This is a genomic window from Enterococcus florum (assembly GCF_004309355.1).
In the GTDB taxonomy this organism is placed as follows: Bacteria; Bacillota; Bacilli; order Lactobacillales; family Enterococcaceae; genus Enterococcus_A; species Enterococcus_A florum.
On sequence record NZ_BJCC01000005.1, the window covers coordinates 1 to 57671 of the forward strand.

The 57671-nt window shown below is 44.1% G+C and carries 50 protein-coding genes and 1 pseudogene (1 of these 51 running past the window's edge); 13 read left to right on the forward strand and 38 right to left on the reverse strand.

The window, feature by feature from the left end; genetic code table 11:
- Positions 1 to 70: 70 nt before the first annotated feature.
- Complete coding sequence (locus NRIC_RS02495; protein ID WP_146621125.1) at positions 71 to 1057, reverse strand: choloylglycine hydrolase family protein; 987 nt, start codon at positions 1055 to 1057, stop codon at positions 71 to 73.
- A gap of 165 nt (positions 1058 to 1222) precedes the next feature.
- Positions 1223 to 1399 (reverse strand): annotated as a pseudogene (locus NRIC_RS02500) (bifunctional metallophosphatase/5'-nucleotidase); the annotation flags it as partial.
- 184 nt (positions 1400 to 1583) lie between these two features.
- Between NRIC_RS02500 and NRIC_RS02505 the strand changes: the two are divergent.
- Positions 1584 to 2327: a helix-turn-helix domain-containing protein gene (locus NRIC_RS02505; RefSeq protein WP_146621126.1), complete on the forward strand. Its 744-nt coding sequence runs from the start codon at positions 1584 to 1586 to the stop codon at positions 2325 to 2327.
- A 53-nt stretch (positions 2328 to 2380) separates the two neighbouring features.
- On the opposite strand, the gene NRIC_RS02510 is transcribed toward NRIC_RS02505, so the two are convergent.
- The 6 genes from NRIC_RS02510 to NRIC_RS02535 all read right to left on the reverse strand — a co-directional run bounded on the left by NRIC_RS02510 (position 2381) and on the right by NRIC_RS02535 (position 8243).
- Positions 2381 to 3928 carry a bifunctional metallophosphatase/5'-nucleotidase gene (locus NRIC_RS02510; RefSeq protein WP_146621127.1) on the reverse strand — a complete coding sequence of 516 codons (1548 nt, stop codon included), beginning with the start codon at positions 3926 to 3928 and terminating at the stop codon, positions 2381 to 2383.
- A gap of 73 nt (positions 3929 to 4001) precedes the next feature.
- Entirely contained in the window at positions 4002 to 4805 is an 804-nt protein-coding gene (locus tag NRIC_RS02515; RefSeq protein WP_146621128.1) for a metallophosphoesterase family protein, read from the reverse strand.
- Between the two features lie 3 nt (positions 4806 to 4808).
- Entirely contained in the window at positions 4809 to 5591 is a 783-nt protein-coding gene (phnE, locus tag NRIC_RS02520) for a phosphonate ABC transporter, permease protein PhnE (RefSeq protein WP_146621129.1), read from the reverse strand.
- On the reverse strand, positions 5588 to 6367 hold the full coding sequence (gene phnE, locus NRIC_RS02525) for a phosphonate ABC transporter, permease protein PhnE (protein ID WP_146621130.1): 780 nt from the start codon (positions 6365 to 6367) through the stop codon (positions 5588 to 5590). The genes phnE (NRIC_RS02520) and phnE (NRIC_RS02525) overlap by 4 nt, the downstream gene beginning before the upstream one ends.
- On the reverse strand, positions 6339 to 7130 hold the full coding sequence (gene phnC, locus NRIC_RS02530) for a phosphonate ABC transporter ATP-binding protein (protein ID WP_146621131.1): 792 nt from the start codon (positions 7128 to 7130) through the stop codon (positions 6339 to 6341). Before phnC ends, phnE (NRIC_RS02525) begins: the two co-directional genes overlap by 29 nt.
- Positions 7131 to 7313: 183 nt before the next feature.
- Entirely contained in the window at positions 7314 to 8243 is a 930-nt protein-coding gene (locus tag NRIC_RS02535; RefSeq protein ID WP_146621132.1) for a phosphate/phosphite/phosphonate ABC transporter substrate-binding protein, read from the reverse strand.
- Positions 8244 to 8438: 195 nt separating this feature from the next.
- Between NRIC_RS02535 and NRIC_RS02540 the strand changes: the two genes are divergently transcribed.
- Together NRIC_RS02540 and NRIC_RS02545 are read left to right on the forward strand one after the other, a co-directional pair.
- Positions 8439 to 9116: a cyclic nucleotide-binding domain-containing protein gene (locus NRIC_RS02540; RefSeq protein WP_146621133.1), complete on the forward strand. Its 678-nt coding sequence runs from the start codon at positions 8439 to 8441 to the stop codon at positions 9114 to 9116.
- A 526-nt stretch (positions 9117 to 9642) separates the two neighbouring features.
- Positions 9643 to 11139: a PepSY-like domain-containing protein gene (locus NRIC_RS02545; protein WP_146621134.1), complete on the forward strand. Its 1497-nt coding sequence runs from the start codon at positions 9643 to 9645 to the stop codon at positions 11137 to 11139.
- A 137-nt stretch (positions 11140 to 11276) separates the two neighbouring features.
- On the opposite strand, the gene NRIC_RS02550 is transcribed toward NRIC_RS02545, so the two are convergent.
- The 9 genes from NRIC_RS02550 to NRIC_RS02590 form a co-directional block, all read right to left on the reverse strand.
- The gene (locus NRIC_RS02550) at positions 11277 to 11600 is read right to left on the reverse strand and encodes a VOC family protein (RefSeq protein WP_146621135.1); all 324 of its coding nucleotides are present in this window, start codon (positions 11598 to 11600) and stop codon (positions 11277 to 11279) included.
- A gap of 18 nt (positions 11601 to 11618) precedes the next feature.
- On the reverse strand, positions 11619 to 12749 hold the full coding sequence (locus tag NRIC_RS02555; RefSeq protein ID WP_146621136.1) for a sodium ion-translocating decarboxylase subunit beta: 1131 nt from the start codon (positions 12747 to 12749) through the stop codon (positions 11619 to 11621).
- Between the two features lie 9 nt (positions 12750 to 12758).
- Positions 12759 to 13112, reverse strand: coding sequence for a DUF2118 domain-containing protein (locus NRIC_RS02560; protein WP_146621137.1), 354 nt, complete (start codon positions 13110 to 13112; stop codon positions 12759 to 12761).
- A 13-nt stretch (positions 13113 to 13125) separates the two neighbouring features.
- Positions 13126 to 13431 carry an OadG family protein gene (locus tag NRIC_RS02565; RefSeq protein ID WP_146621138.1) on the reverse strand — a complete coding sequence of 102 codons (306 nt, stop codon included), beginning with the start codon at positions 13429 to 13431 and terminating at the stop codon, positions 13126 to 13128.
- Between the two features lie 30 nt (positions 13432 to 13461).
- Positions 13462 to 14853: an oxaloacetate decarboxylase subunit alpha gene (locus tag NRIC_RS02570; RefSeq protein ID WP_146621139.1), complete on the reverse strand. Its 1392-nt coding sequence runs from the start codon at positions 14851 to 14853 to the stop codon at positions 13462 to 13464.
- Positions 14854 to 14875: 22 nt separating this feature from the next.
- Complete coding sequence (locus NRIC_RS02575) at positions 14876 to 15880, reverse strand: aromatic acid exporter family protein (protein WP_146621140.1); 1005 nt, start codon at positions 15878 to 15880, stop codon at positions 14876 to 14878.
- A 14-nt stretch (positions 15881 to 15894) separates the two neighbouring features.
- Positions 15895 to 16893, reverse strand: a complete 999-nt coding sequence (locus tag NRIC_RS02580; RefSeq protein WP_146621141.1) for a LacI family DNA-binding transcriptional regulator — start codon at positions 16891 to 16893, stop codon at positions 15895 to 15897.
- A gap of 108 nt (positions 16894 to 17001) precedes the next feature.
- Positions 17002 to 18294, reverse strand: a complete 1293-nt coding sequence (locus NRIC_RS02585) for an Nramp family divalent metal transporter (RefSeq protein ID WP_146621142.1) — start codon at positions 18292 to 18294, stop codon at positions 17002 to 17004.
- Positions 18295 to 18347: 53 nt separating this feature from the next.
- Entirely contained in the window at positions 18348 to 19295 is a 948-nt protein-coding gene (locus NRIC_RS02590) for a dihydrodipicolinate synthase family protein (protein ID WP_146621143.1), read from the reverse strand.
- Between the two features lie 192 nt (positions 19296 to 19487).
- Here NRIC_RS02590 and NRIC_RS19655 point away from each other — a divergent pair, with 192 nt between their 5' ends.
- Positions 19488 to 19616 (forward strand): hypothetical protein, encoded by a 129-nt coding sequence (locus tag NRIC_RS19655; protein ID WP_265416096.1) that lies wholly within the window; start codon positions 19488 to 19490, stop codon positions 19614 to 19616.
- 66 nt (positions 19617 to 19682) lie between these two features.
- Here NRIC_RS19655 and NRIC_RS02595 read toward each other — a convergent pair whose 3' ends face one another.
- The 5 genes from NRIC_RS02595 to opp3b are packed head-to-tail and all read right to left on the reverse strand — an operon-like array spanning position 19683 to position 24623.
- Positions 19683 to 20624 carry an RNA-guided endonuclease TnpB family protein gene (locus NRIC_RS02595; protein WP_146621144.1) on the reverse strand — a complete coding sequence of 314 codons (942 nt, stop codon included), beginning with the start codon at positions 20622 to 20624 and terminating at the stop codon, positions 19683 to 19685.
- Between the two features lie 22 nt (positions 20625 to 20646).
- Positions 20647 to 21582, reverse strand: a complete 936-nt coding sequence (locus NRIC_RS02600) for an ABC transporter ATP-binding protein (protein ID WP_146621145.1) — start codon at positions 21580 to 21582, stop codon at positions 20647 to 20649.
- Between the two features lie 13 nt (positions 21583 to 21595).
- Positions 21596 to 22636, reverse strand: a complete 1041-nt coding sequence (locus NRIC_RS02605) for an ABC transporter ATP-binding protein (protein ID WP_146621146.1) — start codon at positions 22634 to 22636, stop codon at positions 21596 to 21598.
- Between the two features lie 5 nt (positions 22637 to 22641).
- On the reverse strand, positions 22642 to 23682 hold the full coding sequence (gene opp3C, locus NRIC_RS02610) for an oligopeptide ABC transporter permease (protein WP_146621147.1): 1041 nt from the start codon (positions 23680 to 23682) through the stop codon (positions 22642 to 22644).
- Positions 23682 to 24623, reverse strand: a complete 942-nt coding sequence (gene opp3b / locus NRIC_RS02615; protein ID WP_146621148.1) for an oligopeptide ABC transporter permease — start codon at positions 24621 to 24623, stop codon at positions 23682 to 23684. Before opp3b ends, opp3C begins: the two co-directional genes overlap by 1 nt.
- Before the next feature lie 89 nt (positions 24624 to 24712).
- On the opposite strand from opp3b, the gene NRIC_RS02620 reads away from it, so the two are divergent.
- On the forward strand, positions 24713 to 25048 hold the full coding sequence (locus NRIC_RS02620) for a DUF3899 domain-containing protein (protein WP_146621149.1): 336 nt from the start codon (positions 24713 to 24715) through the stop codon (positions 25046 to 25048).
- A 98-nt stretch (positions 25049 to 25146) separates the two neighbouring features.
- On the opposite strand, the gene NRIC_RS02625 is transcribed toward NRIC_RS02620, so the two are convergent.
- The 5 genes from NRIC_RS02625 to NRIC_RS02645 form a co-directional block, all read right to left on the reverse strand.
- Positions 25147 to 26811 carry a peptide ABC transporter substrate-binding protein gene (locus NRIC_RS02625; RefSeq protein WP_146621150.1) on the reverse strand — a complete coding sequence of 555 codons (1665 nt, stop codon included), beginning with the start codon at positions 26809 to 26811 and terminating at the stop codon, positions 25147 to 25149.
- A 450-nt stretch (positions 26812 to 27261) separates the two neighbouring features.
- Positions 27262 to 28305 carry a galactofuranose ABC transporter, permease protein YjfF gene (gene yjfF, locus NRIC_RS02630; protein WP_146621151.1) on the reverse strand — a complete coding sequence of 348 codons (1044 nt, stop codon included), beginning with the start codon at positions 28303 to 28305 and terminating at the stop codon, positions 27262 to 27264.
- Positions 28295 to 29314, reverse strand: a complete 1020-nt coding sequence (locus NRIC_RS02635; protein WP_146621152.1) for an ABC transporter permease — start codon at positions 29312 to 29314, stop codon at positions 28295 to 28297. The genes yjfF and NRIC_RS02635 overlap by 11 nt, the downstream gene beginning before the upstream one ends.
- 3 nt (positions 29315 to 29317) lie before the next feature.
- Positions 29318 to 30817: a sugar ABC transporter ATP-binding protein gene (locus tag NRIC_RS02640; protein ID WP_146621153.1), complete on the reverse strand. Its 1500-nt coding sequence runs from the start codon at positions 30815 to 30817 to the stop codon at positions 29318 to 29320.
- 122 nt (positions 30818 to 30939) lie between these two features.
- Complete coding sequence (locus tag NRIC_RS02645) at positions 30940 to 31941, reverse strand: ABC transporter substrate-binding protein (protein ID WP_146621154.1); 1002 nt, start codon at positions 31939 to 31941, stop codon at positions 30940 to 30942.
- A gap of 255 nt (positions 31942 to 32196) precedes the next feature.
- On the opposite strand from NRIC_RS02645, the gene NRIC_RS02650 reads away from it, so the two are divergent.
- The 3 genes from NRIC_RS02650 to NRIC_RS02660 are packed head-to-tail and all read left to right on the forward strand — an operon-like array spanning position 32197 to position 36215.
- Positions 32197 to 33162: an ABC transporter substrate-binding protein gene (locus NRIC_RS02650; protein ID WP_146621155.1), complete on the forward strand. Its 966-nt coding sequence runs from the start codon at positions 32197 to 32199 to the stop codon at positions 33160 to 33162.
- Between the two features lies 1 nt (position 33163).
- Positions 33164 to 34624, forward strand: a complete 1461-nt coding sequence (locus NRIC_RS02655; protein WP_146621156.1) for a sensor histidine kinase — start codon at positions 33164 to 33166, stop codon at positions 34622 to 34624.
- Positions 34614 to 36215, forward strand: a complete 1602-nt coding sequence (locus NRIC_RS02660) for a response regulator transcription factor (RefSeq protein WP_146621157.1) — start codon at positions 34614 to 34616, stop codon at positions 36213 to 36215. Before NRIC_RS02655 ends, NRIC_RS02660 begins: the two co-directional genes overlap by 11 nt.
- A 22-nt stretch (positions 36216 to 36237) precedes the next feature.
- Here NRIC_RS02660 and NRIC_RS02665 read toward each other — a convergent pair whose 3' ends face one another.
- The 6 genes from NRIC_RS02665 to NRIC_RS02690 form a co-directional block, all read right to left on the reverse strand.
- Positions 36238 to 37290 (reverse strand): aldose epimerase family protein, encoded by a 1053-nt coding sequence (locus NRIC_RS02665; protein ID WP_146621158.1) that lies wholly within the window; start codon positions 37288 to 37290, stop codon positions 36238 to 36240.
- Between the two features lie 39 nt (positions 37291 to 37329).
- Complete coding sequence (locus NRIC_RS02670; RefSeq protein WP_146621159.1) at positions 37330 to 39714, reverse strand: phosphoketolase family protein; 2385 nt, start codon at positions 39712 to 39714, stop codon at positions 37330 to 37332.
- 81 nt (positions 39715 to 39795) lie between these two features.
- On the reverse strand, positions 39796 to 41220 hold the full coding sequence (gene araA, locus NRIC_RS02675) for an L-arabinose isomerase (protein ID WP_146621213.1): 1425 nt from the start codon (positions 41218 to 41220) through the stop codon (positions 39796 to 39798).
- Positions 41221 to 41247: 27 nt separating this feature from the next.
- Positions 41248 to 41946, reverse strand: a complete 699-nt coding sequence (locus NRIC_RS02680; RefSeq protein WP_146621160.1) for an L-ribulose-5-phosphate 4-epimerase — start codon at positions 41944 to 41946, stop codon at positions 41248 to 41250.
- Between the two features lie 12 nt (positions 41947 to 41958).
- Entirely contained in the window at positions 41959 to 43524 is a 1566-nt protein-coding gene (locus NRIC_RS02685; protein WP_227873719.1) for a xylulokinase, read from the reverse strand.
- A gap of 182 nt (positions 43525 to 43706) precedes the next feature.
- Complete coding sequence (locus NRIC_RS02690) at positions 43707 to 44780, reverse strand: GntR family transcriptional regulator (RefSeq protein WP_146621162.1); 1074 nt, start codon at positions 44778 to 44780, stop codon at positions 43707 to 43709.
- 216 nt (positions 44781 to 44996) lie between these two features.
- Between NRIC_RS02690 and NRIC_RS02695 the strand changes: the two genes are divergently transcribed.
- Positions 44997 to 45233: a hypothetical protein gene (locus NRIC_RS02695; protein WP_146621163.1), complete on the forward strand. Its 237-nt coding sequence runs from the start codon at positions 44997 to 44999 to the stop codon at positions 45231 to 45233.
- A gap of 57 nt (positions 45234 to 45290) precedes the next feature.
- Here the strand turns inward: NRIC_RS02695 and NRIC_RS02700 are convergent, their stop codons facing one another.
- From NRIC_RS02700 to NRIC_RS02710, 3 genes are all read right to left on the reverse strand, one after another.
- Positions 45291 to 45761 carry a cysteine hydrolase family protein gene (locus NRIC_RS02700; protein ID WP_146621164.1) on the reverse strand — a complete coding sequence of 157 codons (471 nt, stop codon included), beginning with the start codon at positions 45759 to 45761 and terminating at the stop codon, positions 45291 to 45293.
- Positions 45762 to 45795: 34 nt separating this feature from the next.
- Positions 45796 to 46338 (reverse strand): hypothetical protein, encoded by a 543-nt coding sequence (locus NRIC_RS02705; RefSeq protein WP_146621165.1) that lies wholly within the window; start codon positions 46336 to 46338, stop codon positions 45796 to 45798.
- Positions 46339 to 46751: 413 nt separating this feature from the next.
- A complete protein-coding gene (locus NRIC_RS02710; RefSeq protein WP_146621166.1) occupies positions 46752 to 47771 on the reverse strand; it encodes a helix-turn-helix domain-containing protein in 1020 nt (339 codons plus the stop codon).
- A 360-nt stretch (positions 47772 to 48131) separates the two neighbouring features.
- Here NRIC_RS02710 and NRIC_RS02715 point away from each other — a divergent pair, with 360 nt between their 5' ends.
- Genes NRIC_RS02715 through NRIC_RS02730 form a run of 4 tightly spaced genes read left to right on the forward strand, consistent with a single transcriptional unit; the run spans position 48132 to position 52352 of the window.
- The gene (locus NRIC_RS02715) at positions 48132 to 49259 is read left to right on the forward strand and encodes an acyl-CoA dehydrogenase family protein (protein WP_146621167.1); all 1128 of its coding nucleotides are present in this window, start codon (positions 48132 to 48134) and stop codon (positions 49257 to 49259) included.
- Between the two features lie 16 nt (positions 49260 to 49275).
- Positions 49276 to 50061, forward strand: a complete 786-nt coding sequence (locus NRIC_RS02720) for an electron transfer flavoprotein subunit beta/FixA family protein (RefSeq protein ID WP_146621168.1) — start codon at positions 49276 to 49278, stop codon at positions 50059 to 50061.
- A gap of 10 nt (positions 50062 to 50071) precedes the next feature.
- Positions 50072 to 51073, forward strand: coding sequence for an electron transfer flavoprotein subunit alpha/FixB family protein (locus NRIC_RS02725; RefSeq protein WP_146621169.1), 1002 nt, complete (start codon positions 50072 to 50074; stop codon positions 51071 to 51073).
- 19 nt (positions 51074 to 51092) lie between these two features.
- Entirely contained in the window at positions 51093 to 52352 is a 1260-nt protein-coding gene (locus NRIC_RS02730; RefSeq protein WP_146621170.1) for a CaiB/BaiF CoA transferase family protein, read from the forward strand.
- Between the two features lie 131 nt (positions 52353 to 52483).
- Here NRIC_RS02730 and atzF read toward each other — a convergent pair whose 3' ends face one another.
- Positions 52484 to 54175: an allophanate hydrolase gene (gene atzF, locus NRIC_RS02735; RefSeq protein WP_146621171.1), complete on the reverse strand. Its 1692-nt coding sequence runs from the start codon at positions 54173 to 54175 to the stop codon at positions 52484 to 52486.
- 2 nt (positions 54176 to 54177) lie between these two features.
- Positions 54178 to 57671, reverse strand: the 3' portion of a protein-coding gene (gene uca / locus NRIC_RS02740; RefSeq protein ID WP_146621172.1) for an urea carboxylase. It continues 127 nt past the right edge of the window; 3494 of the gene's 3621 nt are visible here — the last part of the coding sequence; the start codon falls outside the window, past its right edge — the gene reads right to left on this strand; it ends in the stop codon at positions 54178 to 54180.

Below are 57671 nucleotides of genomic sequence, written 5' to 3' on the forward strand. Positions count from 1 at the left end.
GAATTCTCGTCATTTCACTGGCTTTTTATTTAGAGACTTATGTCACAGCCTCTTGTTTTAGCTTCAATCATTAATTGGCATTCAAATTAGTCGTTTTGAATGTTGGATCGTAGGTAAACTCAGTCGCTTCCTTCACATTTAACAAGGCTTCGTCTAAGGTAAGCTTGAACACTTCTTGTGATTCGTAAGGATTAAAATAGTAGGCCAATTCGGTCACGTCAAGAACTGCCCGATATTGCGTATAGTCGATGGAGCCGTCATCCTTAATGTTGACACCTTTGGGAATTGTCACGTTATCCAAAATTTTAAACACCGCATTGATTCCTTCTTCAACGGTTTCCCCAGTACTGGTTAATGCCCGTAAAAAGGTTGCCCGTGCAAATCGTTCAGGCGAAGTATAGCCGCCAGGTAAACCAAATGTTCCTGATCCTTGTCCAAAAGGCTGGATCACATACTCCTCAATTTTCTTCGCTGAAAAATTGGTTGGTTGAATACTCAAGTAGTTATTCAAGTTTTTCAGATGCCAGCCAAAATCAGGGCTGTTGGTCATTACACCGACTGGGTTATCCTTAACAACCATTTCTCCGCTGTCCGATTCAAGAACAACCGTCTCTCCTGTTTTATCGGTAACAATGAAATGCAGCGGCGGAATAAAGCCCAGCATCGGGATAGCTTCTTCAACTAAATGAATTTCTGTAATTCTTTCCCTTAATTGGGCAATACTTCCTATCTGCCCCAGCAGCCACATAATGAATTCATGGGGAGCCAAATTTACTTTTTCTTCGTGTGTTGACTCATGATACTTCGCTTCGTTTAAGAAATACAATTCTGCTACAGCTAAGCCCTTTTCGTTCACACCATCAGCCAAAAAATATTCTCCTAGGTTTCGGCCAGTTCCAATGAACCCATACTTTGTTTTCTGTGCTTCCTGTTGATGCTTCCATTCATAATTTCGGGGAATAACAACCGGGCGACCATCGAGCTGGAAACCAAAGTCCATGGTTCTAGCTAAAAAATGATGGTTGGCATGACTCGTTAACGTGAGACTTGTACACATGTGACCACTCCTTAGTTTGATAAAAAATCAAAATTAATAAAAATAGTGATTTTCTTTGACTATAGAGTACTCTTTTGGTGGTAAAAAGAAAACGAAAAAGGCTAGTCAAACAAAACAAGCGACCTACTCTCCAACCAAGAGCAAGTCGCTTGTTCTATTTTCCCCTCACAATACCACCTGAAAATTCTGATCCGCCTTGGCTTCCACCACCGGATGTTTTTTCAAGTAATCGGCAATCAATTCCGTCATATCCACTTGAATCTCTCGTACAATTTTCGCCGCACTGAACATCTTGTAATTTCCGCCGCCAATTGCCCGGTATTGATTAGTAACTATTTCCAGTTTATGATTAATTTTGGAATGTTAGATAATTAATCCATTAACTGCTCCACCGCAATAATCTATTTATTACCTAGGTTATGTTTAAAGAATATACTTTGATAAATCCATTAAAGCCAGCATTCTACAAATCATAGGTAGTTAATCTTAGGTTACTGCTTTATGCTGAAATCAAGGAGGGACACACATGTCAATTGGAACAAATATTTCTTTAAAGAGAAAAGAACAGGGCTGGACTCAGAAACAATTGTCAGAACGACTGCATGTTTCGGATAAAACTATTTCTAGCTGGGAAACTGAACGAACCTATCCTGATATCAGTGCCTTGATTCAATTGAGCGAGACGTTTGATCTTTCCTTAGATCAATTAATTAAGGGGGATGTAGCGATGGTAAAAAGTATGGATAAAAATATCCAAGCAGGACGGAATTGGAAACGCTGGCGTATTCTATTCATCGGCGCTTCTGTATTAATTATCAGTTTTGTATTATTGAATTTGGGCTGGCTAATCTGGCGAGATCAGCGTCAAGCTGAACTGGATCGCTATCCTTGGTCACAGGTAGAACTACCTGAACAGTTTGTGAATAGCTCTAGGCTTTATGTAAAAAAGAAAGATTTATACATTTTTCTATCTAGGTATGAAACAAAAACTTCGACACCTTACTTGAAGTTCGAGAATGGTCCCCGTGAAATTAGTGTACAGGATGGGAAAAAGTATACATTAGTCTTTAAGGATAAAAATGATCTGGTTTTTTATAATGGTAACGGTAGTAGCTTATCCTTGAACAAAAACTTGGAACCAGTAGGAGGTCTTACAAAGACTAAGGTGATGACTACCTACGAACAAAAGAATTTTTTGAAGGACTACCGATCTGATATTACTCGTTTTTACAAAGCCGGACTACCAGTTTTTGAAGAGTTGAATAATTAATACAAGCGACTTGCTCTTTCTCTCTGGAGCAAGTCGCTTGTTCTATTTTATCCTCACAAAACCACCTGAAAATTCTGATTCGTCTCCGCTTGAATCACCGGATGCTCCTTCAAATAATTGGCAATCAATTCCGTCATATCCACTTGAATCTCCCGCACAATCTTCTCCACCCCAAACATTGCATAATTCCCACCGCCGATTGCTCGATATTGATTGGTAACCACTTCCAGTTCTTGCTCTGGTGTAATCGGTTGGCCTTGGAATGTCAGGTGAGTAATCCGCTGACCGGCAGGTTGTTTCATATCAATCGTATATTCAATACCTTCGTACATATCATAATTGTAGTATTGGGGCTTTGGTTTGATATAGTTCGGATTGAAAACAATCTTGCCTGCTTCAACCGCGAGGTGATCCGCCGATTGTTCTAAGGCTGACCGCAGATCTGCTCCGCTGACTTTGATCACTGCTAACGTGTTGGGATAAATATAGTTGGTGATGACATCCCGCATGGTAATGGTTGGGCCAAAGCCCTTTCCTTCATTGTTGAACAAAGCGGTACCAGAGATAGGCGCACCACTGGCAGCCATCTGGACGCGATTGATAAACTCTACATAGGGATGTTCCACTAAGCGAGCCTGCATTGGATCATTAATTCCCATGTCTCCTTCTACCTGACCCAAGGGTTGATCCAACCAAGCTTCCAGTTCTGCTTCCACCGCTGCCACTGTGGCTAAGATCTGCGGGTCTGTGGCCACCTCTTCTAAAGAATGCAGTGTTGCTTGACTGTCTGTCACCACAACTTTTCCCGCTTCTTTCTCGATTGTCAGCTGAATCTCACCTATATAGTTTCCGCGATAACCCGGTTGCACAACTGGCACACCCTTGACGGTATCTGCGATCACGCGATGCTGATGACCTGTAAACAACGCATCGATGCCTGGCACCTCCTGCAGCAGCTGATAGCCTTCGTTCTCACCCGTCAAAGCTTCGGTTGGTTCACCAGCCTTTAGGTCTCTTTCGAAGCCGCCATGATAACTGACCACTACAAGATCTGCTTGCTGTCTTAACAATGGTACATATTTTTTCGCTGTCTCAACAATGCTTTGAAAAGTTAGCCCTTTAAGCGTGTCTGGCTTTTCCCAATGTGGAATGTATTGGGTAACCAGTCCTAGAACAGCAATGTTGATCCCCGCTTTTTCAATAATGGTGTAGGCTTTGCCAAAATAAGGTTCTCCAGCCTCATTCAACACATTCGCTGCCAAAACAGGAGCCTGATAGCTGGCAATAGCTGCCTGCAAATAATCTAGTCCGTAATTGAACTCATGATTGCCGATCATTTGAACATCATAGTTCATTTGGTTGATTACTTTAGTTAAAGCAGTAACCGGTCGTGCACCCTGTGCGATATAATAGCTCAAGGGCGAGCCTTGGATAAAGTCGCCATTTTCAATCGTAAAAACAGGACCCTTTGCTTGCGCCCGGATTTCCTTTAATTTTGTTGCCACCTTAGCTGCACCGAAGGCTAGATCCTGTTCTCCGGCGAAGTTGGTGGGATAGACATAGCCGTGCATGTCGCTGGTTTCAAGAAAGGTTATCTTCATGGTATCGCTCCTATTCATTGGTCATACCGAAGAGACCGAAGCCCCGCAGGCAATTCGGTCTCTGGTTAACTGGTCACTGGCGCATGTCGAGGGTTTTCAACACATGACCAGAAATGAAATTCTCTGAGGTTTGCCGGACCACTCTGCCCTGCTCCACACAATAAAGATTGTAGCCGTGCCGTTCCTCAAACCGCACCAATCCTTCGCCTACATCTTCTCCTACAAAGGACATACTGGCTACCGTAAAATAAGGAATGCCGTGAATTTCATCGACAAAAAAGTGATGGGTATGCCCATTTAAAATGCAGCGAATATCATAGGGCTCAAGCAACGCCAACAAGCGCTCCGTTCCTGGCCATTTTGACATGTTGCTTTGCTGCGGCAGTAAATGGTGATGAGTTACCAGCACAATTGGCTGATCTTTACGTTCTTCCAATGTCTCTTCCAGCCATTGAAATTGCTGCTCATCAACGATGCCATCTGCATAGCCATAGCTGGAATTATCAAAGGAAACCACCGTGAATTCTGGAAAAGTCACCACTTGATTGTAGGGTTTTGAAGAAGGCGTTTCGCCAAGCCAGCCTGTCCAAAAGTTCTCTTTGATATCATGATTGCCTAACGTAACAATCATCTCGGTCTCACCTAGAGCCTCCTGCAGCCAATGCTTCAAATAGCGATAGTCCTCTGCCTCACCATCTTCCGTCAAATCACCGCTGATGATGACCAAGTCAAGCGTCGTCTGCTGCTGCAGGTGCTGCAAGCACTCTCCCAGCGGAATAAGCGGACTTTGCATCGTTGCCAGCATGCCCTTGTAGCCTTCCTCGCTGGCTTCGTATTCTCTGCGAAAATGTATATCTGATATATGCAAAATATTCATGTGCTATCTCAATTTCTTTCTTATGATTCCGGTTATTTGGTCTAAAATAAACACGGTAACTACCACACCGATTAAAATAATGCTGACCTTGCTCCAGGACCGGGTCTGAATCGCAAAAATCAGCGGTGCACCAATGCCTCCTGCGCCCACCAGACCAAGTGTCGCTGCACTTCTAACAGCAATCTCAAAATGATTTAGGGCCAAGGAACTGTAGATGGGCATTAAATAAGGGACGCGAACAAAGAAAATCGTTTGCCAAAAGTTCGCTCCGACAGCTTCCATTTCTTCAGTTAAGCGTTCATCCATCGCTTCCATTTCTTCCGTAAACAGCTTGCCCAGCATACCGATCTGATGAACGCCGATCGCCATTACTCCGGCAAAAGGGCCGGGTCCCACTACCTTAACAAAGATAATGGCAAAAACTAACTCAGGAAAAGCCCGCAGCACGTTGCAGACAAATTTTCCGATTTTCGTTACCAACGGATGGGCCTTCCACAAATTAACCGCACTCAGCAAGGTTAAAGGAATCGCTAAAACCGTCGCAATCATTGTCCCTAAACAAGCAATGCCGATCGTCAACAGCAGTAAACTGACTAAATCTTCGCCGCTGCCATCATAAAGAAAACCCCAATCCGGTTGAGCCAGTCCTCGTAGCACATCCATTCCCATTGAAAGAGAAAACGTACTTAAACCTGAGTAATCCAAGCTGAAGGCTGACCAGATCACCAAAACAAACAAAACGCCAAAGGAAATCAAGGTTTTTTTGCTCATCTCACGAATCATCATAACAGCGACCTCCTCACTCGTTCACTTAATTTATCCACTAAGGCCACTGTAATTAGAATCGTTAGAATAATGATCGACACCCGTTCATAATTCAACAACGCCAACGAAGAATTCAAAATAACTCCAATTCCGCCGGCACCCACATACCCCAGCACAGTCGAAGCTCGCACGTTCACTTCAAAAGCATAAAAGGCATAGCTGGCAAATTGACTCAACACCTGCGGCGCAATCGACCAGACTGCGATTTGCATTTTCGTTGCTCCTACTGCCGCTGCCGCTTCAATCGGTCCATAGTCAATCGTTTCAATCGCCTGAAACATCAGCTGAGAAACCATGCCAAAGGTAAACACAGCAATTGTCAGCACTCCAGTCGCTTCTCCGATACCAAAAATTGCTACAAATAAGGCGGCCAACAATAAATTGGGGATAGTCCGAATTAATCCTAATAAAAAACGAAAAATGGTGGACAGCCAGCGATTTTCCGTCACCACCGTCGTCGCTAAAAAACTGATAGGAATCGCCAAAACCACACCAATTGCCGTCCCTACTAAAGACATTTGCAAGGTTTTAAGCATCGGCTCAACCAGCTTCGGCAAATAACTGAAATCAGGATGAATAAACCTCGACAAAAAAGCCGTCATCTGACTAGAGTTAGTAAAAACCATTGCAAAATCAGCTGAGGTCAGCCGCGCACTGGTCACAAAGCATATCACTAAAAACAACAGAATCAGCAGGTGCTTGTACCAATTAAAGTGAACGGTCTCTTTCAATCTCATGGATCTCTCCTGCCTTTTCTTCAAAAATGGCTTTGCCGTAAATTTGCGTCAGCTGTTCATCCGTCAAAGCCTCCGGTGTGCCGTCAAAAACGACCTGCCCCGCCTTTAAAGCGATCACCCGAGTAGAAAACTTCCGAGCCAAGGGCACCGAATGAAGGTTGACAATGACGGTTTTTGCCATCGTTTGATTAATCTTTTTCAAATCCTCCATGACCTTTTGGGTAGTGATGGGGTCTAAGGAGGCCACCGGTTCATCCGCTAAAATAATCGGTGCCTGCTGCACCAATGCCCGAGCGATAGAAACTCGCTGCTGCTGACCACCGCTCAGTTCATCACTGCGGGTTTGCAGCTTGTCCGATAGGCCGACCGTCTCCAGCGCTTCCTTGGTGTGCTGATAATCCTCCGGCGTAAACAAGCCCAAAATACTTTTCCAAGTGGGATAATAACCGAGGCGGCCGGACAATACATTCTTTTGCACCGTGCTGCGCTTCACCAGATTGAAGCTTTGGGAAATCAAGCCCAGCTGACGGCGAATCATCCGCAATTCTTTTTTGTTGGCCTTGGTAATCGAGGTCCCGTTGATCTGAATATCTCCATCGGTAATCGGAACCAACCGATTAATTGCCCGCAGCAGCGTGCTCTTTCCCGCCCCGCTTAATCCAATGATCGAAACAAACTCGCCATCTTCAATGGTTAAATGAATGTCTTGCAGGCCCACCACCCCATTGGGGTAAACCTTTGAAACCTTCTCAAAAATAATCATGTGCTTTCTCCATTTTTGTTGAGGTTGTGAAAGAAGCGTTCAGCTCCGAGAAATAAGCCAAATAATCCGAAAATAGCTGCTCATATTTTTGTGATTATTCGGCTTATTTCCGAAGAAGCTGCTTCAGTCACACCGATTATTCATTTTTCAAGGGATGCGACATTTGTCACATCCCCCACTGGTTTATTCTGCTGCTTTTTCGGTATATTCCCGAATGGTATCGTAGGCTGAATCGGCAGCTTCCTCATAGCCTTGGTGGCTCCATAAGGACATCGCTTCTTTGCCTTCCTTGTCATCCTTCATATTTAAAAAGACTTCTTTGATTTCAGCTTTTAAGTCTTTATCCATATCCGGCTGAACAGCGATCGCATCGTTCGGTATGTCGCCTTTTGTCAAATACAGGACCTTCAAATCCTTGTATAAGTCATTGTCAGGGAAGCTTGCATCAAAAACATTTCGAGCACCTTCAAACACAAATGCCGCGTCCATTTGACCATTCAAAACAGAGGTGATTTCACTTGGAATATCATTGACCGTAGTCATTTTAGCATCTGTTGTCGGGTCAACTCCTGCATCCTTTAATTCTGCGACCGGATAAATATAGCCGCTGGCTGAATTCGGGCTCAAGGTCGCAATATTTTTTCCTTTTAAGTCAGTCAGCTTGGTCATGTCGCTGTCTGCTTTAACCAAAACTTCACCTTTGAACGTATTGGTCAGCTTATCTTTGATTGGCAGTCCAGTTTCTTGATCATAATCTCCCAACTGCGAAGTCAAAATGGCTTCTGCCGCATCCATATCTCTTGCCTGAACATACGCTGCTGGCGGCATGATCCCAACATCCACTTGACCAGATGACATCGCTTCTACGATCGTTGAATAATCCGTTGCCAAGGTTACTTCTACATCGCGATCCAGCTTTTTCGACAAGTATTCAGCAAATGGTTTGGCTTTTGCCTCCATACTGCCGTCATTATTTGTCGGCACGAATTGGACCACTAATTTCTCTTTTTCTGTATTTTCTGAACTGTCGCTTGTATCCCCTGAACCACACCCAGACAAAGCCGCTAATACCATTACACCCATGAAGCCCTTTACGAACTGTTTAAACTGCATTTTTTCTCCCCCTGTTGGAAATGATTTCTACTACCTCTAAATCATAGCAAGTTCCGCCAAATAATGAAGTGACACGTGTCCTATTTTACACGAATTTTACATACAATTTACAAAAAATTTGAATAATTGTTCGTGTTGAGCCCTTATCTATTCTAAGCTATAATAAAGAGAAGAATGCGTTAGGAGTGGTTTTCCATGAAGAAAATTCGCGATACTCAGCGGCTGGCTGCCTACGTAGAGCTGCATGATCTGCAAAATTATATGGACGCTGATATTTTGACGATGGGTTCATTGCAGTCCTTCGAAAAGGAAGAACATCTGATCCAAACGGGAACCATTTCTGATTTTTTGTATTTCCTAGTGGAAGGCAGTGTAATGGTTTATTCGTATCCTTCCGATACGCAAAATATTTGTATCGATTTCGCTACACCCGCTACGCCGCTGGGTGAGGCGTCCTCCTTATGGGAGCTTTTGCCAAAGAGCAGCGTTAAAGCGGTGACTGACAGTATTTGCATCGCCATTCCTTTAAGGCAATACCGAGACACGTTACAGCAGGATGTTCGTTTTTTGCAGAACATTTGCCAATTGCTCAGTACCCGCTTAAATTCAGGGATTAATTTGGCAAATTCATTAACCGAGCCCGTCGAAACACGTCTAGCCAAATTTATCCTGGCGCATCATGAGAGCGGAAAATTTTCAACACGTCTGACTACCTGTGCCTCGATTTTGAATGTCAGCTATCGGCATCTTTTACGAACGATCACGAATTTTCGTGATGCCCAGATTTTGGAGAAGCAGAAAAATTATTACGTGATCCGCGATGTGAAGGCTTTGGAGGAGTTGGCGGAAAATTTAAGTCACACAATGAAATAGTTCTTCGTTTCAAGAAATATTTACATACTGGAAAGTCATCCCGATGATTGATTCGGGATGACTTTTTGCTGCTTTTGATGATTTTGGTCAGCTGCTTACTCTTTATCCACCCTAACGAATTTATGCTGTTTAAGATTGGCCTGATCAGCCAAGCATTTCATAACGGTTTTGAACTCTTTTGCAGCCGCGTGTTCTGATTGATCAGCCATATTTTTGTTGCATTTATTAATAATTTGTTTAACTTCTTCCTTTTCATTCAGTTCTTCGGATTTGTATGATAGATTTCAAAATTGCCCACACGGTCAATGGTTTCGAAATTTTTGAGCATCGGATTATCTCAACACTTTTTTCACAAAATCATTCTCTCCATATCATAACAAAAAAACTACAGCAGCTTTAAAAACTATTTCCCTTCCCCCTCCCAACTCCCCTTATTCTTTATCGAATTTTCATTTTTTGGAAAAATTCTGAATCAAGTTGAACACCCGGCACAAACGTGTTTTAATTAGAGGAGGAGGCGAAAAAAATGAAAAAGATTGCAGTTTTTTTAATGCTGTTTAGCTTAGGATTTGCTCAAGCGAGTCCAATTTATGCAGAAACGCTCGATACACCGAATGCAGAAGCACCAGCGGATTTGATAACGGTTCCAATGAAATTAAAAGATTTTCCCAAAAATATGTCACTCAACACAACCAAGACATTGGCCTTTGAAGATTTTGAAGGAATCAAGCTTACGGGAACGTTCAAAGCCTTTAAAAATGATCAGATCGAATTGAATGAGGATGGCGAATTAAAGGCATTGGCTGTTGGTACAACTGAGTTCACACCAGAATTCACCTTATCCAGCGAAGCCGTTGATGCCATTAAAGCGAAGTATCCGGGCAAAGAAATTGCCTATACGGATATTGAAAAGGTCACTCTCACTGTCAAAACTGAACTTTCGGTCCCATTGATCCCAGAACCTGAGAAGATCACTGCGAAAGTAGGGGAACAAGGGAAGCTTGCGATCGCAGCTTTTGAAGGGGTCGAATTGACTGGGACCTTTGCTGAAATTAAAAACAATGAGTATATCAAGTTGGCAAAAGATGGCTCTTGGGAAGCCTTGAAAGCCACAAAAGAAAAAATCGATATTGCACCAGTGATCACCTTATCAGCCGAATCTCTGGCAGCACTTCAAGCGAAGTATCCGGATCAAAATATTGCTCACCCGGACACTGCTGTTTCGATACCAGTGGAGATCACCGAAGCTTCTGAAGAAACGCTTAGTGTTCCAATAGAAGTAAACGAAACAACAATCACTGCAAAAGTTGGTGAAACGGGCAAGTTCACATTGAAGGATTTTGGGGACATCCAGTTAACCGGAACGTTTGCTGAAATCACAGACAATGACTACATCAAAGTCGATAAGGATGGTTCTTGGAAAGCGTTGAAATCGGGAGAAACCGAAATTACACCAGTTGCTACATTGACGAAAGAATCAGCTGACGCTCTTCAAAAGGCGAATCCTGATAAGAAAATTATCCATCCTGACATGGCGACGGTGGTCAAAGTCAAAATCACACAAGAACTAAGTGTGCCTTTGAACATCAAACCGACCAAAATCGATACGACGGTAGGAGCGACAGGAAAACTGGAGCTGGAGGAATACGAAGGCGTCAAGCTGACCGGGACCTTTACTGCTATTGAAAATAATGACTACATTGAAGTAGCCAGTGACGGGACATGGAAGGCCTTGAAAACAGGTGAAACCACGATTGCCCCAGTAGTCAAGCTTTCGAAGGAATCACTAGAAGCATTAGAAAAGAAATTCCCGGATCGCGAGATCGTGCATCCTGAAAGAGGTCAGGAGATCACCGTGAAAATCTCTGCTGCAGCAACGGGAACAAACACAGGAACGGAATCCAATGCCAAAAAATACCCGGCTACCAATGATACACGCTCGAACTGGACAGCGGTTGGACTCTTTTTAGTCGGCGCCTGCGGAGCATTGTATGTTTTGAAACGGAAAAAATCGAATATCTAGAATTCTTTTGAAGCCGGCCATCATCTTTGGCTAAAATTGTCCAAAAAAGACCGAATGCTCTTGCATCACTCTGATGACGTAAGAGCATTCGGTTTCGTTTTGGCTTTGCTCGCCTGTTCGCGAACACTGCCTGTTAGTTATCGTTGAATTAATTCGATCGTCACTCCGTTCGGGAGCTCTAGCCAATTCTCCCCTTTTGGTAATCCTTTCAGGTTGAATTGCTGCATTTTCTTTAAAACAGCTGGAAGATTTTCAACCAAAATGCCAATATGGGCCATTCGAGTCTGTGTTTTTTGTTCATCGACCAACTGGATTCCACCGTCTAACCAAACCTGTTTTAATTTCCCACAGTATTCTTCACGTTTTTTCTCTTTAAAACCTAGTGTATGCTCAAAAAAATTGATGTACCAGCAGATATCATCAACAAACACAGCTACATGATCCAGATGCGCTTTATCCATTTGCTCCTCCTTCCCTATTTAGCCAAAAAACGCTAATAATACCCCTGCCGCAACTGCAGAACCGATTACACCAGCAACATTTGGCCCCATCGCGTGCATCAACAAATAATTACCAGGATCTTCTTTTTGCCCCTCATTGTGGACAACCCGTGCAGCCATAGGTACTGCAGATACGCCAGCTGCACCAATCATAGGATTTACTGTTCCTCCGCTTAACCGATACATCAATTTTCCCAACAACACACCGGAAGCAGTCCCGATCGCAAAAGCTAAAAGGCCTAAAAAAATGATTTTCAATGTTGTTATTGATAAAAATAAATCGCCGTCTGCTTTCGCTCCAACAGTGATTCCCAACAAGATCGTTATGACATACATAAGAGAATTCTGCAACGCCTCTGTTAACTTAGGAACCAGTTTGCATTCTCTGATCAAATTTCCAAGCATGAGCATGCCAATCAACGTTGTCGCACTAGGTACTAGCAAGCTGACAAAAACAGTCACAATAATCGGAAAGATAATTTTTTCTTTTTGTTCGACCTGTCGGGATTCTTTCATAACGACTTTGCGTTCTTTCTCAGTCGTCAGTAATCGAATAATCGGTGGTTGAATGATTGGAACCAATGCCATATAGGAGTATGCTGCTAAAGCAATCGCAGAAAGCAAATGCGGGGCCAAGCGAGTGGTTAGAAAGATTGCTGTGGGGCCATCTGCTCCTCCGATAATTCCGATAGATGCTGCTTCCTGTGGGGGCATTCCAAGTAATACCGCTAAGAAAAAAGCTGCAAAAATGCCAAACTGTGCAGCACCGCCTAGAAGAATTGTTTTGGGATTCGCAAGCAAAGGGCCAAAATCTGTAGATGATCCTAAACATAGAAAAATCAACGGCGGATAAATTCCTAGATTCGTCCCTTGATAAAGGTAATACAATAGTCCTCCCGGATTCCCATCTGCTCCAGCGCTCATTAGCCCTGCTAATGGCAGATTGACTAATAATATTCCAAAAGAGATCGGAATCATCAAATAAGGCTCATACTGTTTTTTAATTCCCAAATACAGGAAAATACAGGCAAGTGCTATCATGAATAAATTATTGAAAGTTAAATTTGCCAATCCGGAGGTATTGATCATTTGCTGTATTATTTCACTCATAGTTTTCTCCTACATCATCATCAACAATTGATTGGATTCTACATTTTGATTTTCTGAAACATTGATACTAAAAATCGTGCTATCTTTAGGAGATACAACAGGTGTCTCCATTTTCATTGCTTCCAAGATACATAAAGTATCCCCTTTTTTTACAGAATCGCCCACCCGAACACAAATCGAAAGAATGGTTCCAGCCATTGGTGCTGGAATCGGCATGTTTTCTGCTGATTCAGTCATATGGGTCATTCGATTTGTCTTTTCGACCGCAGATTTTTTCGTTATATTCTGAGCAGCTTCTTCGGTTAATTCTTTGAGTATCACTTGATATAATTGTCCGTCAACAGTAACCTCATAATTTTTCATTGATTTCCCTCACTTAATTGATTCTTTTAATATCGATGATTTGAAATTTTTTTTCTGGTTGATTGTTGCTTGCCTCAGCCAAAGCCGTAATCGCAGCAACTTTCGCAAAGGAATCCGCATAAAATAATTCTTTTGTTGATAATTCTTCAGTGATCAAGCTGTGTTCGCTGATGGGGATACCTGACTGCTCGGGCTCTTTTTTCTTACCAAAAACTTTTGTGTTTACCATCATCAATCCCATGATCCCGCATAAAATTAAAAAGACAGTGCTCATGGAAAAAATGGTGAGTTTAAATACCTCGATTAATGAATACTGCATAGCTTCTTCCTCCCATCAACAGTATTTTCTCTATAAATAGCCTACAACCTGAATGATTTCATCTTGACTATCATGTACTGTTTGGCGCTTTTTCAAAAAATCTTTGCCTACTTGAGGAAATAGTGCATAGATCAACACATCCTCATCATCATTTGCCAGTTCTCCGATGTCATTCTTCAATTGCCCAAATTCAGGTGCGATGTGATCGGCTGGCCGATCATTTATCACTTCTCTGTCGCCAAGGATCCCTTCACGAAATGTCTTTTCTACAGGAACAGGTGCTTTACCATATTCACCAGCAAGATATGCTTTGATTTCATTGGAAACCATTTTGTAAGCCTCGCCAGTAATCACGTTCATCGCTGCCTGTGTTCCTACCATTTGGCTCAACGGAGTTACTAATGGTGGATACCCTAAGTCCGCTCTTACTTTGGGAACCTCCTTCAAAACGGCCTCATATTTGTCCAACGCATTGGCTTGTTTTAATTGTGAATACATGTTTGACAACATGCCGCCGGGAACTTGGTAAATTAAGGCCCGAGGATCTGGAGTCAACATTTTAGGATCCAGCTCACCACTTTCTAAATAGCGATCCTTTACTGCACGAAAATAATTGGCTGCTTCTTCCAATTTTTTGAAATCCAGCGTGGTTTTGTATCCTTGTTCTTCAAATGCTATTGCTATCGCTTCTGTAGCTGGCTGACTCGTTCCTTCGCTGAAAGGAGAAAGTGCCGTATCGATTCGATCCGCTCCAGCTTTAACTACCGCCTGATAAGTCATTGCGGCAACTCCGCTGGTACAATGGGTGTGAACAGTAATAGGAAGCGAAATTGCGTTTTTCAATTTTTTGACTAGCTGACTGCCTTTTTCAGGGGGCAGAATTCCGGCCATATCTTTGATACAGATAGAATCCGCACCCATTTGTTCCATCTTCTGAGCAAGTGTTACATAATAATCGATCGTATGAACTTCACTGATGGTGTAAGCCAGCACCAATTGAGCTTCTTTTCCCGTTTGCTTTACTGCTCGCAAGGCGGTCTCCAAATTACGGACATCATTCAGAGCATCAAATATACGGAAAATATCAATTCCACTACTTGCGGCGTGCTGGACAAACCTTTCAACGACATCATCGGCATAATGCCGGTACCCAAGCAAGTTTTGACCTCTTAACAACATTTGCAAAGGGGTATTGGGCATCTGCTTCTTAATCGTTCGAAGTCGTTCCCATGGATCTTCTTGAAGAAATCGAATACATGAATCAAATGTTGCACCACCCCAACATTCAATCGAATCAAACCCGATCTCATCTAATACGGAAAGGATCGGCAGCATATCTTCTAATGTTAGGCGCGTCGCCATCAAACTTTGATGGGCATCGCGCAGGACGGTTTCGGTTATTCCGATTCTTTTGCTGTTCATCTTTTCTCCTTTGCTTACTCAGCTAGTTTTCTTTAGGTAATTCGTTTATCGATTCGATAAAACGTTTTTTAAACGTTAAAAATTCTTGTATGTCCATCAAAATATGGTATAAGCGAGCTTTGCTGTAAAATTCTGTTTGTGTTTGCGGTAATTGATCATGCGAGATATTGTTGACCAGATGTTCGAGGTGCCTCAATTGTTCTACAGGATGATTGGATTCATCTAAATATTCTCTTATATAGTTAAAATATTCAGCGACAATCTCTGATTCCTTGTTTGTTGTTCGAAGTTTTTTCAACTCATAATGCAAGTTGTGCAATATTCCGCACTGTTGCGTTCGCATCTCAAAATATTTACTATAATAATCATCAATTTCTGGAAGTCGGTTTTGCTGGTATTGAAAAGCAAATGTTCGGAAGGAAGCCAGCGCTTTTTCCAATTCACAAATTTCATTCCAAACATTTGTCGGGGATACTTCATTCTTTAAGTAGCAAGAGAGCTTGAAAAGAATTTTTTGAAAGCTTTTCTCCGTCTGTTCAAGACAATGATCCAATGCCTCTCGTTGGTTTTGATGGTCGTGAATCTGATTAACCAAAATGGCAATCCCCATACCAATAAGCAATAACAGGAATTCATTTTTAAGGACTAGGAAATTGATTCGATCCTGAATCAACAAATGCGTAGCAATAACTGCATTTACAGATAAGGTAGACAGTAGGCTTAGACAGGTCGAAAAAAAAGCAATGATCATAATGACAATCCCAAATGAAACCCAATTCTTCTGAATACACTCAAAAATGAGCCAAGAAATAAGAATCGTTACAAAAAAGGTCAGAAACCGATGAAAACATAAACGTTTTGCTTCGACTTTTGTTCCAGTGATTGTCAACAAGGTGATGATTCCTGCCGATGACACAAATTCTAATCGCATTTGTTCAGCTAAAAACATCGCTAAAGCACTGCCAAGTCCGATTTTTATGCCATGAAGAAACTTATTTCCGATGTCAAAATGAGTTGGGATTTTCATTCAGTATGCTCCTCTTACGTGGTCTCTCGTTCAATCAACGTGGACTGAAAAACAACATGCTGCAAACAAATTTTCTTTTTCTCAATCGTCTCAACGAGACCTACCAACATCTGCGTCGTTCGTATTCCCATTTCAATAGCTGGAACTTCTATTGAGGTCATAGCCGTTTCCAGACAACCTCCTATAGAATGCCCGGTAAGACTGATCAGACGTACATCATCTGGAATTTTTCGCTCCGCCTTTTTTAATGCTCGAATGGCTCCTAATCCTTGCATATCCAAAGAAGTCATAACTGCCTCTAATGTAGGGATTTCCGCAAGAAGCTTCTTCGTTACCTGAAATCCTTCATCAAAATGTTGAACACCTCTCAATTTAGACTCAAATACATATTCACATAAATTGTATTTTCTTATCGCTTTTTTATACCCTTTGTATCTCTCTTTATAAGGTTCTATTTCCATTGGCCCATTAATAAATCCGATTTTTTTGCATCCTTTTTTCACCAAATAATCCACAGAATTGTATCCGCATTCAAAGAAATCGGCAACAACGCTGTCGATCCCTTGATCCTGCTTACGTATCACCTGTAAAATAGCTATATTTGAGCTTCGTATGTCATGCAGCAGACGGTTGTTTTTCCCAGTACCTGCAATGACAATGCCGTCAACCAGACCATTACGCATTCTTTCTAAATATTCTTTCTCAATTTCAGGATCATCTAAAGTATTACAAACCAGTACACCATACCCTTGCCTTCTAGCTTCTTCCTCTATCCCTAAAACAATTTCACCAAATAATGAAAAATTGATATTCGGTACCACTACTCCAATCGTATGTCGCTTGCCTTGTCGCAAGCTTTTCGCAACAATATTGGGCATATAGCCCAAGGCATCTACTGCCTGATAAATTTTTTTCTTCGTTTCCGGGTGAACATAGGATTTATTATTCAACGCTCGGGAAACAGTACTGACGTCTACATTGGCTAATTTCGCTACATCTTTTAACGTCGCCATCTCAATTCCTCCTATACAATCGTTTGCACAAATCATTGTATCATATCAGGAAAAATGAAAGAATGTGCTAAAAATCCCTTTACCTGAAAGACAAAGGGATTCACGACGTTAATTGATGATCGATTCGATTAATTGCGGGATTGATTTCATCAATGCTGAGCCTGTCATAAACAATACAAAAAGATAACTGATTGTCATACAGATTTGTAATAGTCGAGGCTCTTTGAACCCTTTATTCACATCTTTTTTCCAAATCATCAAGGTGATAAATAATCCTGCAACTGGGGTGGCAACAGAGGTGGCAACATTGGCAATGTAAATTAGTTGAACCGGTGATCCATTAAAGCTGAAATTGATCGCAGCTGCAATCAATATCACGATCATTGAACCCCAGCGAACCCCTTTGGATTCAAGCGATGTATCTTTATCAAGACCTGCATTTAAAAGGACTACTCCACGTTGCGTATTCCCTAACAGTGAAGAAAATCCTGCGCCTAACAGTGCAATACCCATAATGTATTTCGCTGCCTTGCCCATAATAGGTTGCAACATTTCTGCAAGCTGTGCAGGAGCTGTGATACTTTGGCCTGTAGGATTTAGCACAATTGCTCCTACTAAAATAATTGCGCCGCTGATTAAGATGACACCGAGAATATGGGCAATGGAATCCGCTACCATTACACCATTGAATAGATCTTCTTTTTTCCATTTCTTTTCCAGGCCCAGATAGGTTCCATAGATCCCTGTCGTTAATGAGGCATTGGTACTAATAAAAGCCAAGACGACTGGTAAAGCCCCTTCTGGTACTTGCCAATGAGTGACAGAATACATTACCTGCCCGCCATCTGGACCACCCGTACCAATCAATGTAATATAAAAGGCTAAAATCATTCCGAAAATACAAAGCAATATTCCCTTTTCGATTTTTGAATATACACCTTTTGAAAAATAGGCATAGATCAAAATACAAATCATGATAATCGCACCTAATTTCCAATTAATACCAAAAATCAAATTCATTCCAGTACCCGTACCGGAAATGTTTCCTAAAGTAAAGAACATACATGCCAAAAAGGTTGCTACCCCAACAAAGGCAGCCGCAAATCGACCATAATAATGGTTGATTGCGTGAATAATTGGCATTCCTGTCAGCATCCCAATGCGATAAGTTGTCAGCATAAAGGTAATCCCCATAAAAGCAATAGGAATCATCAGCCACAGTAAGGAATACCCATAACTAGCCCCAATCATTGAAGCAGTGGTGATGGCTCCAGGGCCAATCACCACGCCGGTCAGAACTATTCCTGGACCAATTTTTTTCAGCAGCTCTAAAAATGACAGTTTCTTTACTTTTGTTGGATCAAAAGCATCACTACAAACCATGTTATTATTTTCTTCCATGTTTATACCTCACAATATTGTTTGTCCAACTTAAAGCTTTTGTATAACCTTGATTACAAACTTACTTTTCCAGCATCGCTGCCTTCTAATCCTTTTTTAACCCAATCTTTTTCTTCTTGGTCTAACGGTAAAACAGGCTTGCGCATTAAAGCGTTCTCAAAAATTCCACGCTGTACTAATGCTTCCTTCAAACGAGCATGGGCCTCGCCAGAAGGCTGACCGCCACCATAAATGGCTTGTGAGATATGGAAGATTCTATCTGAATGTTCCCGCAACGTATCGATTGGTGCATTTGCTTTGAAAGCTTTCCAAGCATCGCAGATCATTTCTGGAACACAACCGGCAAAGCCAATCAATGCACCATCCATTTTAGGGAACCAAGAGGTACATAAGGTTTCATCGTGACAAGTAATCAATGACACATCTGGACATTCTTTACGTAAAACGCGAATATCATGTTCATAAATTGCTGTTACCCGTGTGCCCATCTTAATACATTTCACATGATCAATTTCTTTACCCATTTTCACTAGCGTTTCAACTGGATAAAAGGCTTTAGATGTTGCTGGGTAAAGATGGATAATAATATCGATATCTGCACCTTCAGCTACATCTTTTACATAATTGAAAGGCGCATCTGTACTCATGCCAAAACGTAACCACATATGTGGAGGCATCAATAAGATTCCATCTGCTCCAGCTTCCTTAACTTCTTTAGCCATTTCGATTGACTCGTTGGTGTTTTCGCAATTAATTCCCGAAATGATTGTCATTGTTTCGCCAACTTCATCTGCCACGACTTCAACGACACGTTTTCTTTCTGCGCGTGTCAAGCCAGTGATTTCGCCAGTATGTCCGTTGCAAACCAGACCTTGGATTTCGTCAAAAGTAGATAACCATTTTACATATTTTCTCAATAACGGTTCGTTGATCGTTTCATCTTCATTGAAAGGAATTGAAATAGCTGGGAAAATCGTTTTAAAGTTTTTTTCTTTGACCATGTGTGCTTCTCTCCTAAAAATAAATTTTTACACTTAAACAAATGCGCGCCATTGTTATGGTGTCACAGATGAATAGGGGTGAAAATAGTCATTCATCTTGTTGAGATAGTTATATCATCGAATAATACCGCATACAACTTTTTCCAGTGATCCTACATCAAATTGGATGAAATCAGGAAAAAGGAGGGGTTTATGCAAAAAATTGCAGAAATACCACCAATTTTTTTGCTGATTAGTCACTGCTCACCAAACGGAACCCCTGCAGCCCAAAAGCTGCAGGGGTTCTTCTGGTTTATTATAATTAGTGAGCGGTATTCCTAGAAACAAAAATCGGAATGATTTTTTCTATACCCTAGGCGATCCCTGGAGCCCCTTCCAGTTCCTCTCTTAGCCTTTGCTTGACGAAGGTGCAGCAATGATTACTTTTTTGCCGTACCAATCGGCTTTGTATTTGAGCTTTTGAGTGAATCGTGCCCAGTCGGCGTTGGTGAAGTCGTTAGTGTCATCAATCTGCGGCTCAGCCTCTACATAGATCAGGTCAAAGTCGCGCATCAGCCGGATGGATAATTCATCGATATAGGCTTTCTTTTGATTCAATTGCTGCTCGTATAATTGCTGGACCTTTTGTTTTTGCTTTTGATAATTTTTGGCCTCTGCTAGTTTAACCTTGCGGCGTTTGGCTGATTTCCAGCGGCATTTCAGCTTGCGTTCAGCTTTGGCGGTCTTGCGGGCCAGCTCTGCCTGGCAAAATGGCTCGATCGACACGTCAGCCGATAGTTCCGCCAGCTGTTCGGGACAATAACTGATTTCTACGCTTTTTCCAGTGGCTGGCAGCGACTGGATTTCCTCGCGACAGAGGATCGATACGTAAAAATCTCGGTTGTTTCGGGCTGAAATGGTCGCTGACTTGATCACGCCATTGATCGGTCGATGAACATCGACAGCCACTAAGGTTTTCAGCTTCGGCAGCTTTAGTTTGCCCTCTTTCAAATAGATCGTATGCTGTTGGTTATTGGTAGTATACGATTGCGAAGGGCTTTTTTTGCTTTTCAGCTTCGGATAGCCGGCCCGGCCCTGGAAAAAATTGGTAAAGGCCCGCTCCAAATTTTTCTGGGTGTTGGCCAGCGCCAGACTATCGGTTTTTTTCAAAAATGGATATTGCTTTTTCAACTTCGCCGGCGTTAGTTTCTCCGACTTTTCTCCCCCAAGTTGGCGATGCATCAATATCATATTGTAAGTAAAACGGACACAACCAAAGGTCTCAATAAAAAATCGCTGCTGCTCCTCTGTCGGATACAGTCGAAATTTATAAGCCTTTAACACCTTCATTCCATCACTCCTTTGCGATGGGTTACCCTTGTTTCATTGCTAGCTTTTCTTGGTAATGGCTGATTTCATCTTCAGCACAGTACACATAGTGCCCCTCTGCAATCTCATGCATAGAGCGTTCACAGCCGTCCTCTGCCTCCGGTACATATTTGATCCGTGTGCGGGAGCGTTCGTAATCTGGGTCCGGCCAAGGAATCGCAGAAAGCAGACTCTCTGTATACGGATGAACCCCGTGATGATAAATCGCGTCGCTGGTTCCGATCTCCAACAGCTTGCCGTGGTGCATCACACCGATGCGGTCGCTGATGTGCTTCACCATTGAAAGGTCATGGGCAATAAAGAGATAGGTCAGCTTTTGCTCCTCCTGCAGGTCCTGCAGCAAATTGACCACCTGCGCCTGGATCGATACATCCAACGCAGAGATCGGCTCGTCACAGATGATAAATTTGGGTTCGACCGCCAACGCACGAGCGATTCCGATCCGCTGACGCTGTCCGCCGGAAAACTCATGCGGGTAGCGGGTCCCGTGATTTGGATTCAGCCCGACTGTTTTCAGCAGCTGGTCGACCCGTTCATTGCGTTCCGTATCTGTTTGAGCCAAGCCGTTGACATCGATCCCTTCGGCAATGATGTCTCTAACCTTCATCCGCGGATTTAATGACGCATACGGGTCCTGAAAAATCATTTGGACTTGGCGGCGGAATTCCTTCATGCCTTCCTTGCCAGAGATCTGCATGACGTCTTGTCCATCAAAATTGATTTCTCCGCCAGTTGGATGATTCAGTCGGATGATCGTACGGCCGGTCGTGGACTTTCCACTGCCAGATTCGCCTACTAATCCAAAGGTTTCCCCCTCATAAATGTGAAAACTGATATCGTCGACCGCTTTGACTTCGTCTTTTCGTCCGACGTTAAAATATTGCTTGAGTCCTTGAACATTTAATAATACTTTTTTCACGCTTTAAGCCCTCCTACGCCGATGCATGTTTCGCTCGGAATTTTTTCCAGCGAATCTCGATTTCCTTGGGCGGTGTGACCGCCGGTGCTTGAGGTGCCAACAGCCAAGTTGCGGCTTTATGCGTTGGCGACACTTCGAAGAATGGTGGTGCTTCCTCGGCATCGATCTTCAGCGCAAATTCATTCCGTGGATAAAAGGCATCTCCTTTTGGCGGCTTTAAAAGGTCCGGCGGAGAGCCTGGAATGGCGTACAGTCGGTCATTCTCAGCATCCATGGTCGGCATCGACCCCAGCAGTCCCCATGTATAAGGATGCTGCGGGTTATAGAAAATTTCTTCTGCGGTTCCGATCTCAACGATTCGGCCGCCGTACATCACGGCTACCCGATCGGCGACATTGGCTACGACACCTAGATCGTGGGTAATGAAAATGATCGAAGAATTGATTTTAGCTTGGATCTCCTTCAGCAATTCCAAAATCTGCGCCTGAATTGTCACATCCAACGCTGTCGTCGGTTCATCGGCGATCAAAATTTTCGGGTTGCAGATCAACGCAATCGCGATCACGATCCGTTGACGCTGTCCACCGGAAAATTGGTGTGGGTAGTTCTTCAAGCGTTTCTTCGCATCCGGAATTCCCACCAGCTCCAACAGCTTCAAGGCTTCATCTAAGGCTTCTTTTTTTGAGATTTTATTATGGATGATCAGCGATTCCGCCACTTGCTTGCCAATGGTCATCGTTGGGTCCAGAGAGGTCATCGGATCCTGAAAAATCATCGCGATGTCTTTTCCTCGGATCGCCTGCATCTCCCGCTCGGATTTTTTGACGATGTCTTCGCCTTCAAACAGGATCTGGCCGCTGTCGATATTGGCATTGCTGGCCAACAAGCGCATGATCGTCCGGGTAGTCACGGATTTTCCGCTGCCGGATTCACCCACGATCGCCAAGGTCTCGCCTTCATGCAGATCGAAACTGACGTTGCGGATTGCGCGAACTTTTCCCGCGTACGTATCAAATGAGATCTCTAAGTCATTTACTTCCAAAACTTTTTTCATACTTATCACTCTTTCATCTTTGGATCAAAGGCATCCCGCAAACCGTCTGCCAATAAGTTAAAGGCAATCATGATCACCGACAGCACAGCTGCTGGGATCAGCATTTGATAGGGCAGATACAAGAAGGTTTTGTACCCTTCATTCAACAGTGTCCCTAACGAAGCAGTCGGCGGCTTCAAGCCAAGTCCGATAAAGCTCAGGAAGGCCTCAAAGAAGATCGCGGAAGGAATACTGAACATCATCTGAACGATGATCACGCTGGATATATTCGGCAAGATATGCTTAAAGGCGATCTTGAAGCGACTCTCCCCTAAGGTCATTGCGGCCAAGATAAATTCCTGGTCCTTCAGCTTCAAGGTCTGTGCCCGAACAATCCGCGCCATCGAGATCCAGTTGGTCACCACCATCGCAGCGATGATCGACCAGATGCCCGGTTCGAAAACCATCAGCATCAAAATCATCACGACTAAATTAGGAATTCCAGAAAGAACTTCCAGGAAACGCTGCATCAAGGTATCCACACGTCCGCCCAGCAAGCCTGAGATCAAGCCGTAGGTCACACCAAAAGTAATATCCAGCAACGCTGCGATAAAGGCGATCAACAAGGACACTCGCGTTCCCATCAGCAAACGGCTCAACAAATCTCTACCCAGATTATCGGTCCCGAAATAAAAATGAAGATTTTCTGGTACGTTGGCTTTGGCATATTTGTCGACCAGCTCTCCGCCGACCATCGCTTTTCCGTTTAGACCGTCAATATTCAATCCCGGAATTTTAGGCGGCAGATTGATGTAAGCCATGTTCTGCTTCGTCGGATTGTGGGGCGAAACAAAGATCGACAAGACCGAAATGAAGATAATCAATGCTAACAAGACCATACAAAAGACCGCAGCCTTGTTCTTTCTTAAACGACGCCAAGAATCCTGTAGAAAATTCAGCGAAGGCGCTGCGATCGCTTCTCGTTCTTCTACCGTATTTTTGACTAATGGTTCGAATTGACTCGCCGGAATCGTGGTGATATCCCTTGTTTTTTGGTTCGCTTCCATTAGCCACGACTCCCTTCTGATACACGGATTCGCGGATCAACCACGCCATACAGCAGATCGACGACTAAAATCACGAACACCAGCATCGCCGAATAGAGGATTGTGACAGCCATGATCGTTGGGTAATCGTTGGTCATGATCGATTTCACGAACTGCTCACCGATTCCCGGGATGGCAAAAATATTTTCTACCACCAATGAGCCAGTCATCAAGCTGACTGCCAAGGGCCCGATCAGTGTCAATAAGGGGATCAAGCTGTTGCGCAAGCCGTGTTTGTAAACTACCTGCCAGCGGGTCAAGCCCTTTGCCCGTGCCAGCTCCACATAATCACTATGCAGCACCTCGACCATCTCGGTTCGAATGAAGCGGGCCGAATCGGCCAAAGGCGACATTGCCAACGCTAGAGTCGGCAGAATCGTATAAGCAAAGGATTGCCAACGTGCGATCGGTAAAAGTCCTAATTTCATCGCAAAAACGTACTGCATCAAAACGGCAAATACGAAGTTTGGGATCGAACGTCCCAGGATGGCGATCAGTGTCGCCAAGGTATCGACGATTGTATTTTGTTTCATCGCCGAGATCGCTCCGAGAATCGTGCCAAAGACAGTTCCAAAAAGAATCGCTTGTCCGCCAAGCTGCAGCGATGGTCCGATCCGGCTGCTTAAAATACCAGAGACGGCTTGGTTCTTAAATTGGAAGGAAGTACCGAAATCTCCTTTTAATAAATTCATCAAATAAATACCATATTGGGCAAACACCGGCTTGTCCAGTCCTGCTTGTTGATTCAGGATTGCGATTTGTTCTGGACTCAGCTTCTCTTGATTGGCATACGGCGAACCCGGCAATAATTTCATTAAGAAAAATGTGATGGTTGCAATCAACCACAAGGTAATCAGCATGTAAATCACACGCTTGATAAAATATTTGGCAAAACTGTTCACTCTCTTTTTCCTCCTAAGTCTGAGCATTTTGACTTCTAGAGAATAATTCTGTAGATTAATGGTGACACTAATCTGGAAAGGATCTTCCTATGCGTATCAAAACTAGTACCTGGATCATCAGCGGCATATGTGCAGCAGCAAACTGCCTTTGGCTGCTGGTTCGTCAGCGTTTCAGCCTTTTGAATCTATCCAACAACTTATTTCTCACCGCTTTGTTCTTTGTGATCATCGGGATGTTGTTGTGGATTTTTTCAACGGGATTCTTCGATCGGTTCCAAGCCTCCCTGCGTCACATCTTCAGACGCGCCTCCGCAGATGCTGCTCCCCTATCAGAAGCAAGTGCTGGCAGTGCCAGCTTTTGGCTTCAGCCCGCAGTCCTCTTACTGATAGCAACCTTTGTTGTCTATGGACTTTCACTTGTATGAAAGAACAGGCTGAGACGCGTCTCAGCCTGTCGTTCCATCTTCAAAAACTTACAGCTATCTGATCCTGCTATTTTTAATCCTGCAAAGCAATGTCCGAATTATTCTTCGATCGTAACCCACTTGTAGTCATATTGAGCGCCGGCTGCGTGAGCAACAACACCTTTGACTTTTGGATTGCGCATATGAGACTCAGCTTTTTGGTAAAGAGGGATCATTCCTTGTTCTGCCATGATCACTTTTTCTGCTTCGATCAGATCTTCCCAACGCTTTTCAGGGTCGTTGGCATCTGTCGTTGCAGCTGCATCTACCAATTTGTCGTATTCTTCACTGCTCCATTTGCCTCGGTTATAAGAGTTTCCAGTTGTAAATAGGTTGATAAAGCTTGATGCATCCGCGTAGTCAGCACCCCATCCGCCGATTACCACATCAAAGTCGCCTTTGTTTGAGCGATCCAAACGAACAGACAATGGTACTGGCGCAAGACTAACCTTCACACCATCCAATGTGCTTTGAAGTGCTTCTTGTACATATTCCATCATTTTCTTAACAGAATCGGTATCAGAGGCGATGATCTCAAAGTCTAATGAATCGATGTTCAATTCTTCTTTGGCTTTTTCCCAATGCTCTTTGGCTTTCTTCTCGTCGTGTTCCAGTACAGAGCCTACTGCTTTCGCAAAATCTTCGCCATCTGGAGAAGACATCGTTTTTTCTGGCACCAATCCAGTAGAAGCGATCGAACCGTCGCTCAAGATTGAATTTACCAATGCATCGCGGTCAATTGAATAAGAGATCGCTTTACGCAGGTTTTCGTTTCTAAACGGAGAATCCTCTTCGATCTGGTTCATTTCCATGTAGAAGGTCGATGATTCCGGTTGAGAGACAAACGCATCATCATTGGCTTTTTGTGATGCCAACTCACCCGTTAATACGATGTCGTCTGCTTGTCCATCTTCAAACAAGTTCAAGGCAGTTGATACTTCTTTCACAACGCTGACGTTGATCTTGTCTAATTGAACGGTATCTTTATCCCAGTAATCGTCATTCTTCACATAAGCCCATTCTGTATCTGTTCCAGGTCCGTCAAATTCACTCAAAACGAATGGTCCATTGTAAACGGCATTGTCGCTAGTTTTTGCAAAATCTTTGCCATGTTCTTCAACCACAGATTCTTTTTGCGGGAAGAACGATGGGAATGCCAGCAGGTAGTCAAAATAAGGCGTTGGATTTGCGAGTGTGATCTCAAGCTCATGATCACTTACTGCTTTGATTCCCAACTCTTCTTTGTCTTTTTCACCCGCGGTGATCTCAGCTGCATTTGCAACTGGTTCAAACATGTATGCATACTCAGAGGCAGTATCTGGATCGACTGTTCTTTGCCATGCAAATACGTAGTCATCCGCTACGACATCAGAGCCGTCTGTCCATTTTGCATCTTCGCGTAATTTTATCTTATATGTTAATCCATCCTCAGAGACCTCTGCTTCCTCAGCAGCGCCTGCAGGTTCTGGAGCACTCTCTTTGTCTAGGCGGTAAAGCCCTTCATATACATTGTTAATAGCACTGAACGCATACATATCTGTTGCTATAGATGGGTCCATACTTGGCAATTCCTGTTGGATCACTACATTGAATTCTTTTCCTGATCCTGAACCACCTGAAGCAGATCCTCCATCCGAATCAGTGCTTCCGCCACCACCGGTTGAACAACCGGACAATACAATCCCGCATACTGCGAGAAAACTAAACACTCGCTTTTTACTCATAATTTTTACTCCTTACCCTATGCTTTAATTTTCAGAAGATTTTCTACTTTCTGAAGTTGAGTAAATTTTAATAAATAATTATTAAAAATGCAACTGCTTTCTCATTCAAATGAGAAAATATTCATCTTATCTTTTTGCATGAATAGCAAATATGAAACCGCTTATGACCAGATATTCTACCTTTTATCAAAAGAATTCTCTGATTTTTGTCAGTGGCTCATCCAAGTCTAAACCATTCGAATCATTAGCTATTTATGGTTCTTTTCAAAGATGAAAAAGCTGAAAATCATTGCATTTTTTCTTATTTTCAAACAACCTCTAAAACTTTAGTCAAAAAATTTTTTTATTTAAAGCGAACGATTATCACTCTGGATATCGAAAAACACCAGAAAATTTTTAACTCTGTCTATCCTAAAAAAAGAAGATGTTTTTCAACACCTTCCTTTCAATCTAAACAATTTCTATTACATCCTTTTCTGAATCCTCTGAGTTCTCATTCGCATCATCGATGATTTCTGAACCTTTCTTTATTTTTCCGCGTTTCACTATACCAACTTGCATCACAATACAGAGCAGCATCAGTGTTCCTACGAAGATTTTTGTCCACCATGAACTTAAGGTTCCTTGAAAATCGACCATTGTTCGAATAACTCCTGCAGTCAGTACACCAACAAATGGTCCAAATAAGGAGCCTACACCTCCGGTAAGCAAGACGCCCCCAATTACACAGGCTGCGATAGCATCCATTTCCAACCCTTGCGCATGTAATCCATAACCGGATAACGTGTAAAAGGTAAACATGATCCCGGCAAGAGAGGAACTAAAACCAGAAAAGCTATAAACCAGAACCTTGACTTTTTCCACAGGCAGTCCCATTAGCACAGCGGACTGATAATTGCCTCCCATAGCATACACCGAACGGCCAAATCGAGTAAAACGTGAGATATATACACAGACAACTAAAAAGACTAAAGCAATCAGCACATTGAGTGAGATAAAATATCCCGGCAGCAAATAGATCTTGAACTGGGAAATTGCATGAAATGTATTATCAGTAATCGGAATCGTTTTTACATCAATTAAGTAGCAAACGCCTCGAGCAAAAAACATTCCTGCTAAGGTGACTATCCACGGATGCAGTTTAAAGTATTGAATCAAAAAGCCCTGTAAGGTCCCAAAAACACAGCCTAACAGCAAGCAGATGAGAACGACCAGAATCGCTGGAGCCCCTGCTCGCAACAGACCTGCAGCAACCATACTGGTCATAGCGATTACGGCTCCCACAGATAGATCGATTCCGCCGGTTAAAATCGTAAAACAAATCCCGCAAGACAAAACGATCAAATGAGCATTACTGATCAGCAAATTCAAAACTACTCTTAGAGACAAAAAATTCGTATACATGACAGAGCCTAAAATGAACAACAATAAAAAGATACCGAGAGCAGCCAATAATGGCAGTTGACTCGTTTTTAGTTTCAACTTATTTTTCAACTGAAGCACCTGCTTTCTTTAGAGAAATTCGGGAGGTCCACTCTTTGGTTCGATCAGAGGACAGCAGCACGACAAAAATGACAACGATTGCTTTGACCACCATAATCGTTTCTGCCGGAACACCAAAAGTAAAAATGGTAGTTGTTAAGGTCTGAATAAACAGTGCCCCAATCACGGTTCCTCCTAGGTGGAATTTCCCACCATCCATCGAAGTTCCCCCCAGTACGACGGCCAAGATAGCATCCAATTCCAGGTTCAGCCCATTGTTATTCCCATCCGCACTGGATACATTGGCGCTTTCCATCATCCCTGACAGTGCCGCAAGAATACCGCAAACAATGTAGCAGAACCACAAAATTTTTCTCGTATCGATCCCTGCATAACGCGCGGATTCCTGATTGATTCCCACCGCTTCAATGCCTAAGCCTAACGACGTTTTTCGAGTCATTAGATAAATCACAAAGGTGACAGCTACCATAACCAGTGTTGCAAAAGGTACCCCAAATAAATACCCTCTGCCTAAGAAGGAATACACTGGCGAAGAAATCGTTAATATCTCACCATTGGAAATAATCTGTGCCAAGCCTCGACCGACTGTCATTAAAATCAACGTAGCAATCATCGGCTGAAGATTCAAGCGGGCAACCAGCAACCCATTCCACATGCCACACAGCATTCCTGCTAAAAGTCCTGCAGCAATTGCGACTGGCACTGCTACATTGGCTGTTCCTAAAAGATAAACGGCGACCATCGCTCCTAAAGCACTGACTGAACCTACGGAAATATCAATTCCCCGAGTTGCAATCACAAGGGTCATTCCCAAAGAGACGATCACTAAGGAGGCTCCACGGTTTAACACATCAATCATCGATCCGTATAAATGCCCATCGGTAATGGCAATTTTGAAAAAGCTCGGGGAAAACAGCAAATTAAACAGCAGAATCATCACTAACCCGATAATCGCCCAAAGTTCCTTCATTTTTAATAATTCCCTGAATTTATTCTTCATCGTTTATACCGCCTCTCCTGCAATAGCTTTCATGATATTGTCTTCGGAAATCTGTTCCTCCGTCAATGTTCCTACCTGTTCGCGATCTCGCATTACAATGATCCTGTCGCAGCACCGAATCATTTCTTCATATTCTGATGAAATAAACAAAATGGAGACGCCTTCACGAGACAACTCCAAAATCAGCTGCTCAATTTCTCGTTTTGATCCGATATCAATCCCACGAGTCGGCTCATCTAAAATCAGTAGCTGAGGTTTTGTGACCAACCAGCGTGCCAGCAGTACCTTTTGTTGATTGCCTCCTGATAATTCACCGATTTTTTTCTCCGCATTCGGTGTTTTAATGTTTAACAGCTTAATATAGTGGTCGGCAATTTCTCGCTGCTGCTTTTCATTGATTCGTTTCAGTCCTTTGCGTGCCTGCATGGACAGGACAATATTTTCGCGGATGCTTAAATCAGCTACGATTCCTGACACCTTTCGATCCTCAGAGCAAAAGCCCATCTGTTCTCTGATGGCTCGTTGCGGATACATTCTTTTGATTTCCTCTTGCCCAACGTAGACAACGCCCTGGTCAAACTGCTGCGCACCAAACAATAGTTCCGCAATTTCACTACGTCCAGACCCCAGCAAACCGGCTAGTCCAAGCACTTCTCCTTTGCGAATCTGCATAGAATAATCGTAAAGAACGCCACGTTTCGTGACATTTTTCATTTCGATGAAAACCTCTTCCGGATATTCCTCGCTTTTGCGGAAGGCCCGGGTGTCTTCATCCTTGAACTCCTGTCCAATCATTTTTGTAACTAACTCCATTTGACTAAGCTGACTTGCTAAATATTTCCCAACAAATTTCCCATTTCTCAAGACGGTAATGCGGTCAGATATAGCATAGACCTGATCCAGAAAATGGGTAACAAACAAAATGGCCATGCCTTGAGCCTTTAAATTACGTATGATGGCAAACAGCTGCTCCACTTCATTTTCATCCAAGCTGGAGGTAGGCTCATCTAAAATCAGCACCCCTGCTGACATATCTACCGCCCGCGCAATGGCAATCATCTGCTGAATCGAAACAGAATAGTTATCCAATGTTTCAGTAACATCGACATCAATATGTAATGATTTCAACAAAGCAGCAGCTTGTTGATTCATTTTTTTCCAGTCTACTCGCTTTTGTTTCATCGGCTGTCTGCCAATATAAATGTTTTCAGCCACTGTTAAGTTCGGACACAGATTAATTTCCTGATACACCGTGCTGATTCCTTCCTGCTGAGCTTCTTCTGGACTTTGAGGATCGATTTCTTTTCCATTTAGGGTGATGGTGCCGCTGGATTTGGCATGGACACCGGTGATCACTTTGATCATTGTTGACTTTCCTGCACCATTTTCTCCCATTAATGCATGAACCTCTCCCTTGTAAAGATTCAATTTGACTTGATCCAATGCTTTTACACCGGGAAACTCTTTTGAGACATCGCTTAACGACAATACTACTTCACTCATGATGCTCGCTCCTTGTCATCGAAATTGTTTAGTTGAAGGTGTAACCGAAGCGAGTTGTTTCGGTTACACCGTTTATTCGTTGTTTAAGGGCTGTGACATCCTAGTCACAGCCCTGCTGGTTTTTAATACGGCCGCGGCATATTTTCTTCTACATTTTTTTCATCAAAGATTCCCTCTTCAACAAAAATTTCCTTTTCAACATCTTCGCCGCTCTTAATTTTTAGAGCAGTTTCCATGATGTCTTCACCTGAAAGCGGATTGCACTCAACTACTGCATTGATTTTTCCGTCTTTGATCTGCTGAAGAGCATCATTGGTTCCGTCAAAAGAAACGATGATAATATCTTCGCCAGGTACCTTTCCAACCTCCTCAATCGCTTGAATCGCTCCCATGGTCATATCGTCATTTTCAGAAACCAAGACATTGATCTTATCGCCAGAAGATTTCAAGAACGCTTCCATGACTTCTTTCCCCTCAGCACGCGTGAAGTTGCCTGACTGCTGCTCAATAATTTTCCAGTTTTTATTGGCTTTGACGCCCTCTTCCAACCCTTCCGTCCGGCCGACCTGAGCAGAAGAACCAGTCGTTCCTTGCAGATGAGCAATATTGATTTCTTCCTGATCTTTTCCTTGCTCTTTTAAATAATCCTCCAGCCATGTCGCAGCTTTCACCCCTTCTTCTTTCATGTCCGCGCCGATCCAGGAAGTATATAGGTCATCTACATTTTTACCAGTGATTTGACGATCCACTAAAATGACTGGGATATTCGCATCCTTAGCTTCTGTCAAAACTGTTTCCCAACCGGTTTCAACCACGGGAGCAACTGCGATCACATCCACACCTTGCTGAATAAAGTTGCGAATTGCCGAAATTTGATTCTCCTGTTTTTGTTGCGCGTCAGAAAATTTAAGAGTGATCTTGTCGTTATTTTTTGCAGCATCTTGAACAGATTTTGTATTGGCTGTCCGCCATTGAGACTCTGCTCCTAATTGTGAGAAACCAATGGTCGCTTGGCCGTCGCCCTTCCCCCCGGAGCTAGCCTCTCCGCCGTCATTGCCACAGCCAGCTAAAAAAGCCCCGCAAATTACCAGACCGACTACTGTCTTAAACCAATTCTTTTTCATTCATTAAACCCTCCTCATTCGTTGATATCTTTAGTCTAACGAAATCTTGTGAACGGTTTCATTTTTATCTTTATGTAAAAACTTCAAATTATTTAGGTTTTTTTTATTAAAAACGCTTTCTTGATTATCTTTCGATTTTTCCTTAGAATTCTTTCGAAACAGCTGAAATTATAGGATTCCAGTCAAGAGACAGTTTAATAAAATTTATGAATCGTTTATTATTAAAATAGTACTTCACAGATAGGGAGGCCGAGAATGAAAAAATACTTTTGGTTGTTCATTATGGTAGGAATGATTAGCGGACTTAGCAGCTGCACCCCTGATGAAAAGCAGGAAAATGAAGTAGTGATCGGATTTTCCCAATTAGGAAATGAGAGTACTTGGCGTGAGCGCAACACAGCCTCTATCAAAGAGGCTGCAAAAAAGGCCAATTACAAACTGCTGTTTGCCAATGGTCAGCAAAAGCAAAGCAAGCAGATCAAAGATATTCGTTCTTTTATCGCTTCTAGAGTGGATGTGATTGTTTTGTCTCCGATCGTAGAAACTGGCTGGGAAAACGTGTTGACCGAGGCACGCGATGCAGGGATCCCTGTGATTTTAAATGACCGGGATATTCAGATTGAGGATACCTCGCTTTATCAGACATTAGTAGGGACCGATAGTACCGCTCAAGGTAGAAAAGCGGGGGATTTCTTAAAGAAAAAATTCGAAGGAACATCTGAGCAGATTCAAATTGTTGAAATTACTGGAACCCCTGGCTCCTCGTCTACCGAAAATCGCAGCCTTGGATTTCGTGACTCCTTAAACATGGAGAAACGTTTCGAAATCGTGGAGAGTCAAAACGCGGATTACATGCTTTCAAAAGGCAAGCAAGCGATGGAAAAGCTCTACCAGCAAAAGCAGCTGACAAACGTTGATGTTATCTTTAGTCACAACGACGACATGACCTTAGGAATTGTGGAATTCCTTGAAACAACTTCAATTAAACCAGGCAAAGATGTGACTATCGTCTCCGTAGATGCACAACAAGAAGCGATCCATTTGCTAAAAGCCGGCAAAATCAACTGCACAGTAGAATGCAACCCAAACACAGGGCCTAAACTAATGTCGACCATCACCCATTTATTGAATGGCGGAAAACTAGAGCCTTGTTATTATCTGCAAGAGCAGGTTTTTTCTGAATTCAGTAACTTGTCTGCCATACCAGAGCGGGGGTATTAGGATGTTGTTCAAACAGGAATATGCATCAAGTATTCGCAAAGCATTGCATTTCAGTCATAAACTCATGATTGCTTTGACCGTTCTTCCGGTCGTTTTCATTTCTTTATTCTATTTGTTCAGCATGAGGCAATACCAAAGTATTATCAAGAATGTGAATGATGCCAATGAAATTATGTCCACTGCCCCAACGGAGATCAACAGCGCCCTGTGGTATCAAGTAGCTGGGAAACCACAGGAGGAAACCCCTCTCTCCGTTATTTTTAGCTATGAACAGCAGTTGGATAAGCTCAAAGAGACCGCCTCTACAAATGAGCATCGACAGACAGCCATAGTAGCTGCTCGGATTTTAGAAACCGTAGAGCATTACGCCTGGGAAATTGACTCTAACATCAACAACAATTTGCCCATTGAAGAAAATGAGAAGGTTTTAGATGAAATTTACGAAGTCAATGATCTCTTAAAAGAGACCTTGGGGGAGTATGTTACTAGTGAGATCAATCGAGCCAATCAAAAAAGTTCACGGATGTCCTCTGTTATTATCCTCTTAGTGTTTTTAGAGCTGATTTTAGTTTGTGGTCTGCTGTTTTTTATTCGACAGTTTCAGCATTTTTTGGACCACGCCATTCAAGAGCCGATCCAAAACTTCTCGCAGATGACCTCCCAAATTTCTCAAGGGAATTGGCAGGCCCGAGTGAACCATGTCCACGTAAAGGAATTGGATTCCTTGGGGGAAGATCTCAATAAAATGGCGAATCAGATTGAAATCTTGTTTGACGAAAATACGCAAAAACAAAAGAGTCTAGCCCTGTCAGAAATCAAAGTCTTGCAGGCGCAGATTACTCCTCATTTTATTTACAATACACTGGATGCCATTTTATCTTTGGCGCAATTGGGTGACAATCAACGCGTACAAGAAGCAACCTATGCCCTGTCAAATTTTTTCAAAATTACTTTAAATAAAGGAAATGAATGGACGACTGTCACTCAGGAATTAAAACATGTCACTAGTTATTTGGACATTTTAAAAATCCGGTACGGTCCAATTTTATCGTATGAAATTACGATAGATCCAGCAATTGAAAGCGAATTGATTCTAAAAATGATTTTGCAGCCGCTAGTTGAAAATGCGTTATATCATGGCATTAAGCAAAATCGAACACGTGGTTTGATCGAAATCCTAGGCGGTCGAACCGACAATGACCAGCTGTTTTTTACCGTAACGGATAACGGAATCGGAATGAACGAGGAAAAACTGGAGGAAGTGAAAAAAAATCTTGCTCAGCTTCCACTAGTGAACAGCTCCATTGATGAGCTGAAGGGCTATGGTCTGTATAACGTTTATCGTCGTATTAAGCTTTATTTCGCTGAAGATGCTAATCTAATCATTGAAAGTCAATACAAAGTTGGTACATCAGTCACCATTCTTTTGCCCGAAAAGAGAGAGGAAAAAAATGGAGCATAAACCATTAATGAAGGTTTTTATCGTTGAAGACGAATTGCTGATTAGAAATTCATTGCGGATGATGTTGACGAAATATGAGCAAACCTACGGCATTGTCTACGCTGGAGAAGCCAGTGATGGAGAAATTGCCCTTTCCATGATGCGGGAAATCAAACCCGACATTCTACTGACGGATATTCGGATGCCTTTCATGGATGGGCTAACCTTGGCTAAATATGCCAAGGATCTGTTCCCCTGGCTCCACGTGATCATTATCAGCGGTTATCAAGATTTTCCCTATTTGCAGGAGGCCATCTCCATCGGAGTAGAGGGATACCTTACTAAGCCCATCCACGAAGAAGAATTGTGCGAGGTGATTCAACGTGCGAGAACGAATCATGAAAAGATGCTGATCGAGCAGACCGATCCTTCCAAGCAGGAAAAAATGATTGATTTTGAATATTACAAAGAGCATTTTTTTCATAAGCTGAAGGACGGAAAATACTCAACGAATGAGCTGTTTGATCGGCAGAAGCGTTTGAACTTCACCTTTATCGGTAAATATTTTACGATTCTCGTTGCCCGACTGACACCTGCAGTCAAGGACAGTTCTTTGTATCATTCATTGATTACGCGTTTTTCCGAATTATTTCATGCGGACAGTCAGGTACTGCTGACCATATTCGATGATTTTACGATAACCGGGATAATTGCCGGAGATCGTTTAGAAGAGTCGTTAAATAAAGCCTATTATGTCGCAGATATCCTTCAATATGAATTACACAAATACCCGGAGATGACCTTCTTGATCGGCATTGGCTGCCAAACCAATCGAGTATCTGAATTAGGCGGACTCCTGCAAAAGCATGAGGAGGCATTGGCTTTGACCAGCGATCAATCCAGTCAGCCGATTATCGAGTTGGCCGTCCCCTCCACTAAAATTCCTAAGGAGATAACCGATGCCTTCATGCCCTTGTTGGAGCCCGAACATTTAGAAATTCCTGCCCTTTTATCTGAGATAGAACACCTGCGCACGACTGTTTCCAGTGTGTCAGATCCAAGTCTAAATCAAGCAATTCTTGATACCATCTTCTTATGGATCAAACAAGTGGATGAAGCGGCCTGCGATGATTTGCAACAGGAATATACCAATGACAAATTGGAGACTATTTGTCAGACACCAACTTTGTTTACTTTGACCAGCCGACTGCTGTTAGAGGAACTGACAAAGCTGAAGAACCAACAAAAAAATCCTGAATATCAATCCAAAACGGACAAAATCGTTCAGCAATGTGTCGATTATTTAAAAGAAAATTATGCTGACCCAAATCTTTCGTTACAATCATTGGCTGATCACCTAAACATCAGTCCTGCCTATCTTAGTACTATTTTTTCGCAAAACAAGCAGGTCACTTTTATCGAATACCTGACCTGTATCCGCATGGAGCAAGCAAAAAAATTATTGGTCGAAACCAATCATAAAATCATTGATATCACTTTTTTTGTCGGCTACAATGATCCCAATTATTTCAGTTTCACCTTCAAAAAAAGAAATGGACTGTCTCCTAAAGAGTTTCGAAAGACTGCAAAAAACGACAATGAGGACCACTAAGTCAGCGTCCTCATTGTCGTTTTTATTTGTTAGCAGCAAAGGTAAAAATGGTCGTGTATTCCTTTGCTTCTCCTGCTGGTAAAATCGGCGAATCAAATTGCGGCTCATTAATAGCGTTGGGAAAGAATTGCGTCTCCAAGCAAATCCCCGCCCTGCGCTGGTAGAAGAAATGCTGCTTCCCTCTTTCGTTATTCACAAAATTTCCTGTATACACTTGAATACCGGGAAGAGTAGTGGCGACTTCCAGCTTAATGCCGCTCAAATCTCCGATCAAGACTGCCGCTAGTTCCAATTCCCCAAGAGCCTTATCCAACACAAAGTTATGATCATAGCCTTTGACAAATTGCAGCTGCAGATCATTCGCATCGATCTCCTCGCCAATTCGTTTCAATTGTCTAAAATCAAAAGGTGTCCCTTCCACCTTCGCTTTTTCTCCGGTCGGAATCGAGGCTTCATCTGCCACAGGTGTATATTGTTTGGCATTCACCTGCAAAAAATGATTCATAATATGCCCTTTATCATGACCATTCAGATTGAAATAGCTATGATGGGTGGGATTAAACACCGTTTGCCGATCGCTTTTTCCAGTCATAGAAACCAGGAGCTGCTGCCCTTTCAGCTGATAAGTGACTCGGCAAATCAGTTCCCCCGGAAAACCTTGATCCCCTTCAGGACTACGCAATTCAAAGGTTATACGGTTTTGGTCCTCGTTCAGTTCTTTGACTTTCCATACCCGCAACTGAAAGCCGTCCGGGCCACTGTGCAAATTATTCTCCCCTTCATTTTTAGCGAGAAAATACTTGCTGCCGGCTAGTTCAAAGGAGGCGTTAGCAATGCGGTTAGCATTTCGGCCAATGACAGCGCCAAAAAAAGTGTGTGTATTCGTTTGATACTGCTCATAATGGTCATACCCTAAAACAACATCAATTAGCTGATTGTTTTGATCAGGCACCCATAAATGAGTTAGCACCGCACCTAGATTGCTGACACTCATTTTCAACCCCTGCTGATTTTCAAATTGAAATAAATAAAGTGCTTCGCCCTCGGTAGTCGTTCCAAATTCTATTTTCTTCATCTGCTGACACTCCTCTAAGTTGTCTCAAAGAACTCATCCTTAACTAAAGTGATACTCTTTTCTTTTCAGAGCTTCCCATTGCCAATTCTCAACCTCTGGAATGTCTGTTCCATTGGCACGAATGTAGTCATGGTGGTATTGGAGTGTTTCATCCATTTTAGCAGAAAATGCTGCGGCTTGGGAACCTAATACGGCGTTTGCTGCATCTTGTGCCAAGTGGAAGCGATCCATTTCGCTAAAGACCCGCATATCAAATGGGGTGGTGATATCGCCATTTTCCCGATAACCATGAATATGAATATTGTGATTGGTACGATCAAAGAAGATGTCTCTAATCATGCCTTCATAGCCATGGAAGGCAAAGACGATCGGTTTGTCTGCTGTAAACAGTGCATCAAATACTTCATCGCTCAATCCTCGCGGATCAACCTCTGGGTGGCGCAGCTTCAAAAGATCCACCACGTTGATAAAGCGGATTTTCAAGTCAGGGAACTGCTTGTTCAAGATCGAAACCGCTGCTAAAGCCTCCAAGTTAGGCTCGGTTCCAGCTGCGGCAATCACCAAATCAGGTTCGCCGCCATCATCGGTACTGGCCCAATCGATGACCTTCAAGCCTTTTTCTACCAACTCTTCGGCTTCATCCGCTGAATAGAACTGCGGACGAGGATGCTTGCTGGATACGATCAAATTGATGACTTGTTTATCCTGCATCGCTTTGTCCATGACCGCCATCAAGCTGTTGGCATCGGCTGGCAGATATTCCCGAATAAATTCCGGTTTCTTCTCAGCCAAATGGGTCAATACTCCTGGATCTTGGTGGGTGTAGCCATTGTGGTCCTGTTGGAACACCGTAGACGTTGCGATCACATTCAAGGCAGGGTATTCTTTGCGCCACGCATGGGCACTGGCCTTGCGCATCCATTTGAAATGCTGCGTTAACATCGAGTCTACTACGCGCAAGAACGATTCGTAACTGGCAAAGAACCCATGACGTCCTGTTAGTACATAGCCTTCCAAAAAGCCTTCTGCTTGGTGCTCAGACAATTGGCCATCAATGACACGGCCCACGGAGGATTGCCATTCATCGGTGCTGTCTTTTGGCTCCAGCCATTGACGATCTGTCGCTTCAAAGACTTTGTTTAAACGATTGGACTTGGTTTCGTCTGGTCCAAAGATTCGGAAATTGGTTGGGTTTTCGATCACCATATCTCGTGCCTGCTGCCCAAAAATAATCATATCCTGTGCCATTACAGCACCTGGTGTCGAGGTATCAATTGCATATTGTTTCCAATCCGGCATCTTCATTGGTTTTGGATCGATTCCACCGTTGGTAATCGGGTTGGTAGACATCCGTTTGTCGCCTTTTGGTGAGAGGGCCTTTAGTTCCTCAACGATTTTGCCGTTTTCGTCAAACAGCTCTTCTGGACGGTAGGATTTCAACCAATCCACTAATTTGTCAATGTGTTCCATATGCTCAGATCCCACTGGGATCGGCACTTGGTGTGCTCGGAAGGTCCCAGCGATTTGTTCGCCATCCCAGGTTTCAGGGCCAGTCCAGCCTTTTGGCGTGCGGAAAATGATCATTGGCCATTTTGGCATCGCTGCCTCTTTCGCATCGCTCTTACGGGCTTCGCTTTGAATTGTTTGAATCTCTTCAATCACAGCGTCCAAGGTTTCAGCCATCGCTGGATGCACTAGTTCTGGATCTGTGCCTTCAACGAAATACGGATTCCAGCCCATCCCTTCAAAATAGTTTGCTAAATCTTCGTTGGATTTGCGGGAAAGAATTGTAGGGTTGGAGATTTTGCCGCCATTCAGGTAAAGGATCGGCAAGACCGCACCGTCATTGACCGGATTGATAAAGACATTGGAAAACCAGCCGCTTGCTAGAGGCCCTGTTTCCGCTTCGCCGTCTCCGACAACTGTTGCGGCAATTACTTCAGGATTGTCTAAAATGGCTCCCGTCGCATGAGACAATGCGTAGCCAAGTTCGCCGCCTTCATGAATCGATCCTGGTGTTTCTGGTGCCGCATGCGAAGCGATTCCGCCAGGGAAAGAGAAGACTTTGCAGAGGTTTTTCAAGCCTTCTTCGTCTTCTGTGTAGTCAGGATAAATCTCTGTATAGCTGCCATCGATATAAGAGTTGGACACCATCACTTGGCCGCCATGTCCAGGGCCTTCCACATAAAACATGTTCAGATCATACTTGTTGATGGCCCGATTTAAGTGTGCATACAAAAAGTTTTGGCCGGAAATGGTGCCCCAGTGACCGATCGGATGGGTCTTCACATCTTCTTTTTGAATGGGCCGGCGCAATAGAGGATTATCCTTTAAGTACATTTGAGCCACCGAGATGTAGTTGGCGGCCCGCCACCAGGCATCGACCTTTGCAAGATAGTCTTTGGTGTCAAATTGATTTTCCATTCCTTTACCCCTTTTTAGTTTTTTTTACCTTTATCAGTTTATAAACTATTGGCTTGGAAAGCTCCAAACCAATAGTTATCCCTATTTAATTACTACATACTCCAAATCAACCAGCTTCGCCCAAGTCACAATTTGATCAGTTGTCAGGTTTAAGGAAACCACCGTGTGATGCCCACCTCCGGTTTCGATCCAGGTACCGACACCGTCATGGAAGTTTGGTTTGACCTTCCATAAGACCCGCGCCACTGGTAAATTCGGCGCTTCCTCGGTCGGCTCAAAAGCTTCCACCTCATTAATCAACAGCTTGTAATGCGTTCCAAAATCAGCCATCGATACCACCACACCATCGCCAGCTTTGCCGTCAAATACTAAGCGGGCCGGGTCTTCTCGATCACCCATTGACAGCGGGGAGACCACAATTTTTGGTTTGTTGACACCCAAGGTAGGATCTACCTCCATCATATGAGACTGCAAAATTGCTTCCTGTCCAGCGGCTAGCTCATAGGTGTAATCCTCCATGAAGCCGGTATTTTCATTGTGAGCCATTACCTTCATCAGACGAGCCAACGCAGCCGTTTTCCAGTCACCTTCTCCTGCAAACCCGTAACCTTCTGTCATTAAGCGCTGCACTGCCAAGCCAGGCAATTGCTGCATTCCATATAAATCTTCAAAATTTGAAGTAAAGGCATTGTAGCCGCCTGCCTCTAAGAAACGACGAATCCCGATTTCTTGACGCGCTTGGACCTTCACGTGGGCTTCCCAAGTCGCTTGATCATAATCGCCATAATCAAAATCATACAGCTCCTTGTATTCCGCAAATAAGGCGTCGACTTCGCTTTCCTCTACGGCGTCCACATACTCGACTAAATCGCCGATTCCAAAGTAATCCACGACCCAACCGAACTGAATTTGAGCCTCGACTTTATCGCCTTCAGTCACCGCCACGTTGCGCATGTTGTCGCCAAAACGAGCAACCTTGATATTGAAGCTTTCATTATAAGCTGCCGCTACATCCATCCAGGCTGAAATTTGCTCTTGGACACTCTCAGTTTGCCAATAGCCGACAACGATTTTGTTTTGTTTTTTTAGACGAGCATTGATAAAGCCATATTCACGATCCCCATGAGCGGATTGATTCAAATTCATAAAGTCCATATCAATCGAATCCCAAGGAATGCTTTCATTGAATTGGGTCGCTAAATGCAGCAGCGGTTTTTGCAGCAACTTTGTTCCACGAATCCACATTTTCGCTGGCGAGAAGGTATGCATCCAAGTAATCACACCCGCCACTTCATCACGATAATTGACCTCTTTCATGATTGAAGTAATAGTATCCGCTGTCACTGCCAATTCTTTTAAGACGATCGGATAGTGCATTTTCCCGCTGTCATTTAAGCCTTGTACGATTGTTTCAGCATTTTTTTTGACTGCCTGCAACGCTTCTTCTCCATACAAATGCTGAGACCCAACCACGAACCAAAATTCTTTTTTACTAATTGTTACCATCATTCTCTCTCCTTCATTCTTCATTGATTAGTTTCCTTGCCCATAATAGGCATGTTTTCCATGTTTTCTTAAGTAATGTTTATCCAATACCCGTTGCGGCAGTGCTTCTGCATAGCTGTTCAATTGACGAGTGAATAAATTCATCTTGGCTACCTCATCCAAAACCACGGCATTCATCACAGCACTGCCAGCATCCTTGCCCCAGGTAAATGGTCCGTGACCATGCAGCAACACACCAGGAATCTCCAAAACATCGATATCCCGCTCTTTAAATGTTTCAATAATCACCTTGCCTGTTTCATGTTCATAGCCGCGGTCAATCTCGTCCTGAATCAAAAATCTGGCACAAGGAACACTGCCATAAAAAGTATCCGCATGCGTTGTCCCCATCGCTGGCAGATCCAATCCTGATTGTGCCCAGATCGTTGCCCAGGTCGAATGGGTATGGCAGATACCACCAAGCTCTGGAAAAGCTTTGTAAAGCACTGCATGGGTTGGGGTGTCCGAAGATGGATTCAGTGCGCCTTCGATTACCTGGTTCTCCAAATCGACTACCACCATATCGTCAGCAGTCATATTCTCATAGCTGACACCGCTGGGCTTGATGACAAAGCAACCCGTTTCCGGATCGCGTGCACTCACGTTTCCCCAGGTATACTTGATCAGTCCTTGCTTCGGCAGCTCCAAATTGGCTTGAAAAACCTCTTCCTTTAATTGTTCTAACATTCAACGTCCTCCTTAATTCAATGCGTTTATCGCAGTTCGTTCAATCGACAGCCCTGTTTCATAACGCTTGATAAACTGTTCAAAACCAGCAATGTCTTCCTTCGTAGGTACGACAGTCTCCCCTTTTGCTTCAGAGAAGACTTTTTGCTCCAAAAAGTCTTCCAACGACAGCTTCTCATGCTCAAGCAAATAGGAAGCCAAGAGAGCAATCCCCCAAGCACCGCCTTCTCCAGCAGTTTCCATTACCGTAACGGGCGCTTCCATTGCCGAAGCTAAGATTCGCTGTCCCACTTCCGGTGTCTTGAAAATCCCGCCATGTCCAACCAATTTATCGATCTGAATATTCTCCTTTTTCAGAATCTCCATTCCGATACGCATCGCGCCAAACGCACTGGAGAGATGAAGACGCATGAAATTTGCCAGAGTGAATGCACTGTCTGGTTTTCGAACGAACAGCGGTCTGCCTTGATCCATCCCCGTAATATTCTCGCCGGAATAGTACCCATACGAGAGCAGACCGCCGCAATCCGGTTCACCCTTCAAAGCCTCTTGAAACAAGGTGTTGTATAATTTTTCTGCACTGATTTCAAGACCCAGACTTTCGGAAAACTCTTTGAACAGCTTGATCCAGGCATTGATCTCAGAAGAGCAGTTGTTCGTATGGACCATGGCAACAAGATCCCCACTCGGTGTTGTGACCAGATCAATCTCAGGATGGACTTCGCTCAGGTCCCTTTCTAAAACGATCATAGCAAACGCCGAGGTTCCTGCTGAAACATTGCCGGTCCGCTTGCCGACGCTATTCGTCGCCACCATTCCGGTCCCGGCATCGCCTTCTGGCGGGCAAAGCGGGATCCCCGCTTGCAATGTTCCTGTGGGGTCCAAAAGATATGCGCCCTCTTTTGTCAGTGTTCCCGCAGCCTGACCAGCCACTAATACCTCAGGCAACAGCTGATTTACATCTACTGGGACGCCTTCCGCCTGTGCGAGATCATTAAAAATAGCGGTCATTCGTTGATCGTACTTCTGTGTTTGACTGTCGATCGGAAACATTCCAGACGCATCCCCAACACCCAAAACCTTTTGTCCGGTCAATTGCCAATGAATGTAGCCAGCCAGGGTCGTAAAAAAGTCAATCTCCTTCACATGCGGTTCCTTATTTAAGATGGCCTGATACAAATGGGCAATGCTCCAGCGCTGCGGAATATTGTAGTCCAGCGCCTCCGTCAAACGCGTCTCCGCTTCTGCAGTCATTGCATTTCGCCACGTTCGAAAAGGTACTAAAAGCTTTTCTTCTCGGTTAAAAACCAGATAACCATGCATCATCGCACTAAATCCTATCGATCCGATGGTCGTCAAGGTTTCACCATAGACTTCAAAAACCTCTGTTGCCATTTTTCGATAGCTGACACGTAAGCCCTTCCAAATATCCTCTAACGAATAAGTCCAGATTCCGTCCTCCAATCGATTCTCCCAATCATAGCTGCCACCTGCGATTGGTGTGCGATCAGATCCAATCAAGACTGCCTTGACACGCGTAGAACCAAACTCAATACCTAAAGATGTCCGGCCATCTATAATATCCAGCTTGGTTTCAACAATTCTTTCCTCTGTTTTAATAGGAATCGCCTCCTCATTTTTCCTAAATGATACAACTAGTATATAATTTATGTACGTACATGTCAATATGATAATTAATATTTGTACGTACATAAAAGCGCAAAAAAATAGCCTCTTTAAAAGAGACTACTTTGATCTGATTAGGATGAGACAGAATCTCGTTCCACTATCTGCGGCTCATATAAAATATCTGCTTGCCGTTTGCCCGTTTCAATCGTTGTCACAATCCATTCCGCGGCATCCCTGCCCATTTGTTCCTTTGGATGTGTTAGGGTCGTCAGTTTCACTGCGCCGACTTTGCTTAGCGCGGAATCATCATTGCCAATGATGGACAGCGCCTCTGGAATCTGATACCCTTCTTCCACTAAACGATCCAGCAGGAGACTAGCGATCTGATCGTTGTAGCAGACTAAGCCTGTGATTGTTTCTGCTTTAAGACGCTCTTTGACCATCTTAGGAACCTGTTTTCGCGTCTCGGTCGTGTAAGTAATGATATCTTCAGGAGCAAATTGGATATCATATTGTTCACACGCTTGGATGAAGCCCTTCATCCGGTATTTCCCCTGCAAGTCATCAATCTTAGTGACCAGCAGCAAATTTTCGTGCTGCTGTCGGATCAAATGTTCTGTCGCCAAAAAGCCCACCTTTACATCATCTACGCAGAGCGAAGCTGCATCCAGCTCTTCATAGACTGCATTGATCATCACCATGGGGATTCCCTGCTCCCGCAACTGTACGTACAAAGCCAGGTTGGGATTGTATTGATTGCTTTTCGTAGGTTCAACAATTAGACCATCCACACCGAACTGGATCATTTTCTCCAAGCAGGCTTTTTCCTGCTGGTAATCATTGTTGGTACTTGCTAAAAGCAGTGAATAGCCTTGTTGACTCAAGCCTTTTTCAATCCCACGGATAATCGAGGGGAAAATATAATCAGAGAGATACGTGGTGATCACTCCAATAGTTTTTTGCTGGTTTTTATTCGCACTGCGTTTTTTATAGGCATCATCCACATAGGTCCCAGATCCTTTTTCCTTTCGCAGATACCCTTCGTTCACTAAGGTTGCGATGGCCTGTCTGACCGTATGACGGCTGACATCGTAATCCTTTTGCAGCTGAAGCTCTGGAGAAATCGCCTCATGCAGCCCAATCTCTCCAGAGATGATCTTGGCTTTGATCTCATCTGCGATTCTTTGATATTTGGTTTTGTTCATTCTACATCCGCCTGCTCTTTCCGTCAAAAATATGTCCGAACAATTTTTGTCTATTGTAGCATATTCAGGCAACTATAGGGTAGATCTCTGAAAAAAGAGAGCAGTCTCTTTCCCCTGCTCTCAGATTATGCTTAATTCGTATTTTCTTGTCGTCTTATTTCCAGCTCACGAATGATTATAGACCCATTTTTTTCAAATCTGAAATAGCTCATCATAATGACTGCTCCTCCCACGAAAAACATCGCTGGTAAAAATGACCAAGCCGGAAAAAGAAAACCTTCATCAACCAGAATCGACAGCATTCAACTTTGGCATCGTGCTGCAACTCCGGATAAAGAAAATCATGAAGCGATTGCAGCAGCCAATGTCAATAAAAAAGGACTGCTGACTGGCAACAATCCAACAAAGGCATTGAAGAAGAGAAAAAAGCACAAAAAAAGAAAGCGCAAGTAACAGCGCTCTTTGATGAAACAAGGGACTAGGATCTATTTTCAGTCGCGGAAGGTTGAGCTAGTTTTCCTGTAAAAAACTTTTTGTCGAGACGACGTTTACACCAAGTTTCGCAAGCTTTGTATTCCAGATGCCGCGCATTGGTTTGAGCACCGAATCATGGGCATCCTCGATCAAGGTAGTCGGGAAGTTTTCAGCAAGTGCACCTTTACAGGTGTGCTGTACACACGCATTGCTCATCAGTCCAACGACCACAAATGCTTCAATGCGCTGCTCTGCAACCAATTTGGTGAAGTCCGCTGACGTGAACGCATTGGGTTTGTGTTTTAAAACGATAGGGTCCATCTCTCTTTTGTTGACTCTGGGAGAAACTTCCCCATATCCGGCCTGTTTGATAAAAATCACCGGAAGGCCCCGTTGATGAAAAGCATCAATCAAGGCATTAACGTTGGCCAAAAAAACCGTCTTCCCCATAAGCGGTGCCAGTGTTCCTTTTTGAATATCGATCACTATTAGCGCCTTTTTTGTCATGTTCTTCCTTCTTTCTTTTTGAATGAATGCTTCTTCAGTGACCTCGAATATCGTTTTGTGTCACTGCATCGTAATATCCACCAACAATATAATGCCCTTCCGAGTCGAAAAAATCTTCCAGATGCTTGAATTGAATAAACGAAAGAGACTCCGGGTATCGAGCATCCAGTTGTTCCCCTACTTGCCACAATATAGGGTTGGATGCTTCTCGGGGCAACGGGTTCTTTGCCAACCAATTAGCCAACTCTTCTTTCGATAATTCTGATTTCAACAATGCCCCGCTCCAAATTTCGACATGATTTCCCGTTCCTGTGGTGTTGCCGCAAAAGTGGGTAGTTTCAACCAGTTCGGTTTGCGGAGGCAGCTGGAATGTCTGATACGCTTTTTCTATTCTTTCAGCTTTAGCGTTGTTGATCCACGGGCAAATGAATAAAAAACCGCCTAAATAAAGTACAGGGATCACCAGGATGAAGATAGCAACTGTTAACAAACTCTTATTGATTCTGCTCATTGGCATCGTTTCCTTCCTGTTTTTATCCGCTTCGATCATTTCACTGGTACCTGCCCTGTTTTTCAACCAGCATTCTCCCCTCCTCCGACAAGTTCCTATTGATCAAACGTTTCGTATTCCCCGTCGGTTCTCCGTTCGTTCCCCCCATAGAAATCTGATAGAAAGGTGCATGTCCTTGGCGGCTAATAGGCTTTTTTTAGCAGCTGAATGCTTCAGGAAAACATTCTTTTTCTTCAAGTGCTGCCGGATCAAAGACCGCATACCGCAGTTAGCTGTCCTGAACGTTTAGTCGGTTTCGAAGTCACGCGTTCATTTTCAGCCTTCTCTTAGTCTCTTCCTCTATTCTAGCACTTCGAAAAATGTTTGTTCGTGTATTTTCTAAATAATCCTGCAAAAAGCCGATTGCATGATTCAACGAACAAAAAGACCGCTGGAAAAAATACCCAGCGGTCTTTTACTCGTTCATCAACAATCAAAGCTTATTTAGAATCCATAATTTTAGGAAGCGTGTTGCGAAATTTAGACGGTGATGTATGTTCCTTTTTATTAAACAAATAGAAAAAGTGACTCGCATTGGCAATTCCGATTTCTTGACTAATTTCATCAATACTCAGCTTCGTTGTCACCAGCAGTTCTTTGGCAATCTGGATCCGGTGTTCGATCAAATAATCGATCGGCGGTTGCCCGATGTATTTCTTAAACTCTCTGGACAAATGGTATTTACTAAAGTTGAACTGCTGGGATAAAAAATCTAATGTAATGTTTTGCTGATAATGCTGTTCGATATAGTGTTGGATTTCCTTGATGTAGCGAGGTACCACGTGCTGCTTACGTCGCTTTTTGTCAATTTCCAACCCAATTTCACAAAGAAGCTCGGTCACTGTAAAAATGGCGTTCATGCTGATGGCGTTCGCTCCTTCTGCAGCTGGATACAGCAGCTCCCTTAATAACGAACGGAAATGCCCACTGTCAAAAAAAGAAAATTTGAAGTAGCTTTCCTGCATCATCTGTTTATAAATATGGGAAACCATCTCCCCGGTTGCTCGAATCATGATGGTCCGCCAAGCGTCCTCGGAAGTAGCAAAATATTTGTGATAATTTTGACAGTTAATGATCGTGCCTTCGTTTGTTCCCAGCGATATCGTTTGTTCTTTAAATGTCACCTTTCCTTTTCCGCTAATGGTGTAAAGAATTAGATAGACAGGCGTGTCGGAATGAATAAAAATACCTGAAGCAGGGATATCAACGACAGTGGTCCGCAGTGGTTTGACCGCAGCAAATTCAGGGATGTTCGTATACGTGTAAAAACGGGAATGTTCTAGCTTCAATGATTCTGGCAATGTATTTCTCGAGATATGACTGTTGGCAATAGCTTCCTCTTCTAAAGCATTGGCGATAAATTCATTGGTTAAATAAGAAACATCGAAGGTTTGTTTAATTTCCCCGATCAACAAAGAAGAAAAAAAGGATCTTACATCTTTTGATTGATTGTCGACCATCTATACTCCCCCTTTTGGTCCGATTGTTCAACTAGTAACAATTTCATTATAAGACAATTTCCCTCCTCCCTTTTTTCGATTCTCCAAGTAAGCAAGATTCACGATGAAAAAGCAAGATATCGAATACTAATCGTCCATTTTACCTAGACTGTTTTTTCTAAAAATGGTGGATTCCCCCTAAAAATAAAGAATTCTGCTTAGTCTGTCAATCTCATCTCACTTTTCCTATCTTTCCAAGAATAGACCAATCCTCAAGGAATCAAGCAATATGTCATAGATTTACCACAAAATAGTTTATTCACAAGGTAGAAAACGCTTCCTAAAATAAGAGTATAGACAAAAAGAAAGGGGAGGCTATCTATGAATTTTACAGAAGAACAGGAAATGATCCGAGACATGGTAAGAGAGTTCACAAAAAAGGAAGTAGAGCCGCGTGATGCTTGGATGGACGTCAGCGGGTTTGATCACGACCTGCACAAAAAAATGAGCGAACTAGGTTTGATGGGAATCCATTTGCCAGAAGCGTATGGCGGAGGTGGCGGAGATGCAGTGACTAGCGCGATCGTTATTCATGAAATCGCGAAAGGAAGTGCCAGTGAAGCTCTTTTCCTGGATGCGCATTGGTTAGCCGCGGACTGTATCCTGCATCATGGAACAGAAGAACAGAAAAAGAAATATTTGCCGATGGCGGCGGCTGGCCAAATTTTTGCTTTTGGTTTGACGGAGGCCTGTGCAGGAAGTGATGTCGCTGGAATCAAATCGCAGGCTGTTTCAGAAGGTGACAGTTGGATTTTAAACGGCGGGAAAGCGTGGATCACAAATTCAGGTATCGCTGATGTCTATGTCATTTTAGCCAAAACTGAACCGGATGCAGGAGCTCGCGGGGTTTCAGCCTTTATCGTGGAAGCCGACACACCGGGATTGATCGTCGGCAAGCATGAAAACAAGATGGGGATGCGAGGAACCAGTACCACTGAGCTTTCCTTCGACAATCTGCGACTGCCAAAGGATGCTTTGCTGGGCAATTTGGGCAGTGGCTTCAAAATTGCCATGATCGCTCTCGATGGCGCTCGTATAAGCATCGGGGCTATTTCCGCAGGCCTGTCTGAACATGCGATGCAGCTGGCCAAAAAATATGCAAATGAACGACACACCTTTGGTCAGCCCATTGGCAAGCATCAAGGGATCATGTTTAAATTCGCGGATATGTCAGCAGGCATCCGAGCAATGACCTTGATGACCTACAATGTAGCCCGTATCAAAGCGGAAGGAAAACGGCACACGCTGGAAGCTGCGGAAGTGAAATTGTTTGGCAGCGAGACTTGCTTTAAGATTTGCAACGAATGCCTGCAAGTATTCGGCGGTTACGGCTACAGCAAAGAATACCATGTTGAACGCTTTGTACGAGATGCGAAATTGCTGCAAATCGGTGAAGGAACCAGCGAAATCTTGCGGATGCTGATCGGAAGCACCGTATTAGCACAGTAGCAAAAGGAGTTTTCTTATGAATATTGCCGTTTTTATTAAACAAGTCCCAGACACCATTGACGTTAAAATCAATCCAAAAACCGGAAATCTGGAGCGCGAAGGTATCGAAAGCACGATCAACCTTTTTGATTTGCACGCCATCGAGGCAGCCATTCAATTAAAAGAGCAGCATGGCGGGAAAGTAACCGTACTGACTATGGGACCGCTGCAGGCTCAAACTGCTTTGAAAAAGGCCTTGGCTATGGGCTGTGATGAAGCTGTATTGCTGAGTGATCGTAAATTTGCAGGAGCAGATACCCTGGCTACGGGATATGTTTTAGCCAAAGCTGCTGAAAAAATCGGACCGCTGGATGTCCTATTATTCGGGCGCCATGCTGTTGATGCGGATACAGGGCAAACAGGACCGATTGTTGCAAGCTTTTTGGATCTTCCGCAGGTGACCTTTGTTCGGTCAATAACTGTAGACGGCTCTTCGATGATCTGTCAGCGGGCACTAGAGCACTGCATTGAGACAGTCAAGGTTTCTTTGCCAGTTTTACTGACCGTGACGAGTGAATTGAACGATCCCCGCTATGCAACTCCGATCAATATCATGAAGGCGGGAAAGAAACCGCAATTTATCTGGTCTAGCGAAGAGTTGGGTTGTGATGAAGGCCGGATTGGTCAAGCAGGCTCTCCTTCGATTGTGCGCAAGATTTATGAGCCGGTGCATGAAACAGGAAACCTGCACCGGATGAATGGAAGTATTGAAGAAATTGCTGCAGCCTTGGTAGATCTTTTCGAGGAGCAGCATCTGATTTAGGAGGTCTTTCATGAACAATACAGAACACGGCCTTTGGGTGATCGCCGAGCAGCAAGAGGGGCAAATCAACGAAGCTTCTTTTGAACTTCTTGCAAAGGCAGTGGAATTAAAAGAACGTTCTAATCAACCCATTACGGCCATCTTGTTAGGAAGCAGCATCACTGCTGCAGCAAAACAGCTGCTGGCTTATGGCGCAGATGCAGTACGTGTCGTCGATAATGATTGTCTAAAACAATATAAGCCGCGAACCTATGAACGCGTTTTGTTGCAGCTGATTGAGCGTTATCGTCCGGCCATCGTTTTATTTAGCGCGACTGCTCAAGGACGAGATTTGGCGCCGCGAGTCATGTGCCAGCTGCAAACAGGACTGACCGCAGATTGTCTTGATTTAACAATCGATGACCAAGGATTATTGGTACAAGAAAAACCATCTTATGGCGGAAACATCCTATGCACCATCGTGATTGAACAGGCTAGACCTCAAATGGCGACTGTAAGACCAGGTGTTTTCAGCAAACTCACTCCAAAAACAGATTGCCAAGGGGAAATCATTCAGGAAACAGTCGAAGTGCTGGATGATGAAGCCTACGAAGTGCTGGAAAGCTGTCCCCTCTCTGACAAAGGCGGTTCAATCTCCGATGCTGAAATCATCGTTGCCTGCGGACGCGGGGTCAAAGAATCCAATGATCTTGCATTGATAAACGAGTTTTCAGCCTTGATCCATGGCGAAATCGCGTGTACACGACCCTTAGTAGATCAAGGCTGGTTTACTCATGAGCTGCAGATTGGTCAAAGTGGTACGACGGTCAAGCCAAAGCTGATCATCAACATTGGAATCTCTGGTGCTGTTCAATACATCGTCGGGATTCAGAATGCACAAACAACCATCAGCATCAATCGAAACAGCGAAGCCGACATTTTTTCCGTCTCAGATTATGGGATCACCGCAGATTACACTGAATTGATTCCAGCCGTCATTCGCGAAATCAAACGCCGCAAGCAACAGGAATAAGAACAAAGGAGAGAGGAACATGACAGAAAAAAGAGAATTTTTAATCCCTGAATTTGGTCCCTTTGCAGGAATTCGAATCGTTGATACGGGCTCTTTGGTGGCAATGCCTTATGCCGCAACATTGATGGCTGATTTTGGTGCAGAAGTGATTCATATCGAACGGCCGCGCGTAGGCGACACCTTGCGAGGCTTGGCTCCTTTCGCAAAAGTGAATGGAAAAAAAGTAAGTACTTCCTGGGTACAGGATGGACGCAATAAGCTAAGCATGACCATGGAGTTGAATCTAAAGCATCCAGAGGTCAAGGAAGCCTTCTACGAACTGATTCGACAGTCTGATATTTTTATGGAAAACATGGTATGGCTTGAAAAGTTAGGCATCCGTGACGAAGATTTGCTGGAAGTCAATCCAAAATTGATCATCATTCATGTCAGCGGCTACGGCAACCCAGCGTTCGGCGGAGTGCCAGAATTTTGCGATCGTGCTTCCTACGATATGATTGGTCAAGCTTTCTCCGGCTGGATGAACTTAAATGGAGACGCTGATGGCGATCCAGTCATTGCGAAACCATGGACCAATGATTTTGTTTCCGCGATGGCTACAGTCTTTGGAATTTTTGCTGCCTACGCAGCTGTACAAAAAACCGGAAAAGGCCAAATCGTCGATGTCGCACAATATGAAGCAATGGCGATGTACATGTGCGACACCTTCACCACCTACACGATGACTGGAAATATTCGCGGCCGAACAGGCAACAAATCAGCGGCCTTCCAGCCTTACGGATTATTCAAATCAAAAGACGGCTACGATGTCGCATTGGGCGCGTTCGGTCCTGGCGTGTACAAACGGTTCATCAAGGGAGCCGGCTTTGATCTAGACTACTTCAACTACAAGGATTGCTCTTCCGGCGTTGAAGCCGTTGCCTCTGAAAAAGGACAGGAATTGGATCAAAAAACGATTGCCTGGTGTGCAGAGCGAACAGCGGAAGAAATCGAAGCAGCAATGGCAGCTGTAAAAGTTCCCTGCAGCCGGGTAAATACCGCAAAAGATTGTCTGGAAAACGAGCACTTCATCAAACGAGAGAATTTCATCCGCTATCAAGACCAAACAACGGGTGAAGAAGTCACCGCCTTTGGTATCGTACCAAAATTGAGCGAAACACCAGGAAAAGTCTGGCGAGGAGCGCCAAGCCTAGGCCAAGATACTGAAGACATCCTGCGAAAAATTTTGAATTATGACGATGAAAAAATAGCAGTACTGCGGGAAAAAGAATTGATTTGATCCCTAATACAATGACTCAAAAAGCAAGGCCGGAGCCTTGCTTTTTGCCTGTCTTCTCTCGGATAGTGCTACAGCGAATCTGCCTGAGTTTTGTTCTGTCACTGACTACTTAGTCACTTTATTATAGGTTTCTACACCTTCAACCCCAACTGATAATTCCGCCATGACCGATATGAAGTGATCTCGTGCTTGCAATCTGCCGGAAAGCGTTGGCAAACGAATCCTAGTTTCTCTTCTCCATTGGAAAGCTCGACGGTTCCGATCCCTAAAGGATAAGGGATCGTTTGAATAAAGCTGCTTAGCTGATCGTTGGGAATTTTCCAAACCTCCACTTCGATCCTTTCCCCCTGGCCTTCGCAGCGAACCAGTCCCGGTTTACGAGGCTCTGTATCTAATTCGTACAGGCGATAGTCCGCCGAGGTCGCTGCTTCGTAAGCAAAAGCTGCACCGCGCAGTCGAAATTCTTTTTCCAACGGGAAGCCGCGCATGTGCAGGCCGCAAACAACCAGCTCGGTCTTCGCATGCTCCTTTTCCAGTTCAGCTGCGTAGCTTTTCAGCAGAGCTTCGTCCTCAGGAGTTGAAAACAAGGTAATGCCAAAAGGCAGCTTGCTGTCTATTGGAGCCGGAAGAGCTGCAGCACTCAACCCCAACAAGTTGCAATGATTTGTGTAAAGTCCCATCTGACTGTTCGTGAAGATCGGATCAGCAAGGACCTGATCGATGCGCCAGGTTCCTGTACAAGTCGGCAAAACAAGCAAGTTGCCCGACAGCTTTTCCTTCAATGTATCCTCTACATGCTGACAAAAATGCTGTGCCTCAATCCATTCCTTGGCAGAATAGTTGGTCTGTTTTGCTTGCTTCAGGATCGTCGCCAAAGGTTCGCTGATCGACGCTGGGTGAGTCTCGGCAAATCCTCCGATCGCCACGTCACGTTCGACAACGAAGGGCCCTTCGTAAAGAGAACGGGCGACCTTTTGAAGCTCTGCCATCTCCAAGATTTCTACATCTTCTTTTTCTTTTAAGTAAGCCGCTGTCTGTTTCCACGACAGCTCATAAAGCTTAGCATAAGGGCCAAAAAACTCCAGCTGATCCGGCAGAAAAAGGATCTTCGGTCGGCTCCTTTTAGCGGATGTACCCATTTTTTCAGAGGTCAGCTGCTGATCGATCAAGTCAACATCTGCCATTGTATTGGCAAAAATAGAGACACAATCCAATGATTGACAAGCGGGGACGACTCCTTTTGTCGAATAGCGGCCGGGGGCTGCTTTGTAGCCGATAATATTGTTCAAAGCCGCGGGTACCCTGCCCGAGCCTGCTGTATCTGTACCTAAAGCAAAACATACTTGGCCAAGCGCGACCGCTACAGCAGAACCAGAGCTGGAGCCGCCGCTGATCAACTCGGGGTTCAAGGCATTTCGAGTGGCACCGTGAGGTGAACGAGTGCCTACTAATCCCGTCGCAAACTGATCCATGTTGGTTTTTCCAATAGGAATCGCTCCTGCTTCGATCAGCTGCTCCACCACCTTCGCTGAATGCTTAGGAATGTATGAAAATTCGGGACAAGCAGCCGTCGTAGGTACGTTGGCTAAATCGATATTGTCTTTGATCGCAAAAGGAATTCCCCATAACGGCTTTTCCCTCATCGAAAAGGACTGAATACGCGCCGCATAGCGCATGATTTCAGCTTTTTCCAGCAGATGGATCCAACAATGATATTCCTGATATTCGTGTGCGGCAGCTAAGGCCTTATCAATCACCTCTTCGATGGTAAAGACTTTTTCGCGGTACCCCTCGTGCAGTTGATGAATGGTTAAAGACTTCATGTTCAGACCCCCTCAATAAATGCCAGCGATTCGCCTGAGCGCAAGATGTCGCCTTGCTTGATCAGAATCTCTGAAATTTTCCCGTCACAAGGCGCATGATACGCGATCTCTGTCTTCATGCTTTCAGTAACGATCATCGGCTCGCCGCTTTTTACGTAATCCCCTTCGTCCACTAAAATTTTCCAAACACTGCCGGGGATCGCACAGGTTAAGACTTCGTTGTTTTCTGGGATCGTCGGTGTTTCCGCAGGCGTTTCCTCTAATGTTTCTGGAATGAATTCTGCCAATCCTTCTTTGCGCCAAGCTTCTCTTTCTGCTTCAAAGGCTGCTTGCTGCCGCTCTTTTACTTGTGCGATCTCCTCTTGATGTTCGGCGGTCTGCGTCAAATAGTCTTTAATCGAAAAGGTTGTCTCTTCGATCTCAAGGGCATATTTCCCATTCAGGAAGTCTTTACGGTACTGCAGCAGCTCTTCGGGAGAAACCAAAAAGAATTGCAACTGATCGAAATAATCCAATAACCAAGGTTTCTCCTTGGAAAAATAATCCGTCTCCTTTTGCAGGTTCCACATTTGGATCGTCCGACCGAACAGCTGATAGCCGCCAGGACCTTCCATTCCATACACACACAAGTATGCTCCGCCAATGCCGACAGCATTTTCCGGGGTCCACGTTCGTGCAGGATTATATTTCGTCGTTACCAGACGATGGATCGGATTGATCGGCACCGCTACGGGAGCACCTAAATACACATCTCCCAATCCCAAAACCATATATTTAGCGGATAGGATCGTCTCCTGCACAGTCGCCTTGGAATTTAGCCCATTGATCCTGCGAATAAACTCAATGTTGTCCGGGCACCAAGGGGCATCCGAGCGAACATTGTCTTGGTATCGTTCCATGGCTTTCACCGCCTGAGGATCATTCCAAGAAAGAGGCAGCTTAACGATTCGAGAAGGAAAGACCGCATTTTCCAAATCAGGCAAGCCCTGATCCAGCTTCACGACTTCCTGCAAAACCGCCTTCAAAGGCATTTGCTTGGTATCGACATGGATCTGCAGGCTGCGAATCCCCGGAGTTAAATTGACAAGCGGCAAGTTGCTGTTCTTCAGTTCTCGGTACAAGGCATGGATGCGAACGCGCAAAATAAAATCCAAGGCCATTTCGCCATATTCCAGCAGCAAATACTGATCCCCAGATAAACGGATCGTCAAATCGATGCCCGCCGCATTTTTTTCTTGATAAAAAATCGGATAATCAGGTGTTCCAGCCAGCTGCTTAGTCTGATCCGCTTTACTGTTTCGATAAAGGGCATGAAGCATCGCTGCGCTCAACGGCTGCTGCAGCAAATCCTCCTGCTCGGCATTCAACTGATCCGCTGTTTCTACCTCGACTAAGCGAAATTGCAGTGTATCTCCTGGTTTTAGCTGACCCAGCTTCCATAGATCGCTGGTGATTACGGTCATTGGACAGACAAAACCGCCTAAACTCGGTCCATCCGGCCCTAAGATGATCGGCATGTCTCCCGTGAAATCGACCGTTCCAATCGCATACGCATTGTCGTGGATGTTTGACGGGTGCAATCCCGCTTCTCCTCCGTCCTTTCGCGCCCATTTAGGTGTGGGTCCGATCAAGCGAACGCCGGTCCGTGAACTGTTGAAATGCACCTCCCATTTGGTTTCACAACACTCCTTTAAAAAGCCGGGATCGAGGAATTCTGGCGTACAGTGGGGACCCGGTGTCACGTGGATTAGCCAATCCTGTTCCGTTTTCTTCAATTCAAACGTTTCTGAAAAGCGGACCGTTTCACTGGCAGCGGTTGGCAAGGGATGCAAGACATCTCCAGCTTGCAGCGTGCGGCCATTCTTTCCGCCAAAATTTCCTAATGTAAAACAGGAGGCACTACCTAAGACCTTGGCAGCATGAAAGCCATTTTTTACTGCTACGTATGTCCGCATGCCGTTCTTCGGATCTCCAAAACTCAATCGCTGTCCCGCTTTTGCAGTGACTGCTTGATACATCGGAACCGGCTGGCCGTCTAACATCGGGAAAAGATCGGCGCCTGTCAAAGCGAATTCCAGTTCACCGCGAAACAGCCATTGTCCCCCTGCAAGGGTCAATTCAAGAACAGGGACTTCCTCCGAATTGCCCAAAATCATATTGGCAAGTCGGCCAGAAAGTGCATCCATCGATCCAGAGGGCGGCACACCAACACCCCAATAGCCTACCCGGCCGGGATAATCCTGCAAAGTACTGTTCAATCCACCGTCAATTACTTCCAACGCGGGAACCTCGATCGGCAGCTGCTCCAGCGTTTTAGTGGTGACCTCTCCTGAGCGGATCTGCGGCTGCTGCAGGACTTCTTGTAAGAACCAAAGATTGGTTTCGATCCCTTGAATTTGCGTCTCCTTCAAGCTGGCGATCAATTTTTCTAAAGCCGCCTGTCGTGTCGCAGCTTTGGTGATCACTTTAGCCAGCATCGGGTCATAAAACGGATAAATCTCTAAATGATCGGAGAGAAAGGTCTCAATCCGCGCGTCTGCTCCCCACTTGACTGTATCGACAAGACCAATACTTGGACGGAAATCATGGTAAAAATCCTCCGCGTAGATGCGTGCTTCCAAACTGACGCCTTGCGGCTCCACCGAACGTTCTTCCAATCCGGAAAATTCACCCGCTGCTTCTTGAATCATCCACTCCACTAAATCAATGCCGAAAACTTCTTCCGTGATTCCGTGTTCCACCTGCAGACGTGTATTGACTTCTAAAAAGTAAAACTGTTCGCTGACCACATCGTAGAGAAATTCCACCGTCCCAACACTGCGATAGCTCACAGCCTTTCCTAACTTCTCAGCTGCTTGGTGCAGCGCTTTGCGGGTCGCTTCTGTGATCCCAAAGGCGGGACATTCTTCCACCACCTTTTGGTTTCGCCGCTGCAAGGAGCAGTCCCGCTCTCCGATGGTGATCAGCTCACCAGCAGCATTGCCGAAAATCTGGACCTCGATATGCCGAGCATTCTCAACATATTTTTCTAAAAATACTCCGCCATCTCCAAAATTGGCTTTGGCCTGATTGACCACAGACGCATAAGAGGCCAATAGTTCGTCTTGGTTACAGCAGATCTTCATACCGATTCCACCACCGCCTGCCGTGCTTTTCAGCATGACTGGATACCCGATGGCGTTGGCCGCCTTTTTCACCTGACGCGGATGCTCCAGCAGCTCAGTACCCTCAATCATCGGAATACCGGCTTTTTTGGCATAGGCACGCGCCAAATGCTTCATCCCAAATTCGCGGATATGCCGACTCTCTGGACCGATAAACACGAGGTCATTTTCATTACATTGTTCTACAAAATCAGCATTCTCGCTGAGAAAACCATACCCTGGGATCACTGCATCGGCTCCACAATCTTTGGCAATCGCCAGCAGCTGCTCCGTATCTAGGTAGGTTTCATTGACTGTTTGTCCTTGCAGCAAGTAACTCTCGTCAGCAAGCT

Coding starts and splice junctions, on each gene's coding strand:
- NRIC_RS02495 (WP_146621125.1), bottom strand. CDS start 1,057: ATGTGTACAAGTCTCACGTTAACGAGTCATGCCAACCATCATTTTTTA.
- NRIC_RS02505 (WP_146621126.1), top strand. CDS start 1,584: ATGTCAATTGGAACAAATATTTCTTTAAAGAGAAAAGAACAGGGCTGG.
- NRIC_RS02510 (WP_146621127.1), bottom strand. CDS start 3,928: ATGAAGATAACCTTTCTTGAAACCAGCGACATGCACGGCTATGTCTAT.
- NRIC_RS02515 (WP_146621128.1), bottom strand. CDS start 4,805: ATGAATATTTTGCATATATCAGATATACATTTTCGCAGAGAATACGAA.
- phnE (WP_146621129.1), bottom strand. CDS start 5,591: ATGATGATTCGTGAGATGAGCAAAAAAACCTTGATTTCCTTTGGCGTT.
- phnE (WP_146621130.1), bottom strand. CDS start 6,367: ATGAGATTGAAAGAGACCGTTCACTTTAATTGGTACAAGCACCTGCTG.
- phnC (WP_146621131.1), bottom strand. CDS start 7,130: ATGATTATTTTTGAGAAGGTTTCAAAGGTTTACCCCAATGGGGTGGTG.
- NRIC_RS02535 (WP_146621132.1), bottom strand. CDS start 8,243: ATGCAGTTTAAACAGTTCGTAAAGGGCTTCATGGGTGTAATGGTATTA.
- NRIC_RS02540 (WP_146621133.1), top strand. CDS start 8,439: ATGAAGAAAATTCGCGATACTCAGCGGCTGGCTGCCTACGTAGAGCTG.
- NRIC_RS02545 (WP_146621134.1), top strand. CDS start 9,643: ATGAAAAAGATTGCAGTTTTTTTAATGCTGTTTAGCTTAGGATTTGCT.
- NRIC_RS02550 (WP_146621135.1), bottom strand. CDS start 11,600: ATGGATAAAGCGCATCTGGATCATGTAGCTGTGTTTGTTGATGATATC.
- NRIC_RS02555 (WP_146621136.1), bottom strand. CDS start 12,749: ATGAGTGAAATAATACAGCAAATGATCAATACCTCCGGATTGGCAAAT.
- NRIC_RS02560 (WP_146621137.1), bottom strand. CDS start 13,112: ATGAAAAATTATGAGGTTACTGTTGACGGACAATTATATCAAGTGATA.
- NRIC_RS02565 (WP_146621138.1), bottom strand. CDS start 13,431: ATGCAGTATTCATTAATCGAGGTATTTAAACTCACCATTTTTTCCATG.
- NRIC_RS02570 (WP_146621139.1), bottom strand. CDS start 14,853: ATGAACAGCAAAAGAATCGGAATAACCGAAACCGTCCTGCGCGATGCC.
- NRIC_RS02575 (WP_146621140.1), bottom strand. CDS start 15,880: ATGAAAATCCCAACTCATTTTGACATCGGAAATAAGTTTCTTCATGGC.
- NRIC_RS02580 (WP_146621141.1), bottom strand. CDS start 16,893: ATGGCGACGTTAAAAGATGTAGCGAAATTAGCCAATGTAGACGTCAGT.
- NRIC_RS02585 (WP_146621142.1), bottom strand. CDS start 18,294: ATGGAAGAAAATAATAACATGGTTTGTAGTGATGCTTTTGATCCAACA.
- NRIC_RS02590 (WP_146621143.1), bottom strand. CDS start 19,295: ATGGTCAAAGAAAAAAACTTTAAAACGATTTTCCCAGCTATTTCAATT.
- NRIC_RS19655 (WP_265416096.1), top strand. CDS start 19,488: ATGCAAAAAATTGCAGAAATACCACCAATTTTTTTGCTGATTAGTCAC.
- NRIC_RS02595 (WP_146621144.1), bottom strand. CDS start 20,624: ATGAAGGTGTTAAAGGCTTATAAATTTCGACTGTATCCGACAGAGGAG.
- NRIC_RS02605 (WP_146621146.1), bottom strand. CDS start 22,636: ATGAAAAAAGTTTTGGAAGTAAATGACTTAGAGATCTCATTTGATACG.
- opp3C (WP_146621147.1), bottom strand. CDS start 23,682: ATGGAAGCGAACCAAAAAACAAGGGATATCACCACGATTCCGGCGAGT.
- NRIC_RS02620 (WP_146621149.1), top strand. CDS start 24,713: ATGCGTATCAAAACTAGTACCTGGATCATCAGCGGCATATGTGCAGCA.
- NRIC_RS02625 (WP_146621150.1), bottom strand. CDS start 26,811: ATGAGTAAAAAGCGAGTGTTTAGTTTTCTCGCAGTATGCGGGATTGTA.
- NRIC_RS02635 (WP_146621152.1), bottom strand. CDS start 29,314: ATGAAGAATAAATTCAGGGAATTATTAAAAATGAAGGAACTTTGGGCG.
- NRIC_RS02640 (WP_146621153.1), bottom strand. CDS start 30,817: ATGAGTGAAGTAGTATTGTCGTTAAGCGATGTCTCAAAAGAGTTTCCC.
- NRIC_RS02645 (WP_146621154.1), bottom strand. CDS start 31,941: ATGAAAAAGAATTGGTTTAAGACAGTAGTCGGTCTGGTAATTTGCGGG.
- NRIC_RS02650 (WP_146621155.1), top strand. CDS start 32,197: ATGAAAAAATACTTTTGGTTGTTCATTATGGTAGGAATGATTAGCGGA.
- NRIC_RS02655 (WP_146621156.1), top strand. CDS start 33,164: ATGTTGTTCAAACAGGAATATGCATCAAGTATTCGCAAAGCATTGCAT.
- NRIC_RS02660 (WP_146621157.1), top strand. CDS start 34,614: ATGGAGCATAAACCATTAATGAAGGTTTTTATCGTTGAAGACGAATTG.
- NRIC_RS02665 (WP_146621158.1), bottom strand. CDS start 37,290: ATGAAGAAAATAGAATTTGGAACGACTACCGAGGGCGAAGCACTTTAT.
- NRIC_RS02670 (WP_146621159.1), bottom strand. CDS start 39,714: ATGGAAAATCAATTTGACACCAAAGACTATCTTGCAAAGGTCGATGCC.
- araA (WP_146621213.1), bottom strand. CDS start 41,220: ATGGTAACAATTAGTAAAAAAGAATTTTGGTTCGTGGTTGGGTCTCAG.
- NRIC_RS02680 (WP_146621160.1), bottom strand. CDS start 41,946: ATGTTAGAACAATTAAAGGAAGAGGTTTTTCAAGCCAATTTGGAGCTG.
- NRIC_RS02690 (WP_146621162.1), bottom strand. CDS start 44,780: ATGAACAAAACCAAATATCAAAGAATCGCAGATGAGATCAAAGCCAAG.
- NRIC_RS02695 (WP_146621163.1), top strand. CDS start 44,997: ATGACTGCTCCTCCCACGAAAAACATCGCTGGTAAAAATGACCAAGCC.
- NRIC_RS02700 (WP_146621164.1), bottom strand. CDS start 45,761: ATGACAAAAAAGGCGCTAATAGTGATCGATATTCAAAAAGGAACACTG.
- NRIC_RS02710 (WP_146621166.1), bottom strand. CDS start 47,771: ATGGTCGACAATCAATCAAAAGATGTAAGATCCTTTTTTTCTTCTTTG.
- NRIC_RS02715 (WP_146621167.1), top strand. CDS start 48,132: ATGAATTTTACAGAAGAACAGGAAATGATCCGAGACATGGTAAGAGAG.
- NRIC_RS02720 (WP_146621168.1), top strand. CDS start 49,276: ATGAATATTGCCGTTTTTATTAAACAAGTCCCAGACACCATTGACGTT.
- NRIC_RS02725 (WP_146621169.1), top strand. CDS start 50,072: ATGAACAATACAGAACACGGCCTTTGGGTGATCGCCGAGCAGCAAGAG.
- NRIC_RS02730 (WP_146621170.1), top strand. CDS start 51,093: ATGACAGAAAAAAGAGAATTTTTAATCCCTGAATTTGGTCCCTTTGCA.
- atzF (WP_146621171.1), bottom strand. CDS start 54,175: ATGAAGTCTTTAACCATTCATCAACTGCACGAGGGGTACCGCGAAAAA.